The 54,017-nt window shown below is 69.0% G+C and carries 54 protein-coding genes (2 of these 54 only partly in view); 31 read left to right on the top strand and 23 right to left on the bottom strand.

Going from position 1 to position 54,017, the window contains the following annotated elements; translation table 11 throughout:
* Positions 1 to 579, bottom strand: the 5' portion of a protein-coding gene (locus IAI58_RS09390) for a TetR/AcrR family transcriptional regulator (RefSeq protein WP_207449452.1). It extends 15 nt beyond the left edge of the window; 579 of the gene's 594 nt are visible here — the first part of the coding sequence; its start codon is at positions 577 to 579; its stop codon lies beyond the left edge, outside the window.
* Positions 580 to 650: 71 nt separating this feature from the next.
* Here IAI58_RS09390 and IAI58_RS09385 point away from each other — a divergent pair, with 71 nt between their 5' ends.
* Both IAI58_RS09385 and IAI58_RS09380 read left to right on the top strand, forming a co-directional pair.
* The gene (locus IAI58_RS09385) at positions 651 to 1,916 is read left to right on the top strand and encodes an MFS transporter (RefSeq protein ID WP_207449453.1); all 1,266 of its coding nucleotides are present in this window, start codon (positions 651 to 653) and stop codon (positions 1,914 to 1,916) included.
* 71 nt (positions 1,917 to 1,987) lie between these two features.
* Positions 1,988 to 2,623 carry a flavin reductase family protein gene (locus IAI58_RS09380; RefSeq protein WP_207449456.1) on the top strand — a complete coding sequence of 212 codons (636 nt, stop codon included), beginning with the start codon at positions 1,988 to 1,990 and terminating at the stop codon, positions 2,621 to 2,623.
* Between the two features lie 51 nt (positions 2,624 to 2,674).
* Here the strand turns inward: IAI58_RS09380 and IAI58_RS09375 are convergent, their stop codons facing one another.
* Positions 2,675 to 3,736 carry a glycosyltransferase family 4 protein gene (locus tag IAI58_RS09375; RefSeq protein WP_207449458.1) on the bottom strand — a complete coding sequence of 354 codons (1,062 nt, stop codon included), beginning with the start codon at positions 3,734 to 3,736 and terminating at the stop codon, positions 2,675 to 2,677.
* A gap of 272 nt (positions 3,737 to 4,008) precedes the next feature.
* On the opposite strand from IAI58_RS09375, the gene otsA reads away from it, so the two are divergent.
* Both otsA and IAI58_RS09365 read left to right on the top strand, forming a co-directional pair.
* Positions 4,009 to 5,409, top strand: coding sequence for an alpha,alpha-trehalose-phosphate synthase (UDP-forming) (gene otsA, locus IAI58_RS09370; RefSeq protein WP_207449460.1), 1,401 nt, complete (start codon positions 4,009 to 4,011; stop codon positions 5,407 to 5,409).
* Between the two features lie 127 nt (positions 5,410 to 5,536).
* Positions 5,537 to 5,950 (top strand): GFA family protein, encoded by a 414-nt coding sequence (locus tag IAI58_RS09365; RefSeq protein ID WP_207449462.1) that lies wholly within the window; start codon positions 5,537 to 5,539, stop codon positions 5,948 to 5,950.
* Positions 5,951 to 5,994: 44 nt separating this feature from the next.
* Here the strand turns inward: IAI58_RS09365 and IAI58_RS09360 are convergent, their stop codons facing one another.
* Positions 5,995 to 6,972, bottom strand: a complete 978-nt coding sequence (locus tag IAI58_RS09360; RefSeq protein WP_207449464.1) for an oxygenase MpaB family protein — start codon at positions 6,970 to 6,972, stop codon at positions 5,995 to 5,997.
* Positions 6,973 to 7,071: 99 nt separating this feature from the next.
* Here IAI58_RS09360 and IAI58_RS09355 point away from each other — a divergent pair, with 99 nt between their 5' ends.
* The 4 genes from IAI58_RS09355 (at position 7,072) to parE (ending at position 12,007) form a co-directional block, all read left to right on the top strand.
* Positions 7,072 to 7,641, top strand: a complete 570-nt coding sequence (locus tag IAI58_RS09355) for a nucleoside 2-deoxyribosyltransferase (RefSeq protein ID WP_207449466.1) — start codon at positions 7,072 to 7,074, stop codon at positions 7,639 to 7,641.
* Positions 7,642 to 7,712: 71 nt separating this feature from the next.
* A complete protein-coding gene (locus IAI58_RS09350; protein WP_207449468.1) occupies positions 7,713 to 9,344 on the top strand; it encodes an MFS transporter in 1,632 nt (543 codons plus the stop codon).
* Positions 9,345 to 9,437: 93 nt separating this feature from the next.
* Positions 9,438 to 9,944, top strand: coding sequence for a DNA starvation/stationary phase protection protein Dps (gene dps, locus IAI58_RS09345; protein WP_207449470.1), 507 nt, complete (start codon positions 9,438 to 9,440; stop codon positions 9,942 to 9,944).
* Positions 9,945 to 10,033: 89 nt separating this feature from the next.
* Positions 10,034 to 12,007, top strand: a complete 1,974-nt coding sequence (gene parE / locus IAI58_RS09340; RefSeq protein ID WP_208775920.1) for a DNA topoisomerase IV subunit B — start codon at positions 10,034 to 10,036, stop codon at positions 12,005 to 12,007.
* On the opposite strand, the gene IAI58_RS09335 is transcribed toward parE, so the two are convergent.
* Positions 11,958 to 12,581, bottom strand: a complete 624-nt coding sequence (locus IAI58_RS09335) for a DUF4347 domain-containing protein (RefSeq protein WP_207449474.1) — start codon at positions 12,579 to 12,581, stop codon at positions 11,958 to 11,960. The two genes, parE and IAI58_RS09335, sit on opposite strands and share 50 nt — an antisense overlap.
* Positions 12,582 to 12,680: 99 nt before the next feature.
* Here IAI58_RS09335 and IAI58_RS09330 point away from each other — a divergent pair, with 99 nt between their 5' ends.
* From IAI58_RS09330 to IAI58_RS09275, 12 genes are all read left to right on the top strand, one after another.
* Entirely contained in the window at positions 12,681 to 13,370 is a 690-nt protein-coding gene (locus tag IAI58_RS09330; protein ID WP_207449476.1) for an ABC transporter permease, read from the top strand.
* A gap of 131 nt (positions 13,371 to 13,501) precedes the next feature.
* On the top strand, positions 13,502 to 14,458 hold the full coding sequence (locus IAI58_RS09325; protein ID WP_207449478.1) for an ABC transporter substrate-binding protein: 957 nt from the start codon (positions 13,502 to 13,504) through the stop codon (positions 14,456 to 14,458).
* 333 nt (positions 14,459 to 14,791) lie between these two features.
* Entirely contained in the window at positions 14,792 to 15,463 is a 672-nt protein-coding gene (locus tag IAI58_RS09320; RefSeq protein WP_237182831.1) for an ABC transporter permease, read from the top strand.
* Entirely contained in the window at positions 15,460 to 16,251 is a 792-nt protein-coding gene (locus IAI58_RS09315; RefSeq protein WP_207449480.1) for an ABC transporter ATP-binding protein, read from the top strand. The genes IAI58_RS09320 and IAI58_RS09315 overlap by 4 nt, the downstream gene beginning before the upstream one ends.
* Before the next feature lie 53 nt (positions 16,252 to 16,304).
* Complete coding sequence (locus IAI58_RS09310; protein ID WP_207449482.1) at positions 16,305 to 17,075, top strand: SDR family oxidoreductase; 771 nt, start codon at positions 16,305 to 16,307, stop codon at positions 17,073 to 17,075.
* Complete coding sequence (locus tag IAI58_RS09305; RefSeq protein ID WP_207449484.1) at positions 17,075 to 17,470, top strand: dihydroneopterin aldolase; 396 nt, start codon at positions 17,075 to 17,077, stop codon at positions 17,468 to 17,470. Before IAI58_RS09310 ends, IAI58_RS09305 begins: the two co-directional genes overlap by 1 nt.
* An 847-nt stretch (positions 17,471 to 18,317) precedes the next feature.
* Positions 18,318 to 20,405: an excinuclease ABC subunit UvrC gene (gene uvrC, locus IAI58_RS09300; protein ID WP_207449486.1), complete on the top strand. Its 2,088-nt coding sequence runs from the start codon at positions 18,318 to 18,320 to the stop codon at positions 20,403 to 20,405.
* Positions 20,406 to 20,429: 24 nt separating this feature from the next.
* A complete protein-coding gene (gene pgsA, locus IAI58_RS09295) occupies positions 20,430 to 21,032 on the top strand; it encodes a CDP-diacylglycerol--glycerol-3-phosphate 3-phosphatidyltransferase (protein WP_207449582.1) in 603 nt (200 codons plus the stop codon).
* A gap of 74 nt (positions 21,033 to 21,106) precedes the next feature.
* On the top strand, positions 21,107 to 21,667 hold the full coding sequence (locus IAI58_RS09290; protein WP_207449488.1) for a hypothetical protein: 561 nt from the start codon (positions 21,107 to 21,109) through the stop codon (positions 21,665 to 21,667).
* A gap of 4 nt (positions 21,668 to 21,671) precedes the next feature.
* The gene (moaD, locus tag IAI58_RS09285; RefSeq protein WP_207449490.1) at positions 21,672 to 21,923 is read left to right on the top strand and encodes a molybdopterin converting factor subunit 1; all 252 of its coding nucleotides are present in this window, start codon (positions 21,672 to 21,674) and stop codon (positions 21,921 to 21,923) included.
* Positions 21,924 to 21,929: 6 nt separating this feature from the next.
* The gene (locus IAI58_RS09280; protein ID WP_207449492.1) at positions 21,930 to 22,376 is read left to right on the top strand and encodes a molybdenum cofactor biosynthesis protein MoaE; all 447 of its coding nucleotides are present in this window, start codon (positions 21,930 to 21,932) and stop codon (positions 22,374 to 22,376) included.
* On the top strand, positions 22,367 to 23,713 hold the full coding sequence (locus IAI58_RS09275; protein ID WP_207449494.1) for a hypothetical protein: 1,347 nt from the start codon (positions 22,367 to 22,369) through the stop codon (positions 23,711 to 23,713). The genes IAI58_RS09280 and IAI58_RS09275 overlap by 10 nt, the downstream gene beginning before the upstream one ends.
* Positions 23,714 to 23,730: 17 nt before the next feature.
* Here the strand turns inward: IAI58_RS09275 and IAI58_RS09270 are convergent, their stop codons facing one another.
* From IAI58_RS09270 to IAI58_RS09250, 5 genes are read right to left on the bottom strand one after another with little or no spacing between them, the layout of a single operon-like run.
* Entirely contained in the window at positions 23,731 to 24,699 is a 969-nt protein-coding gene (locus IAI58_RS09270; protein WP_207449496.1) for a magnesium and cobalt transport protein CorA, read from the bottom strand.
* Between the two features lie 28 nt (positions 24,700 to 24,727).
* Entirely contained in the window at positions 24,728 to 26,059 is a 1,332-nt protein-coding gene (gene gltX, locus IAI58_RS09265) for a glutamate--tRNA ligase (protein WP_207449498.1), read from the bottom strand.
* Complete coding sequence (locus IAI58_RS09260; protein ID WP_207449500.1) at positions 26,056 to 26,448, bottom strand: hypothetical protein; 393 nt, start codon at positions 26,446 to 26,448, stop codon at positions 26,056 to 26,058. The genes gltX and IAI58_RS09260 overlap by 4 nt, the downstream gene beginning before the upstream one ends.
* Positions 26,445 to 28,016, bottom strand: a complete 1,572-nt coding sequence (locus IAI58_RS09255; RefSeq protein ID WP_207449508.1) for a nitrilase-related carbon-nitrogen hydrolase — start codon at positions 28,014 to 28,016, stop codon at positions 26,445 to 26,447. The genes IAI58_RS09260 and IAI58_RS09255 overlap by 4 nt, the downstream gene beginning before the upstream one ends.
* A gap of 49 nt (positions 28,017 to 28,065) precedes the next feature.
* Positions 28,066 to 28,965 (bottom strand): DMT family transporter, encoded by a 900-nt coding sequence (locus IAI58_RS09250; protein WP_207449510.1) that lies wholly within the window; start codon positions 28,963 to 28,965, stop codon positions 28,066 to 28,068.
* 203 nt (positions 28,966 to 29,168) lie between these two features.
* Here IAI58_RS09250 and IAI58_RS09245 point away from each other — a divergent pair, with 203 nt between their 5' ends.
* The 4 genes from IAI58_RS09245 to IAI58_RS09230 all read left to right on the top strand — a co-directional run bounded on the left by IAI58_RS09245 (position 29,169) and on the right by IAI58_RS09230 (position 31,716).
* Positions 29,169 to 29,672, top strand: a complete 504-nt coding sequence (locus tag IAI58_RS09245; RefSeq protein WP_207449512.1) for a type III secretion system chaperone family protein — start codon at positions 29,169 to 29,171, stop codon at positions 29,670 to 29,672.
* Positions 29,669 to 30,484 (top strand): pyrroline-5-carboxylate reductase, encoded by an 816-nt coding sequence (gene proC / locus IAI58_RS09240; protein WP_207449514.1) that lies wholly within the window; start codon positions 29,669 to 29,671, stop codon positions 30,482 to 30,484. The genes IAI58_RS09245 and proC overlap by 4 nt, the downstream gene beginning before the upstream one ends.
* Positions 30,485 to 30,530: 46 nt before the next feature.
* Positions 30,531 to 31,163 carry a TetR family transcriptional regulator gene (locus IAI58_RS09235; RefSeq protein WP_207449516.1) on the top strand — a complete coding sequence of 211 codons (633 nt, stop codon included), beginning with the start codon at positions 30,531 to 30,533 and terminating at the stop codon, positions 31,161 to 31,163.
* Positions 31,164 to 31,257: 94 nt separating this feature from the next.
* Complete coding sequence (locus tag IAI58_RS09230; RefSeq protein ID WP_207449524.1) at positions 31,258 to 31,716, top strand: phasin family protein; 459 nt, start codon at positions 31,258 to 31,260, stop codon at positions 31,714 to 31,716.
* Here IAI58_RS09230 and IAI58_RS09225 read toward each other — a convergent pair whose 3' ends face one another.
* Genes IAI58_RS09225 through IAI58_RS09215 form a run of 3 tightly spaced genes read right to left on the bottom strand, consistent with a single transcriptional unit; the run spans position 31,717 to position 34,313 of the window.
* A complete protein-coding gene (locus IAI58_RS09225) occupies positions 31,717 to 33,066 on the bottom strand; it encodes an ATP-binding protein (RefSeq protein ID WP_207449526.1) in 1,350 nt (449 codons plus the stop codon).
* A gap of 6 nt (positions 33,067 to 33,072) precedes the next feature.
* Positions 33,073 to 33,768 (bottom strand): response regulator, encoded by a 696-nt coding sequence (locus IAI58_RS09220; RefSeq protein ID WP_207449528.1) that lies wholly within the window; start codon positions 33,766 to 33,768, stop codon positions 33,073 to 33,075.
* A complete protein-coding gene (locus IAI58_RS09215; protein WP_207449530.1) occupies positions 33,768 to 34,313 on the bottom strand; it encodes a MarR family winged helix-turn-helix transcriptional regulator in 546 nt (181 codons plus the stop codon). The genes IAI58_RS09220 and IAI58_RS09215 overlap by 1 nt, the downstream gene beginning before the upstream one ends.
* Positions 34,314 to 34,428: 115 nt before the next feature.
* On the opposite strand from IAI58_RS09215, the gene IAI58_RS09210 reads away from it, so the two are divergent.
* From IAI58_RS09210 to pyk, 3 genes are all read left to right on the top strand, one after another.
* Positions 34,429 to 35,328, top strand: a complete 900-nt coding sequence (locus tag IAI58_RS09210; RefSeq protein ID WP_207449532.1) for a branched-chain amino acid aminotransferase — start codon at positions 34,429 to 34,431, stop codon at positions 35,326 to 35,328.
* A 185-nt stretch (positions 35,329 to 35,513) separates the two neighbouring features.
* The gene (locus tag IAI58_RS09205) at positions 35,514 to 36,809 is read left to right on the top strand and encodes a glycerate kinase type-2 family protein (RefSeq protein WP_207449534.1); all 1,296 of its coding nucleotides are present in this window, start codon (positions 35,514 to 35,516) and stop codon (positions 36,807 to 36,809) included.
* A gap of 17 nt (positions 36,810 to 36,826) precedes the next feature.
* Positions 36,827 to 38,260 (top strand): pyruvate kinase, encoded by a 1,434-nt coding sequence (gene pyk, locus IAI58_RS09200; RefSeq protein WP_207449536.1) that lies wholly within the window; start codon positions 36,827 to 36,829, stop codon positions 38,258 to 38,260.
* A 7-nt stretch (positions 38,261 to 38,267) separates the two neighbouring features.
* On the opposite strand, the gene IAI58_RS09195 is transcribed toward pyk, so the two are convergent.
* The 4 genes from IAI58_RS09195 to IAI58_RS09180 form a co-directional block, all read right to left on the bottom strand.
* Entirely contained in the window at positions 38,268 to 38,819 is a 552-nt protein-coding gene (locus tag IAI58_RS09195; RefSeq protein WP_207449538.1) for a tetratricopeptide repeat protein, read from the bottom strand.
* 69 nt (positions 38,820 to 38,888) lie between these two features.
* Positions 38,889 to 39,767, bottom strand: a complete 879-nt coding sequence (locus tag IAI58_RS09190) for an ABC transporter permease (protein ID WP_207449540.1) — start codon at positions 39,765 to 39,767, stop codon at positions 38,889 to 38,891.
* Positions 39,764 to 40,711, bottom strand: coding sequence for an ABC transporter permease (locus IAI58_RS09185; protein WP_207449542.1), 948 nt, complete (start codon positions 40,709 to 40,711; stop codon positions 39,764 to 39,766). The genes IAI58_RS09190 and IAI58_RS09185 overlap by 4 nt, the downstream gene beginning before the upstream one ends.
* Before the next feature lie 4 nt (positions 40,712 to 40,715).
* Positions 40,716 to 42,221 (bottom strand): ABC transporter substrate-binding protein, encoded by a 1,506-nt coding sequence (locus IAI58_RS09180; protein ID WP_207449544.1) that lies wholly within the window; start codon positions 42,219 to 42,221, stop codon positions 40,716 to 40,718.
* A gap of 261 nt (positions 42,222 to 42,482) precedes the next feature.
* On the opposite strand from IAI58_RS09180, the gene IAI58_RS09175 reads away from it, so the two are divergent.
* Entirely contained in the window at positions 42,483 to 43,652 is a 1,170-nt protein-coding gene (locus tag IAI58_RS09175; RefSeq protein WP_207449546.1) for a M20 family metallopeptidase, read from the top strand.
* Here IAI58_RS09175 and IAI58_RS09170 read toward each other — a convergent pair whose 3' ends face one another.
* Positions 43,653 to 45,251 (bottom strand): hypothetical protein, encoded by a 1,599-nt coding sequence (locus IAI58_RS09170; RefSeq protein WP_207449548.1) that lies wholly within the window; start codon positions 45,249 to 45,251, stop codon positions 43,653 to 43,655.
* 113 nt (positions 45,252 to 45,364) lie between these two features.
* Positions 45,365 to 47,017 carry an NAD(P)/FAD-dependent oxidoreductase gene (locus IAI58_RS09165; RefSeq protein ID WP_207449550.1) on the bottom strand — a complete coding sequence of 551 codons (1,653 nt, stop codon included), beginning with the start codon at positions 47,015 to 47,017 and terminating at the stop codon, positions 45,365 to 45,367.
* 197 nt (positions 47,018 to 47,214) lie between these two features.
* Between IAI58_RS09165 and IAI58_RS09160 the strand changes: the two genes are divergently transcribed.
* Positions 47,215 to 48,177 (top strand): alpha/beta fold hydrolase, encoded by a 963-nt coding sequence (locus IAI58_RS09160; RefSeq protein ID WP_207449552.1) that lies wholly within the window; start codon positions 47,215 to 47,217, stop codon positions 48,175 to 48,177.
* 40 nt (positions 48,178 to 48,217) lie between these two features.
* Complete coding sequence (locus IAI58_RS09155) at positions 48,218 to 48,778, top strand: nucleotidyltransferase family protein (RefSeq protein ID WP_207449554.1); 561 nt, start codon at positions 48,218 to 48,220, stop codon at positions 48,776 to 48,778.
* Between the two features lies 1 nt (position 48,779).
* On the opposite strand, the gene IAI58_RS09150 is transcribed toward IAI58_RS09155, so the two are convergent.
* From IAI58_RS09150 to IAI58_RS09135, 4 genes are all read right to left on the bottom strand, one after another.
* Entirely contained in the window at positions 48,780 to 49,937 is a 1,158-nt protein-coding gene (locus IAI58_RS09150) for a DegT/DnrJ/EryC1/StrS family aminotransferase (protein WP_207449556.1), read from the bottom strand.
* Positions 49,938 to 49,971: 34 nt separating this feature from the next.
* Positions 49,972 to 50,952, bottom strand: coding sequence for an NAD-dependent epimerase/dehydratase family protein (locus IAI58_RS09145; RefSeq protein WP_207449558.1), 981 nt, complete (start codon positions 50,950 to 50,952; stop codon positions 49,972 to 49,974).
* Positions 50,949 to 52,004: a dTDP-glucose 4,6-dehydratase gene (gene rfbB, locus IAI58_RS09140; protein ID WP_207449560.1), complete on the bottom strand. Its 1,056-nt coding sequence runs from the start codon at positions 52,002 to 52,004 to the stop codon at positions 50,949 to 50,951. Before rfbB ends, IAI58_RS09145 begins: the two co-directional genes overlap by 4 nt.
* Positions 52,005 to 52,160: 156 nt before the next feature.
* A complete protein-coding gene (locus IAI58_RS09135) occupies positions 52,161 to 52,514 on the bottom strand; it encodes a RidA family protein (RefSeq protein ID WP_207449562.1) in 354 nt (117 codons plus the stop codon).
* Positions 52,515 to 52,624: 110 nt separating this feature from the next.
* Here IAI58_RS09135 and IAI58_RS09130 point away from each other — a divergent pair, with 110 nt between their 5' ends.
* Positions 52,625 to 53,173, top strand: coding sequence for a YqhA family protein (locus IAI58_RS09130; RefSeq protein ID WP_207449564.1), 549 nt, complete (start codon positions 52,625 to 52,627; stop codon positions 53,171 to 53,173).
* Between the two features lie 23 nt (positions 53,174 to 53,196).
* Here the strand turns inward: IAI58_RS09130 and IAI58_RS09125 are convergent, their stop codons facing one another.
* On the bottom strand, positions 53,197 to 54,017 hold the 3' portion of the coding sequence (locus tag IAI58_RS09125; RefSeq protein ID WP_207449566.1) for a branched-chain amino acid ABC transporter permease. It continues 178 nt past the right edge of the window; the window shows 821 of its 999 coding nt (coding positions 179-999); its start codon lies off the right edge, out of view; the stop codon is at positions 53,197 to 53,199.

Here is a 54,017-nt window from a genome sequence, read left to right as displayed (position 1 = left end):
TTTCTGCCTGTCCTTGGGGAGCCAGGCGCCAATCAGCCGGTCGGCATTCTCGGCCACAGATTCCGCCGGCCCACCCTCGCCAAAAAGCTGGCCGGAGACGAAAGCGCCTTCGATCAATAGCAGCAGACCATCGCCCAGGGTTTCATCCGCGCCCATCTCGCGCGCCATGGCGCGCAGGCGGCGGCGCAGCTCGCGCTTATGCTCCTCGCTCACCTGGCGGGCGGGGTGGCCGGGTGCGGGGTGCTCCACCGCCGCATTGGTCAGGCCGCAGCCGCGGTAGCCGGCGCTGGCGGCGCGCTGCCCGAGTGGCCGCAGAAAGGCAGCGATCTGCGCGCGCGGATCGCCGGGATGCGCGGCCACGGCGGCATCGAAGCGCGCCCAGAATCCTACCTCGAAGTCCCGCAGGTAGCAGGCGGCCAGTTCATCCTTGGAGGAAAAGGCACGGTAGAGGCTGGGCTTGGTGACCCCGGCGCGGGCGACAATCTCGTCCACCCCCACGGCCCCGATGCCACGCCGGTAGAACAGCTCTCCCGCCGTCTGGCGGATGCGGTCGGCGGCGCTGGGCTTGCGAAGGGTCATGCGGCCACGGCTCTTGACGATTCCGGCTGGAGGATAGCTAGTATGCCATCCGAAACATACCGGTTAGTCACATGGATATGGCCCGTCGCCGGCCTTTCGGCCAGAAATACGCCTTCGTGGTCCTTGGCGTGACCTTCGTGGCGCTGCTGGCGGCGGCCGGGCTCCGCGCCACCCCAGGCGTGCTGATCCTGCCGCTGGAGGAAGCCTTCGGCTGGGGGCGCTCCACCACCGCCCTCTCCGCCGGCATCGGCATCTTCCTCTATGGCATGGTCGGCCCCTTCGCGGCAGCGCTGATGGCGAGCTTCGGCCTGCGCCGCACCGTGCTGGGCGCGCTGGCACTGATGACGGCCTCCACCTTCGCCAGCAGCTTCATGAGCGAGCCCTGGCACCTGATCCTGAGCTGGGGCGTGTTTTCCGGCATCGGCAGCGGCGCCGTGGCCATGGTGCTGGGCGCCACCATCACCAACCGCTGGTTCACCACGCATCGCGGGCTGGTCATGGGCGTGCTGACCGCCAGCACCGCCACCGGCAGCCTGGTCTTCCTGCCCCTCCTCGCCTCCCTGGCCGAGGCGGGAGGATGGCGCCCGGTGGTGCTGACCGTCTCGGCCGCCATCGCCGCCGTCATCCCCCTGGTCTGGTGGCTGGTGCCGGAGCGGCCGGGCTCGATCGGGCTGGTGCCCTATGGCGCGGCGCCCGGTACCCCGCCCCCGCCGCCGCCCCAGGGCATGCTGGCTGCCGCCTTCGGCAGCCTGAGCCGCGCCGCGCGCACCCGCAGCTTCTGGTACCTCTTCGCCACCTTCTATATCTGCGGCTTCACCACCAACGGTCTGGTGGGGACGCATCTCATCGCCCTTTGCAGCGACATGGGCATCCCGGAGGTGCGGGCGGCCAGCCTGCTGGCGCTGATGGGCATCTTCGACCTCATCGGCACCACCCTCTCCGGCTGGCTGACCGACCGCTACGACCCGCGCAAGCTGCTCTTCGTCTATTACGGGCTGCGCGGCCTTTCGCTGATCTACCTGCCCTATTCCGATTTCTCGCTCTACAGCCTGACCTTCTTCGCCGTCTTCTACGGGCTGGACTGGATCGCCACGGTGCCGCCCACCCTGCGTCTGGCGACCGAGGCCTTCGGGGAACGCGACGCGCCCGTGGTCTTCGGCTGGATCGCCGCCGGCCACCAGATCGGCGCCGCCAGCGCCGCCCTGCTGGGCGGGCTGCTGCGCGACACCCAGGGCAGCTACCTGGAGATGTTCATCCTGGCAGGCATGACCGGCCTGGTGGCCGCCGGCCTCTCCCTGGCCATCCGCCGCCACCGCGTGGTGGCTGTGCCGGCCTGAGCATGGGGCGGCTGGACAGTACCCGCCGCCCTGCCCACCATGCCCATCATCCCAGTGAGATTTGCGTCCCCATGCTCTTCGACTTCGCCGAGACCTCGGCCAGGAACCGCTACAAGCTGCTGATCTCGACCATCGTGCCACGGCCCATCGCCTGGGCGGTGACGCAGGATGCGCGGGGCGTGGTCAATGCGGCGCCTTTCTCCTTCTTCAACGCCCTGTCGAGCAATCCGCCCGTGCTGGGACTCAGCATCGGCGGCGCGGACGTGGAGGAGGACAAGGACACGCTGGCCAATATCAAGGCCACGGGCCAGTTCGTCGTCTGCCTGGTGCCGGAGCGCGCGGCGCATGCGATGACCGTCACCGCCATCGACCTGCCGCCACATGTGGACGAGTTGGCCGAGGCCGGACTGACGCCGGTGCCGAGCCGGATGGTGAAGCCGCCGCGCATCGCGGAAAGCCCGGTGGCTTTCGAGTGCGAAACGCATCAGCTGGTGCCGCTTGGCGGCAATACGCTGGTGCTGGGCCGCATCCTCGCCATGCATATCGACGACGACTGCATGCTGGATGCCGAAAAGTGTTACGTGGATACGCCGAAGCTCGGGCTCATCGGCCGCATGCATGGTGGCGGCGGCTATCTGCGCGCCCGGGAGGATCTGAACATCCCGCGCATTCCGCTGGCGGAATGGGAAGCCCGGCACAAGGGATGAAAGCTTGGCGCCCCCGCCCGGCGCGACGGCCGGGCGGGGGCGCATGCAGGATCAGTCGCCGGCGACGGCGCGCAGGCGCGGCGCCTTCGCCGCGTCGATCAGTTCCTGGTACAGGTCCACATAGTCCTGCGCCATGCGGCGCGCCGTGAAGCGCTGGTCAAAGCGGTTGCGCACACGCCCGCGGTCCAGTTCCGGGACGCGCTTCAGCGCGGCCAGCGCCTCTTCTTCCGTCTCCACGATGAAGCCGGTGAGGCCGTCTTCCATCACTTCCGGCACTGAGCCATGGCGGAAGGCGATGACGGGCGTGCCGCAGGCCATCGCCTCGATCATCACCAGGCCGAAAGGCTCGGGCCAGCGAATCGGGAACAGCAGCGCCTGGGCGCCGGAGAGGAATTCCGGCTTCTGATCGTCGTTGATCTCACCGATGAACTCGACATTCCCCACGGAGAGGAGCGGCTTGATCTCGGTGTCGAAATAGGCCTTGTCCGCATTATCGACCTTGGCGGCGACCTTCAGCTTCATGCCGGCGGCGGCGGCGATGCGGATGGCGCGGTCCAGCCCCTTCTCCGGCGAGACACGGCCGAGGAAGGCAAGGTAGTCGCGCTTCATCTCCAGCGGCCGCAGCCGGTCCGCGGGCATGCCGTGCAGGATGGTGCGCGCCCAGTTCAGCTGCGGGATCGGCAGCCGCTGGTGGTCGGAGATGGAGACGAAGGGCGTATGCGCGTAGGTGCCGTAGATCTCGTTGAATTCCGGCAGGTCCAGGCGGCCGTGCAGCGTGGTCAGGAAGGGCGTGCGCTGGCGGTCCAGCAGGCCGAGCGGGAAATAGTCGATATGGGAATGGATGACGTCGAACTCATCCGCGCGGCGCCCGACGCGCTCCACCATCCGCATGTAATGCGCCACCCAGTCCTTCACAGTCGGGTCCAGGCGCAGCGCCTCCGGCCGCATCGCGGCGAGCTTCGCGCTGGTGATCGAATCGCCGCTGGCGAAGAGAGTCACTTCGTGCCCCATCGCGACCAGTTCCTCGGTCAGCGAATGCACCACCCGCTCAGTACCGCCATAGAGTTTCGGCGGCACCGCCTCGAACAGCGGAGCAATCTGAGCAATACGCATCAACAGCGATCCTTTTCCACGACCCGCCGCAGTCGCGGGACGCATGAACTCGGATGATACCGGATGGATGGGCCTGTCTTACCCGGCCCTGAAGCCCCCCGGTACCCCAGCGGACCCTATAGAAATCGAATATGGCGGAATTTGGCCGGGGGCGTGACGTTTCTGTCCCGGATCGCTTGCGGCCGCGCCCCGGTCATTGCGCGATGGCGGCGTATTTTCGCCCGATTCCTCTGTCCCTATGGCTTTGAAACAGCCTCGCCAGGGCGCCACGCATGTCCCGTCTCATCGTCGTCTCCAACCGCGTTGCCCCGATCACGGAGGGCGAACCCACGGCCGGCGGCCTCGCCGCCGGAGTCATGGACGCGTTGCGCCAGAAAGGCGGGCGATGGTTCGGCTGGAGCGGCCATGTGGTGCCGGACATCGTCACGCCGCCCCTGCCGGTGGTGGAACAGCGCGCCGGCCCCATCAGCCTCTACACCACCGACCTCAACCAGCGGGACTACGACGACTATTACCGCGGCTTCTCCAACGGAACGCTTTGGCCGGTCTTCCATTACCAGACAGACCTCGCGCGCTTCGACTGGACGGAGTTCGAGGGCTACAGGCGCGTCAACCGCCATTTCGCCGAGTGCCTCAGCGGCTTCATGGCGCCGCAGGACGTGGTCTGGGTGCATGACTACCACCTGCTCTGCCTGGCCGAGGCATTGCGGGAACGTGGCGCGCGCAACCGCATCGGCCTGTTCCTGCATACGCCCTTCCCGGCGCCGGCGGTGATGATGAACATCCCCGCGCATGCCGAGCTGCTGACGGCGATGTGCCAGTACGACCTGATCGGCTTCCAGACTGAGGCCGACCGGCTGGCATTTTCGGATTACCTGGTGCGGGAGATGGGCGCGTCTTCCCTGCCGGATGGCGTGCTCTCCGTTGGCGGGCGCAGCATCCGCACCGGTGTCTATCCGATCGGCGTGCATGTCGACATGCTGCGGGCCGAGGCCGAGGCGGCCGCCGAGTGCCCGCAGTTGCAGGCGCTGCGTGCCTCACTCGGCCAGCGCGCGCTGATCATGAGCGTGGACCGACTGGATTATTCCAAGGGATTACCACAGCGCTTCAGTGCCTATGAACGCTTCCTGGCGGAGAATCCCTCCTGGCATGGCGGCGTGGAATTCGCGCAGATCGCCGTGCCCTCCCGCTCCGACGTGCAGGCCTACCAGGAGATCCGGCGCCAGCTGGAAGGCGAGGCCGGGCGCATCAACGGCCGCTTCGCCGAGCTGGACTGGACGCCGCTGCGCTACCTCAACCGCAGCTTCGCGCGGCGGGAGCTGATGCCGCTCTTCGCCACCGCCCAGGTGGGTCTGGTGACGCCGCTGCGCGACGGCATGAACCTCGTGGCCAAGGAATATGTCGCGGCGCAGGACCCGGCCGCACCGGGCGTGCTCGTGCTCTCCCGCTTCGCCGGCGCGGCGCGGGAGCTGGATGCGGCGCTGCTGGTCAATCCGCACGACGAGAAAGCCATGGCCGATGCCCTCGCCCGCGCCCTGTCCATGTCCGTGGAGGAGCGGCGGGAGCGGCACGCGGCCATGATGGCGGTGATGCGCCTCAACAGCCTGGAACGCTGGCGCGACCGCTTCGAGGCCGACCTGCGCCAGCCGGCGGCGCTGGACAGCGCGGCCTGACGCCCCAGGTAGGGAACTCGGTCAGGAAAGGCCGCCTCGGGTGGAAAACGGACCTGTTCCGCCGCTTCAGCGGGGACCGCGTCGAACTCGAAGAAGAATGCGTCTTCTGCCTGGAGGGCATGGCACGATGGTAAGCACACATAGCGGCTCCTGCCACTGCGGCGGCATCAGGTTCAGCGTGGCACATGATCCGGTCGAGCTGACGACCTGCGACTGCTCGCTCTGCGTCAAGCGCAATGCCCTGATGGCGAAGGTACCGGAAGCTGCCTTGCGCATCGACCAGGGTGAGCACCTGCTCACCCTCTATGAATGGAACAGCAGGCGTGCGAAGCACTACTTCTGCCAGCGCTGCGGCATCTATGTGTTTCACCGCAAGCGCGCAGCCCCAGACCATTTCGGCGTCAACATCTTCTGCCTCGACGGGTTCGACGTGACGTCCCTTCCTGTTCGGGCCACTGAAGGTATCGGCATGACGCTGGTGTGCGAGGAACCGCGCGCGGAATGGCCCGGCCCCCGCGAGCCGCAACATGCAGCAGGCTGATAACCCATGCCGATGCGCTGAGGCGCCGGGGCCAGCAATGACTGCTATGGGTCGGAAGCCGTCCGCCTGACTGGGTTTTCGCCCTGGGCGGGAGGCTGGCGGAACAGGTAGTCGGCCGGCAGGCCGAGACGCAGGCAGGATTGCACCGGGGCGCTGGAATGCAGCGGCACCCGGTCCGCCGTGGCGCAGATGCGCCGCACCAGCGCTGCCTGCCAGGGCCGCAGGCCGAATTTCGGCCCCAGCCCGAGCCTTTCGCGCAGCCAGCCCGGCGTCGCCTCCACCGCTGCGCGCAGCAGCAGGCCCTGCAGGGGGCGCAGCGGCGCCGGAAGCACGGCTGCGCCACGCATCAGTGCCAGGAACTCGAAGACGATGGGCGACGGCTCCAGCCTCGGGCGCATGGCGTCGAACAGCGTCTCTCGCTCCTCCTCGGAACGGGGCGCATCCACCGCGCCGTAGAGGCGGGCGACGGGAATGCTCTCGTCATAGAGCCGGTCCAGCTCGGCCCGGCTCATGGGGCGGACATAGCGGTGATAGGCCTCGGCGAAGCCGAAGCTGGCGGTCGCCTGCACCCAGGTCAGCAGTTCCGGGTCATCGGCGCGGTAGGCCCGGCCGTCCGGGGTCTCTCCCCGCACCCGCGCATGCATCCGTCCCACGCCCGCGATCATCGCCTGCGCCCGGCTGCGGGCGCCATAGACCGTGATCATGGCGGCCAGGCCGGTGCGCTGCAGCCGCCGCACCGGCGCGGCGCGGAAGGATGAATGTTCCCAGACGCCGCTCCGCACCCCCGGCTCCGCCAGTTCCAGGATCACCGCCGTCACCCCACCGATGAAGAGCGTGACGGGATTCTTGTAGATGCGCCAGGAGACGGAACTGGCCGGCACCAGCGCCGGCTCGCCCGGCGGCTGGCTGAAGTCGAAACCCGGCCCGTCGCTGGGGCGCAGGAACGCCTCGGCCATATGGTCCAGACGCCGGATGAGCGAACCCGGCAGGGACAGGGGAACAGCCTGGGCAGCGCTGGTCATGCCTTCTCCTCAAACGGTGATGCCACAGCAAGGCCTGGGGCGCCGGCCGGGTTGCCGGAGCCTCTAGGCACCAGGAGGACGGCGGGGCAAATTGGCGGCATGCGTGTTTATCTTGCCGGACCCGACGTCTTCCTCCCCGATGCCGCCGCGATCGGCACGGCCAAGAAGGCCATCTGTGCCCGCCATGACCTGACCGGAGTCTTCCCGCTCGATGCGATCGAGGATGTGGCCTCGGCCGCCGCGCCCGAGCACTTCATGCAGATCTACTGGCAGAACGAGGCGCATATCCGCAGCTGCGATGCGCTGATCGCCAACCTCACCCCCTTCCGCGGCCCCTCGGCCGATGTGGGGACGATCTATGAGCTTGGTCTCATGCGGGGGCTGGGGCGGCCGGTCTTCGGCTACACCAACGCCGCCCTGCCCTTCCGTGAGCGCACCCTGCGGTTTCTGGGCGACGCGGCCGTGCGGCGGGCGGAGGATGACTGGGAGGATGCGGAGGGCCTGCATCTCGAGAATTTCAGCCTGCACGACAACCTCATGATCGACGGCGGCATCCGTGCCTGCGGCGGAAAGGTGATCGCGCGCGCGGTGCCTGAGGAAGATCGCTGGACCGATATGGCTGCTTTCGAGGAATGCGTGGCCGCGCTGGCGGCGAAGCTGCGGAACTGAGGCGACCCGCCCTGGCATGCGGGGCCGGGCTGCGGCACAAGGGGGGGCCGCGTCTCAGGGAAGCAAGCCACATGACCAGCCGGAGCCCCGTCGTCTCATCTCAGCGCGAGGCGACGCCGGCCAGCTCGACTTTCTCGCCGCTCCGGCATCCGTCCTTCCGGCTGCTCTGGATCGCGAGCCTGGCCAGCAATACCGGCATCTGGGTGCAGAACACCGGTGCGGGCTGGCTCATGACCAGCCTCGCGCCCTCCCCCATCATGGTCAGCCTGGTGCAGACGGCCTCGATGCTGCCGATCTTCCTGCTGGCGCTGCCGGCCGGGGCCATCGCCGATATCCTGGACCGCCGGCGCCACCTGATCATGGCGCAGGGCTGGATGTGCATCATGGGCGCGCTGCTGTGCCTCCTGACCGCCCTGCACATGATCGGCCCCTGGGGGCTGCTGGCGATCACCTTCTCCATCGGCATCGGCAGCGCCATGAACTCGCCTGCCTGGCAGGCGACGACGCCGGAGCTGGTGCCGCGGCACGACCTGACCCAGGCCATCGTGCTGAACAGCATCGGCTTCAACATCGCCCGCTCCATCGGGCCGGCGCTGGGCGGCTTCATCATCGGGCTGGCGGGTACCGAGGCGGCCTTCGCCTTCAACGCCGTCTGCTTCCTGGTGCTGATCATGGCCCTGATCGCCTGGAAGCCGGAGGCGCCGCGCAACACGCTGCCGAAGGAGCATTTCCTGTCCGCGATGCGGGCGGGGATGCGCTTCGTGGGGGCCTCTCCCCTCATGCGGACCATCATCCTGCGGTCGGTGGTCTATGTCTTCTTCAGCGCCGCTGTCTGGGGCCTGCTGCCGCTGCTGGTGCGCTACCGTCTGGAGTTGGGACCCGAGGCCTACGGCCTGCTGCTGGGCGCCATGGGCGTCGGCGCCGTCTGCGGCGGGCTGGCGATGACGCGGCTGCGCCGGAGGATGGGCGCCAATGGCATGGTCTTCATGGCCACGCTGCTGAGCGTCGCCGCCCTGCTGATGCTGGGCCTGGCACGGCACTGGGCGCTGGCCGGGGGCGGCATGCTGCTCTACGGCGCCTCCTGGATCATTGCCACCTCCACCATGCAGGCCCAGGCGCAGATGATCGCGCCGACCTGGGTGCGGGCCCGCGCCATCGGCATCTATCAGCTCTCCTTCAACGGCATGCTGGCGCTGGGGGCGACCCTGGCGGGCTGGCTGGGCGACATGGTGGGCGTGCACTGGGCGCTGCTGGGCTCCGGCATCGGCGGGCTGGTCGCGGGCGTGGCGGTGCGCGCGGTGCGGCTGGAGGGGCCCATGGCGCGGGAGGTCCCCAGCGCGACCATTCCGGTGCCCGAGGCTCCGGCGCCGGAACTGGCCGGGCTGCTGGCCAGGGACCGGGGCCGGGTGCTGGAAGGGGTGCGCTACTGCATCGACCCCACCAACCGCGCCGAGTTCCTGGCGGCCATGGCGGATCTGCGGCGGGTGCGGCTGCGAAGCGGCGCCCTCTGGTGGAAACTCTATGAGGATGTCGCGCATCCCGAGTTCTGGGTGGAATTCTGGTCGGTGGAAAGCTGGACCGAGCATCTGCGGGAGATGAGCCGGCTGGAGCCGGACGACCGTGCGGCCATCGCCCGCGCCACAGCCCTGCACCGCGGCGAGACCCCGCCCCAGGCCTTCCGCTACCTGGCCCAGGATCCCTGAACGACGCAGGGCAGCCATTCTTGAGCTTGGCAGGACTTGGCAAGCCGCAGGGGGCAACCCTCATTCCAGAGGCAGCGTTTAACGCGCCAGAGCATGGAGACTGAAATCATGGCCCTTCGTAAGTCCCCCAACGACCTCGGCGAGAATGCCAAGAAGACGTCGATCAACGTCCTGAACGGCGTCCTGGTCGATACCATCGACCTGACCAACAGCGTCCGCATGGCCCATTGGACGATGCGCGGCCCCAACTTCATCGGCCTGCACACCATGCTGGAGGGTTTCTACAACGACCTGTTCCAGTTCGGTGACGACATCGCCGAGCGCCTGGTGCAGCTGGGCGGCACGCCGGACGGCACGAGCCAGATCGTGGCGGAGAAGACCCGCCTGAAGGCCTATCCGCGTGACGTGACCTACACCATGAAGCATGTCGAGGAGCTGGTGGAGCGCTTCGCCGCCAATGCCAAGACGGTGCGCGCGGGCATCGAGGCTACCGAGGAAGCCGGCGATGCCGATACCGCCGACCTGCTGACCGAGGTCTCCCGCGACCTCGACAAGAAGCTGTGGATGCTGGAAGCGCATACCGGCAACGCCGAGAATTGAGGAGCTGATCCGGGGCGCCGGAGTGCGCTCCGGGTTGCGGTTCCCCCCCCTCCGCCGCTACCGTGCGGCGCGAGGGGTGTGAACAAGACATGAACGATCTCTTCGGCGGCAAGGGTGCCAAAGCCCCTGCCCAAGCAAGCTATTCCGCCAAGGACATCGAGGTCCTCGAAGGTCTGGAGCCAGTCCGGCGCCGGCCGGGCATGTATATCGGCGGCACCGACGAGAACGCCCTGCACCATCTGGCTGCGGAGGTGCTGGACAACGCCATGGACGAGGCGGTGGCAGGCCATGCCGACCGCATCGAAATGTCATTGGAAGCCGGCAATGTGCTGGTGGTGCGCGACAACGGGCGCGGCATCCCGGTGGACCCGCATCCGAAATTCCCCAAGCTCTCGGCGCTGGAGGTTATCCTCACCACCCTGCATTCGGGCGGCAAGTTCTCCGGCAAGGCCTATGACACCTCTGGCGGCCTGCACGGCGTCGGCAGTTCAGTGGTCAACGCGCTTTCCGAGACGCTCCAGGTGGAGGTGGCGCGTGACCGCACGCTGTTCACCCAGAGCTATGCGCGCGGCAAGCCGACCACGAAGCTGAAGAATGCCGGCGCGGTCCATAACCGGCGCGGCACCACCATCCGCTTCAAGCCGGACCCCGAGATCTTCGGCAGCCAGCAGTTCTCGGCCACGCGGCTGTTCAGGCTCTGCCGGTCCAAGGCCTACCTCTACCGGGGCGTCGAGATCCGCTGGTCCTGTGACCCGGCGTTGATCAAGGATGACACCCCCAGCAATGCCACCCTGCACTTCCCGGGTGGGTTGCTGGACTTCCTGGCGGCCTCGGTCGAGGGGCAGGCCACCGTCATTCCCGCCCCCTGGGCCGGCGACGCCACCTTTCCCAAGGGTGCGGGCCGGATGGAATGGGCCGTCACCTGGACGGAGCGTGGCGACGGCTTCGTGCATACCTATGCCAATACCATCCCGACCCCGCAGGGCGGCACGCATGAGGCCGGTCTGCGCGCGGCGCTGGTGAAGGGCCTGCGCGCCTATGGCGAACTGAAGAAGGAGAAGCGGGCCGCCAACGTCACCGCCGAGGATGTCTTCGGCGGGCTTGCGGGCATGCTCTCGGTCTTCATCCGCGACCCCCAGTTCCAGGGGCAGACCAAGGACAAGCTGACCAGCCCCGAGGCCAGCAGGCTGGTCGAGGCCGGGCTGCGCGACCATTTCGACCACTGGCTGGCCGGCGACCCCGCCACCGCCGACAACCTGCTGGCCTTCGCGATGGAGCGCGCCGAGGAGCGCATCCGCCGCCGGGAACAGAAGGATACGCCACGCAAGAGCGCCACGCGCCGGCTGCGCCTGCCCGGCAAGCTGGCCGACTGCGCCCGCGAGGCGGCCGAAGGCACCGAGCTGTTCCTGGTGGAGGGCGATTCGGCCGGTGGCTCGGCCAAGCAGGCGCGGGACCGCGAGACCCAGGCCGTGCTACCCCTGCGCGGCAAGATCCTGAACGTGGCCTCCGCCAGCGCGGATAAGCTTCGGCAGAACCAGGAGCTGAAGGACCTGATCGAGGCGCTGGGCTGCGGCGCCGGGGACCGCTTCGACATCAGCCGCCTGCGCTATGGCCGCATCATCATCATGACCGATGCCGATGTTGACGGGGCCCATATCGCCACGCTGCTGATGACCTTCTTCTACAAGGAACTGCCGGAGCTGGTGAAGCAGGGCCGCGTGCATCTGGCGCGCCCGCCGCTCTACCGTCTCGCCGCCGGCGGCAAGACCATCTACGCGATGGACGATGCCGAGCGGGAGAAGCTGCTGAAGAAGGCCTTCAAGCCCAATCAGAAGGTCGAGGTCAGCCGCTTCAAGGGCCTGGGCGAGATGCCCGCCGCCTCCCTGAAGGAGACGACGATGGACCCGAAGCGGCGCACGCTACTGAAGGTGGTGCTGCCGCCTGAGGAACGCGCCAGCACCGCCGAGCGGGTGGAGGAGCTGATGGGGCGCAAGCCGGAGCTGCGCTTCCGTTTTATCCAGGAGAATGCGTCGAAGCTGGACCTGGAGGAAGTGGACGCCTGAAGGGCACCACCTTCTCCCGGGGCTTCAGCAGCACCGGGTGAGCTTCCAGCGCGGCCATCGCCACCGCATGGGTCGGCTGCGCCAGCACCGGCCCGCTGGCCACCTCCAGCTCCCAGTCCCCGTTCAGGCGGCTGGGGCCGGTGCGATCGTCGGAGGCCGCGACATCCCGCCCGACGGCGCGTGACAGGGCGGCCACCAGCCGCGCGCCCACCGCGCCGGCGCCGATCTCGCAGCCCCAGAGCAGCAATGCCCCACCGGGGACGATGCCATGGCCGACCCGGGCCAGCTCCGCTGCTCGCCCGGCCAGGGACTCGGGGTCCAGTATTAGGCTGCCCAGCCGCAGCCGCCCGGGCTCGCCTCGGTCGGCGATATGGATGGCCTGTAGCGGTCCGAATTCCTCCGCCACCTCGGCCAGTTGGGTCAGCCCGTCCCGCTTCGGGTCCAGGACCAGCACGGCGACGCCCGGTTGGGCGCCCGCCAGCAGGCGGCCCCAGCCTTCCAGGCGCGGGTCCAATACGAGAAGCTGCGTGTTGCGCGACATGATGTTCTCCCCCTTTTGGGTGCCCTGCATCATGCGCCTCTCCTCCTTGCCAAACCGTCAATCATCACCCAGGCAAATTCACGGCGAAGCCCGGGGTTGCGGCGCGGCGGCTTCGGGGGCATCCCGCGCCGCATGCATGACGTCGCTCAGGCCACCAGCCTTGCCCTTTCCCTGATCCTGGACGGCGATGCGGAGCTGCTGCAGATCGTGCTGCTTTCGCTCCGTGTCTCCGGCTCCGCGGCGGCAGTGGCCTTCCTGGCGGGTCTGCCCATCGCCCTGATACTGACGGCCAACCGCTTCCGGGGGCGGGACACGCTTCTGCTGCTGGCCAATGCCGCCCTGGGCCTGCCGCCGGTGGTGGTCGGCCTGGTCTGCTACCTCCTGCTCTCCCGCAGCGGACCGCTGGGGAGCCTGGGCTGGCTCTTCACCCCTTTCGCCATGGGCATGGCACAGACCATCCTGGCGCTGCCCATCGTGGTGGCGCTGGCCAGCCGCGCCCTGGCGCCTTTCTGGAACGAGCACCGGGACGCCCTGGCCATCGATGGCGCCGGATTCTGGCAATGCCTCTGGCAGCTGACGCGCATGGCGCAGTCGCCGCTGGTCACGGTCTTCCTGGCCGCCTTTGGCCGGGCCATCGCAGAGGTCGGCGCCATCCTGATCGTCGGCGGCAATATCCGCGGGGAAACCCGCACCATGACCACCGCCATCGCGCTGGAGACGCAGAAGGGCGACCTGCCCATGGCGCTGGCGCTGGGCCTGCTGCTGCTGCTGCTCTGCCTGGGCGTCAGCATGGTGACACTGCTGCTCGGCCGGCGGGCATAGGCTGCCCAAAGGGCGTTCAGGCCCCGTTCCGGAACTCGTGAATAAATCGACACAGTCTCTCCCTGCACACGGGATGGAGAGCTATCCTGCGCGCTGAAGGCGGGCCACCCGGCCCTGAAGGAGACGACATCATGCTGAACCGCCGCCTGCTGCTGTCAGCCACTGCCGCCCTGCCGCTGGCGAGGCCCCACCTGGCCCGTGCCCAGTCCATGCCGAAGATCACCATCGGCATGTCCGGCTGGACCGGCTTCGCGCCGCTGACCCTGGCCGAGCAGGCCGGTCTGTTCAAGGCGGCCGGGGTCGAGGTCGAGACCCGCTTCGTGCCGCAGGTGCAGCGCAACCTGGCGCTGGCCAGCGGCGCGCTGAACTGTGTCGTCACGACCGTGGACACCATGATCCTCTGGGCCAGCACCATGCCGCTGGTGCAGGTTCTGGTGCTGGACAAGTCCCGGGGCGGCGACGGTGTGGCGGTGCGGCCGAATATCGGCGGCTGGTCCGACATGAAGGGCAAGACCTTCGCGGTCGACGGTGCCGGCACCACGCCTTATTTCGTGCTGGCCTACATGCTGCGGGAGAACGGCATCTCCATCAAGGACGTCAAGACCGCCACCCTGGCGCCGCAGCCGGCCGCGCAGGCTTTCGTCGCCGGGCAGTTCGACGGCTGCTCGACCTACGAGCCCTATCTCTCCTCCATCCGCACCCTGCCCGCCGACAAGGGCCGCATCCTGGCGACCACCACGGATCATCCCTGCGTCGTGGATACCCTGGCCTTCACGCCGGATTTCATCGCCAAGAATGAGGATGCGGTGCGGGCCGTGGTGAAGGGCTGGAACGCCGCCCTGGAGATGATCCAGAACGAGCCGGACAAGTCCTTCGAGATCATGGGCAAGCGCGTGAACCAGTCCGCCGAGGCCTTCAAGGCCAGCGCCGGGTTCATCGACTGGCAGGACGCGGCGGAGAACAAGGCCTATGTGGCCGGCGGGCTGCAGGAGTTCATGGCCAAGGCCCTGGAAGTGCAGAAGGAGACGGGGGTCGTGCGCGGCTCGCCCGATCTTTCCAAGCTTCTGGACACGCGCTTCGTTGGCTGAAGGCGCGCGGGGGCACCCTGCCCCCGCCCGTTCAGGAGCCGGGGCGGGACAGCGGGCAGCCACCCGGCCCGCTCCCGTGCCGGCCGCGGCCTCCCTCACCATGCGCCTTGCCACATTCCCGCGCTGCAACCCGAACCCGCCGATATACCGACGGGAATCCCGGATGCTCCGAGAGCTTATCCGTGGCATGGGGCGGCAGCCTGACTCCTTCCTGCCGAGGTCTCGACCCTGGAACCGCTAAAACCTGTCTCCCCCGCCGCGCGCGTTGTCCTCGGCCTGGGGTTCTTCGTCCTGTTCATCGGCCTCTGGGGGCTCGCCACCTATGGCGGCTTCGTGCAGCCGCTCTTCCTGGCATCGCCCGGGCAGGCGCTGATGTCTGGCTGGACGCTCTTCACCGAATACGGCTTCATCGGCGATGTCGGCATGACCATCTGGCGCGTGCTGGGCGGCTTCCTGCTGGCCGCCATCGTCGCGGTGCCGCTGGGGCTGCTGATGGGCGCCTACAAGCCGGTTGAAGCCTTCTTCGAGCCCTTCATCTCCTTCGCCCGCTATCTTCCGGCCTCGGCCTTCATTCCGCTGCTGATCCTCTGGGCCGGCGTGGGGGAGGCGCAGAAGCTCTCCGTCATCATCATCGGCTCCGTCTTCCAGATCGTCATCATGGTGGCCGTGATCGCCGGCGCCACGCGGGTCGATCTGGTGGAGGCCGCCTATACGCTGGGCGCGCGCAGCCGCGGCATCCTGCGGCGCGTCATCATTCCCGCCGCCGCGCCGCAGGTGATGGAGGCGCTGCGCCTGGTGCTGGGCTGGGCCTGGACCTACGTGATCGTGGCCGAGTTGATCGGCGCGCAGAGCGGCATCGGCCACATGATCATGGACAGCCAGCGGCTGCTGGATACCGGGCAGATGATCTTCGGCATCGTCGTCATCGGCCTGATCGGCTTGGTGACTGACTTCCTCTTCAAGGCGCTGAACCGGCGCCTCTTCCGCTGGGCTGCCCTGTCATGACCCTGACGATCCGCGGCCTGACCCGCACCTTCCCTGGCCAGGGCAAGACCGCGCCGACCCTGGCGCTGCGGCCGACCGACCTGGACGTGGCGCCGGGCGAGTTCGTCTCCATCCTCGGCCCTTCCGGCTGCGGCAAGTCCACGATGCTGCGCATCGTCGCCGGGCTGGACCGGCCCAGCGGCGGCAGCGTCACACTGAATGGCCGCACGGTCTCGGGGCCGGGGCGGGACCGGGGGATGGTGTTCCAGTCCTATACGCTCTTCCCCTGGCTGACGGTGCGGCAGAACATCGAGTTCGGCCTGCGGGAGCGGAAGCTGCCGGAGGACGAGATCCGCGCTATCTCGGCCAAGTTCATCGCCCGCACGGGGCTGGTGGGCTTCGAGGACCATTGGCCACGCCAGCTCTCCGGCGGCATGCAGCAGCGCACCGCCCTGGCCCGCGCCCTGGCCAATGACCCGGAGGTGCTGCTGCTGGACGAGCCCTTCGGCGCGCTGGATCACCAGACGCGGGAACTGATGCAGGAACTGCTGCTGGAGGTCTGGGAGGCGGATAGCGCGGGTGCGCGCAAGACCGTGCTCTTCGTCACCCATGATATCGACGAGGCCATCTTCCTCGCCAACCGCGTGCTGGTGATGTCGGCCCGCCCGGGGCGGATCAAGGCGGAACTGCCGGTCCCCCTGCCCTATCCGCGCGACTGGACGGTCAAGACCAGCCCGGTCTTCGCCGAGCTGAAGGCACGGCTGATGGCCGAGATCCGCGAGGAGGTGCGCAAGGCCGCCATCGGCTGAACGCGCGTCCCTCTGGACGGGATGGGGGGCTCGCCCCCACTCTCCGCCCCATCATGCCCATTCCCGACAGCATCCCCCGCGTCGCGCTGGTCACCGGCGCGGCCAAGCGCCTGGGCCGGGCCAGCGCCCTGGCCCTGGCCGGCGCCGGCTTCGACATCGCCATCCATCACCGCGCCAGCGCCGCGGAGGCCGAGGAGACGCGGCAGGCCATCGCCGCCCTCGGCCTCCGCGCCGTGGTATTGCAGGCCGACCTGGCGCGGGAGGAGGAGACGAACCGCCTCCTGCCCGAGGCCAGCGCCGCGCTGGGGCCTGTCGGCGTGCTGGTGAACAACGCTTCCGCGTTCCAGCGGGACGAATGGCACGATGCGACGCGGGAGAGCTGGGACCGGCATCTGGAGCCCAATCTGCGCGCGCCCTTCGTGCTGATGCAGGCTTTCGCCCGGGCCCTGCCGGGCGGGGCCGAGGGCGTGGTGATCAATATGCTGGACCAGCGTGTCTGGTCCCTGACCCCGCATTTCGTCAGCTACAGCGTCTCCAAGGCCGCACTCTGGGCCCTGACGCAGAGCATGGCCCTGGCCCTGGCGCCACGCATCCGCGTCAATGGCATCGGGCCAGGCCCGGCCATGCGCACCCCCGGCCAGAGCCCGGAGCATTTTGCCCGGCAGAATGCGAGCGTCCCCCTGGGCCACGGAACCAGCCCGGAGGAGGTGGCGGCGGCCGTGCTGAGCATCCTGCGCCTGCCCTCCATGACCGGGCAGATGATCGCGCTGGACGGCGGTCAGCACCTGCAATGGTCCCCTACCCGGCCGCCGGAGACAGCCTGATGAGCAGTTATGAACCCGATGCCCGCGCCGGCCTGCGGCGTGTCTTCGTGCGTCGGCTGGCGGTGCAGGCGCGCCTTGGCATCTATGAGCACGAACAGGCCCCTCAGTCGGTGCTGATCGATATTGAGCTACTGGCCGAGGATGATGCCGCGCCGCATGGCGTGGGAGAGGATCGGTTCGAGCGTGTGGTGGATTACGAGGCGGTGGTGAACCGGGCCCGCGCCATCGCCACCGCCGGGCATGTGCTACTGGCGGAAACCCTGGCCGAACGGATCGCCATGGCCGTCCTGGCCGACCCCCGGGTACGGGCCGCGCGCGTGACGGTTGAAAAGCCGGATATCATCTCCGATGCCGCTGGCGTGGGCGTGACGGTGGAGCGGCTGCGGGCGCCCTGATCCATCCACCGGTGCGGGAGACGCGGCAGCGCCCTTCAGTGACACGGAGGGCGCATGCGGACCAATCAGCGAGGAGCCTTGATTTTGCTAGGTTCTTCTGAATTTCAATGGCTTAGCTTCTGTGCCTAGAGCTTGGGCAAAGCTTTGTAACGCCAGGAAGACCGCCGCTTTCCGCCATTGATCCCCTGGATTTCCCCAGGCTTATCCACATGAGCGGTGGGTAACTTCAAGGAGTGGCAGTCTCTCGGAAATCCACCGGCATCCGCGATGATGCGGACAGGAGATTCAGGAGGCATCCGGCAGGCGGTCAGGGCTGGGATCTTGTCCACGGCGCGTCCCGGGCTATCCGCCCTATGTCCACAGACCTGTCCACGAGAATGGTGGAAAACCCCGGCCTTGGCTGTATGCCGCCAGGCCGGAAAGGGGCGCCGTGACCGCCAAGCAGGGGTTGGGCACATTTGCCCCGCGACGATCCACATCTTCATCCACGGAAACGGTGGATAACGGAGCCGTTACCTCAGCGCCCGGCACGCTGCTGCGATGCAAAACATGGGGCTTGCGTGGAAATCATCCACCGCCGCGCGTGGCACGCCCAAAACCCCGCCTTCGTCAATGCCATTCATGAACTTGACATCTCAAGGTCACAAAAGAACCAGCTAACCCTTTGATTTTCATTAGCAGGCTTGAATGCCCAAAGGATGGGCACCATCGTGTGAATGGCAGATGGCCGCGGATTTCCTGTCATTCACCCGCCCACGTCCACAGAGTTATCCACACCTTCGGTGGAAAACCTCACGTTCCCTTTTTGCCCCTTGAGCCCTGCCGGGCACCGTGATTGATCCCCCTCATGCAGAGCCCTGACGCACCGCCCGCCGAGGAAGCCATTGCCGCGGAAGGAACTCCCCTTCAGGGCGTCGCGGTGATCGAGGCCGCGCTGCAGCATATGCCCGCCGCCCCTGGCGTCTACCGGATGCTCGATGCCAAGGGGGATGCCCTTTATGTGGGCAAGGCGCGCGACCTGAAGAAGCGCGTGGTCGCTTATACCCAGATCGCCCGGCTGCCGGAGCGGCTGCGGCGCATGGTCGCCGGCACCCGGCGCATGGAGATCGTGACCACCGGCAGCGAGGCCGAGGCGCTGCTGCTGGAAGCCAACCTCATCAAGCGGCTGCGCCCGCGCTTCAACATCCTCTTGCGGGACGACAAGTCCTACCCGTGGCTTCTGCTGACCGAGGATCACGACTACCCCATGATCGGCAAGCATCGGGGGGAGAAGCAGAAGGGCGCCAGCTATTTCGGCCCCTTCGCCAGTGCCTGGGCGGTGAACCAGACCATCACGGCCCTGCAGCGCGTCTTCCTGCTCCGCTCCTGCCGCGACACCGTCTTCGCCAGCCGGGACCGGCCCTGCCTGCTCTATCAGATCAAGCGCTGCTCGGCGCCCTGCGTGGAGCGGATCAGCCGGGAGGACTATGCCGGGCTGGTCCGGCAGGCCAAGCAGTTCCTCTCCGGCGAGACGCCGAGCATCCAGAAGAAGCTGGCCGCCGAGATGGAGCAGGCGGCCGAGGCGCTGGAATTCGAGCGCGCCGCCAGCATCCGCGACCGTATCCGTGGCCTGACGCATATCCAGGGGCAGAACAGCATCAACCTGGAAGGCGTGGGCGACGCGGATGTGGTGGCGCTGCACCAGGCTGCCGGGCAGAGCTGCGTGCAGGTCTTCTTCTTCCGGGGGGGGCGCAACAACGGCAATCGCAGCTTCTTCCCCAGCCATGCCAAGGATGATGCCGGGCCAGAGGATGTGCTGACCGCCTTCCTCTCCCAGCTCTATGACGACCTTCCGCCACCGCCACTGGTCCTGCTCTCCCACAGCCTGCCCGAGGCAGGGCTGATCTCCGAGGCGCTGTCGATCAAGGCCGGGCGCAGGGTGGAGCTGCATCACCCCCAGCGCGGCGAAAAGCGCGTGGCGGTGGAGCATGCCGCCATCAACGCGCGGGAGGCGCTGGAGCGCCATCTGGCCGAGAGCACTGCCCAGGCGAGCCTGCTCGAGGGTGTGCGGACGCTCTTCGACCTGTCGGATTCGCCGAGGCGGATCGAGATCTATGACAACAGCCATATCCAGGGCAGCCATGCCTATGGCGTGATGGTCGTCGCCGGCCCGGAGGGCTTCATGAAGGGCGCCTACCGAAAATACGCCATACGAGGCGAGACAGGGCTGGTGCGGAATGGCAGCCGCGCCGCCCCGGCCGAGGGCGGGGACATCGTCAGCGCCGAGGATGGCGAGGCCGTGCCCCTGCCCGGCATCGGCGAGGGACGCTCGCCGATCCCCGGCGGCCTGGGCCGCGCGCCGATGGGCGGCGGCTCCCGCGCCGCCAGCGGCGGGGGCGACGACTTCGCGATGATGCGGGAGGTCTTCGAGCGCCGCTTCGGCAAGGCCCTGAAGGAGGATCCGGAGCGCAGCGGCGAGGGCTGGCCCGACCTGGTGCTGATCGATGGCGGCGCCGGCCAGCTCTCTGCCGCACGCGCCATCATGGCGGAGCTGGGGCTGGAAGACCTGCCGATGGTGGCCGTAGCAAAGGGCCCCGACCGCGACGCCGGGCGCGAATGGTTCCACCGTGAGGGCCATCCGCCGTTCCAGCTGCCGCCGCGCGACCCTGTTCTCTATTATTTGCAGCGCCTGCGGGACGAGGCCCACCGCTTCGCCATCACCACCCACCGCGCCGGCCGCAGCAAGAGCCTGACCCGCAGCGAGCTGGACGAGATCCCCGGCGTGGGCAGCGCCATCAAGCGGCGGCTGCTCAACCATTTCGGCTCGGCGCGCGGGGTACGGCAGGCCGGATTGAACGACCTGAACAACTGCCCGGGCATCGGCCCGGCCATGGCCACGCGCATCCATGAGCATTTCCACCCTGGCGCGACAGGTCCGAATTTGGGAAAGGGCTGAAGCCAGACCATGAAGGGTATCGGCTTGCCGACTGACCTGCCTAACCTGCTCACGCTCTCCCGCATCGCGGCCATCCCGCTGCTGGTGCTGTTGGCATGCCTGCACACGCCCTGGGGCGATGCGGGCGCCTGCGCCGTCTTCTCGGCGGCCGCCATCACCGACTATTTCGATGGCAAGATCGCGCGGGACCGCAAGCTGGTCTCCGCCTTCGGGCGCATGCTGGACCCGATCGCGGACAAGCTGCTGGTCGGTGCCGCGCTGATGCTGCTGGCGGGGCTGGAGCGGCTCTCCCCCTGGGGGCTGCTGCCGGCCATCGTCATCCTGCTGCGGGAGATCCTGGTCTCCGGCCTGCGGGAATACCTGGCGGCCCTGGCCATCAGCCTGCCGGTGACGCGGCTGGCCAAGTGGAAGACCGGCTTCCAGATGGGCGCGCTGGGCACGCTGCTGGCCGGCGACACGGCGGCACGGGTGCTGGGACTCGGCTTCCTGCCCGTGAGCGCCATCGGGGAGGCGATGCTCTGGGTGGCCGCCGTGCTGACCCTCGTGACGGGCTGGGACTATCTCCGGGCCGGGCTGCGGCATGCCGAAGCGCAGGATATCTCGCGCGGCACCGCCCCCCGGCCGTAAGCAGCGCCGGATGCCCTTGAGGGCGGGGCATTCCGCACGCATGTTGGAAGCATAATCTCGATCAGGAGCGGAGCATGGGCGAGCCACGGAAGGTAGTGCGGATGGTGGCGGTCGGCGCGCTGGCGACGCTGGCCGCCTGCTCGGTCCGGCCGATCGAGCCCCCGGTGGACAGTCTCACCGTCGCACGTGTGATGGGCCAGCATGTCGAGGTGCCACCACTGCTACCGGAGCATGGCAGCGTCTGGCCGGCGACGGAGGATTCGCCCCGCGGCACCATCGGCAACCCCGATGTCGGGGTGCAGCCCAGCCAGCTGGAGGGCCAGGGCCGCAACCGCCAGTCCCGGCGGCGCGGCAGCACCACGCCGCCGGACCTGCTGATGACGCCCGAGCCGGCCCCTGACCTGCGCCTGGCCGACCCGCCGCCCGCACCTGCCCCGCTGAACCGGCGCCGCGCATTTCGCGATGGCTCGGTGATCCCCACCCCGCAGGGCCCGGCGATCACGACCGGCGGCGGCGCGGGCTACAGCACCTACACCACGCCGGGCGGCGGCAGCGGCATCGCCATCCCGCAGGGCGGCACCACCACGCTGCTCGATTCGGATGGCGGCGTGCGGCAAGTGCCGACGCCGCGCTGACGCCATGCAGGTGCTTTATTTCGCCTGGGTACGGCAACGCGTCGGCACCGGGGCCGAGGAGATCTCGCCACCGCCGGAGGTGACGGATGTCGGCGGGCTGATGCGCTGGCTGGCCAGCCGCAGCCCCGGCCATGCCAGTGCCTTCGCCGACCCCCGGCAGATCCGCGCCGCCGTGAACCAGGAGTTCTGCGGCCCGGACCATCCGCTGCGCCCGGGGGACGAGATCGCGTTCTTCCCGCCCGTGACGGGGGGCTGAGGCGCCATGGCCACCATCCGCGTGCAGGAGGCGCCCTTCGACCTGGCGGCTGAGACGGCGGTGCTGGCGGAAGGCCGTGTGGATGTCGGCGGCATCGCCAGCTTCCAGGGCCTCTGCCGCGCCGATGACGGGCTGGCGGCCCTGGTGCTGGAGCACTATCCCGGCATGACGGAGAAGGCCCTGGCCGGCATCGTGGCCGAGGCCGAGGCCCGCTGGCCGCTGACAGGCTGCACCGTTATCCACCGTGTCGGCCGTATTCTGCCGGGCGAGCCCATTGTCCTGGTGCTGGCCGCCAGCCGCCACCGCACCGCCGCACTCGAAGCCTGCGCCTTCCTGATCGACTGGCTGAAGACCGGCGCCCCCTTCTGGAAGCGCGAGGAATTCCCGGACGGCGACAGCCGCTGGGTGGAAGCCCGCGCCAGCGACGACGCCGCGGCGGCGAAATGGGGGTAAGAGCCGCGCTGGCCATCCTGCTGGCCGGCGTGATGCTGGTTTGGCCGGCTTTCCTGAACGGCTACCCCATCCTGTTCAGCGATACCGGCGCCTTCCTGGCGCAGACGGTGCAGCCGCTGATGATCTGGGACAAGCCCTGGATCTACGGCCCCGTGCTGCATGCCTTCCACTGGGGCGTGACGCTCTGGCTGCCGCTGCTGGCGCAGGGGCTGGTCCTCTCCCACCTGCTCTGGCTCTGCCAGCGGGTGCTGCGCGGGCAGGCCAGCGCGGGGCTGCATCTGCTGCTCTGCGCCGCCCTGGCGCTGCTGACCGCCCAGCCCTGGGTCACGGCGCTGCTGATGCCGGACGTGCTGACGCCGATGGCGGCACTCAGCCTTTTCCTGCTCGGGCTGGGGCGGGCTTCGCTCTCGCGGGGCGAGGCGGCTTACCTCACGATCCTGGCCGCACTGGCCATCGCGGCGCATCTTTCCAACCTGCCGCTGGCGGCGGCACTGCTGGTGGCGACGGCGCTGCTGGCACGCCGACTCTGGCCAGTTCTGCGGGTGGCGGCGCCGCTCGCCCTGGCGCTACTGCTGCTGCTCGGCACCAACTGGGCCGGACATGGGCGGCTCTCGGTCTCACCCTACGGCTCCACCTTCCTGCTGGCGCGGATGATCGGCGACGGAACCGCCGCCCGCACCATCGCCGCCCGCTGCCCGCAATCCGGCTGGTATCTCTGCTTCTGGTCCGGCCGCCTGCCTGCGGATAGCGACGATTTCCTCTGGCAGCCGGACAGCCCGCTGAACCGGGACGAGCTGGGCCGCCCCATCTTCCTGGGCGGTGTCCGGCTGGCGTCCGAGGCGCGGGAGATCGTGGCGGAGACCATCCGGCGTGAACCTTTCGGCGTCGCCTGGGCTGCGCTTCGCAACGCCGCGCATCAGCTCGTGCTGGTGGAGGTGGGGGATACGCTGGGGCGCGAGAACCTTGGCACGGCCGCGCGGCCGCGCATCGAGCAGGGTTTCGGCCCGGGCGAACTGGCACGCTATGACGCCTCGGCCCAGTCCAGGGATCTGCTGCGGGCCCGGGCAGCGCCTTTCCTCTGGCCGCATGGGCTGGTGCTGCTGGCCAGCGCGGCGGGGCTGGCCGTCATGGCCTGGGGGCGGCGCGGGCCGGCGCGGGCCTTCGCGCTGTGGATCTTCGTGGCGGTGGCCGCCAATGCCCTCGCCACCGGGGCGCTCTCCAAGCCGCATCACCGCTACCAGGCGCGCATCGCCTGGTTGATGCCGCTGGGGGTGGCGCTGCTGGCCATGCCGCGGCGGCAGGTGGAGGCGCCACCGCCCGCCGCCGTGCCGGGGTAGAGTGTTGCCGCCGGACCTTAGAGCCAGCCGGCCTTGCGGAAACGCAGGTAGAGCACAGCGCAGACCACCGCGATGACCACGAGCACGGTCGGGTACCCATAGGCCCAGTTCAGTTCGGGCATATGCTCGAAATTCATGCCGTAGATGCCGGCGATGGCCGTCGGTACCGCCAGCATGGCCGCCCAGGCCGCCAGCTTGCGCGTGACGATGCTCTGCTGCTGCTGCTCGATCAGCATCCCAACATCGAAGACCGAGCGCAGCACCTCCCGCAGCCCTCCGACCCGCGCCTCCACGCGCCGCACATGATCATTGATGTCGCGGAAATAGGGCCGCATCTCCGGGTCCACGCAGGGCAGATCCAGGTGCTCGAGCTTGGCGCTCATCTCCTGCATCGGCCCGAGCATGCGGCCAAAGCGTGTCAGGTGGCGGCGGTGACGGAAGATGCGGTGGATCTCGTCCTTGTCCAGCGGGCAGTCGAGGGAGCGGCTTTCCAGCGCCAGCACCTCCTCCTCGATCGCATCGATGATCGGGGCATAGCCATCGACGATGAAGTCCAGCACGCCGTGCAGCACGAAATCCACGCCGTGCTTCAGCCGTTCCGGCGAGGCCTCGAGCTGCTTCCGCAATTCGGTATGCGCGCGGGCCGAACCGTGGCGGACGGTGATGATGAAGTTCGGGCCAACGAAGATGGCGGTCTCGCCATAGCAGATTTCGTCACCCTCCAGCCGTGCGGTACGGGCGACGATGAAGAGCTGCTCCCCGTAGACCTCCAGCTTCGGGATCTGATGCGCCACGCGCGCATCCTCCACCGCCAGCGGATGCAGGCCGAAGCGTTGAGCCAGAGTGACGAGTTCATCCTCCTCCGGCTCGAACAACCCGATCCAGACGAACTCGCCATGCCGCAACAGCCATGGCGCCTCCGGCGGCTGGGACGGGTCCGGGACGGCATGGCCATCCCGGTAGATCGATGCGGCTACGACACTCATCCGCCGCGCTCCTCCGCTGGCGGCGCGTTCAGCCCGCCGCCTGGATCAACCTCTGCTCCACCCGGGCGCGGGTGATCAGGGGCAGGAAGAGCTTCAGCTCCGGCCCGTGCTCCTCGCCCGTCAGGGCTCGGCGCAGAGGCAGGAACAACGCTTTGCCCTTGCGGCCGGATGCAGCCCCCAGGGCGCGGGTCCAGCTTCCCCAGGTATTCTCGTCCCAGGGCTCAGGCGGCAGGCAGTCCAGCGCGGCGCGGAGGAATTCCGTCTCCTCCGGCTGCGACGCGATCTCGGGCTGGCCCTTCGCGATCTCGAACCAGTCCCGCGCCTCGGAGAGCAGGTCGAGATTGCCGCGCACCGCCAGCCAGAAGGCTTCGTCCGCCCCCTCCGGCAGCCGGTGGCGCACCTGCTCGAAGGAAAGGCCATGCAGGTAGCGGCGGTTCAGCGCCAGCAGCTGCGTCGGGTCGAAACGGGCCGAGCTGCGGGAAAGCTTCTCGAGCGAGAAGCCGGCCACCAGTTCCGCCGGCATGCCCGCCACCGGATCGGCCGAGGAGCCCAGCGCCGCCAGGTAGCCCGCCAGCGCCGCCGGCTCGATCCCGTCCCGCCGAAGCTGGCGCAGGCCCATGGAGCCGATGCGCTTGGAGAGCTGGCTGCCATCGGCATCCGTCAGCAGTGGCAGATGGGCGAAGTCCACCTGCCCCGGGCGCATGCCCAGCGCCTCCATGATGTCGATCTGCACGCCGGTATTGGTGACGTGGTCCTCGCCCCGGATGATGCCGGTGACGCCGGTCTCCAGGTCATCCACCACGGAGGTGAAGGTATAGAGGAAGGAGCCATCGGCGCGGATCAGCACGGGGTCCGAGATCGGCGGCAGCTTCACCTGGCGCCGGCCCAGCACGCCGTCATGCCATTCCATGATGCGGGTGGAGAGCTTGAAGCGCCAGTAGGGCTTCTTGCCATTGGCCAGGGCACGCTCCAGCTGCTCCGGCGTCATCTTCAGGGCGGCGCGGTCATAGACGGGCGGGCGGCCCTGCTTCTGCCGCTGCTCCCGCTTGAAGCGAAGCTCCTCCTCGCTCTCCAGGCAGGGATAGAGGCGGCCGGCGGCCTTCAGCTTCGCGGCCGCGGCCTCATAGGCGGGCAGCCGGTCCATCTGACGGAAGCTCTCGTCCCAGTCGAGGCCGAGCCAGCGCAGGTCTTCCTCGATCGCCGTCTCGTATTCCGGCTTCGATCGCTCCACGTCGGTATCGTCAAAGCGGAGAACGAAGGTGCCGGCGGCCTTGCGGGCCACCAGCCAGTTGGCCAGGGCAACGCGGGCATTGCCGACATGCAGGTAGCCCGTGGGGCTGGGGGCGAAGCGGAACTTCATTCCTCGTCTCCTCCCTCGGCGTCGTCTTCGTGCCTGCGGGGGTCCAGCACACGCCAGTTCCGCTCCTCGGCATCGGTCGCCTTCTTCGCGGCGAAGTCGCGGATCTCGGTGCCGCTGTTCCAGGCGGAACCGTCCTTGCTCACCACCTCGGCGTCCTCGCCGAAGGCGAACCAGGCGGCCAGCACCTCCTCGGCCGTCATGCCGGGGGCGCGGCAGCGCTCGATGCTGTCGCGGACATAGCGGCGGGCGAAGGCATTGGCCTGCGCCAGGGTGAGGAAGCCGCGGACGGTTTCCACCGGTTCCGCGCCATTGCCGCCGGAAAGGTCGCGGATGCGGACGGCGAAGCCGCCCTCGGGCGAGAAGAGGGAGTTATCGAAAGAACCGCTCATGGGATGAGGTCAGTGAATCCATTGGTCAGGGGATAGCGGCGGTCTCGCCCGAAGGCATGGCGGCCGAGCCTTACGCCCGGCATGGCTTGGCGTCGCTTGTACTCGGCCCGGTCCAGTAAGCGCCAGATCCGCGCCAGTGTAGCGCGGTCGAAGCCGCGCGTCGCCAGCGTCTCGACATCCAACCCTTCCTCTAACAGACCCCGCAGGGGCGGGTCGAGAGTCGCCAGGGGCGGCAGGTCGGACCAGGGCCTGGCAGCGGCCTCCGGCAGCGCCGGCGCGTCCGGCCCCAGGGCGCCCGCCGGGCGCTGCGCCTGCCGCCAGAGGGCGAGGTCCCGCACCTCGCTGGCCCAGAGTTCCTTGAGCAGAGAGAAGCCGCCAATGATGCCGTCGGAAAGGCCCTGGCCCAGCGCCAGCGCCGTGCGGTCATCGCTGGCCAGCGGCAGCGTGCCGGAGGTTCCGGCCAGCGCCATCAGCGCCGTGGCGCGGATGCGAGGCGGCAGCAGCGCCGCCGCCTCGCCCAGCATGGCACCGAAGCCCCGCAGGGCCGGGCCGATGGGAATGGCCTGGCAGTCCAGGCCCAGGCTGGCGGCGAAGGCCTGAGCTTCCTCCGCCCCCTCCCCCGGCAAAGGCAGCACCACGGTCCGCACCCGCCCCGCCCCCAGCGCATCCACGGCGCAGAGGGCGGTCAGCGCGGCACCCAGGCTGCCATTCAATTCGACCACCACGCCGGGGCAGCGGCGCTTTTCCAGGTAGTCCGACAGGCCCAGCATCATCGCCTGCCAGAGCTGCTCGGCCAGGTCCATGGGCGCGGGCAGCGGCTGCGGCGCGCAGGCCCAGCCATCCGGGCCGCGGCGCCATTCCGTCAGCGCCAGCGCCTGGGAGAAGAGCGGCTGGCGCCATGCCAGGGAGCGGTCGGCATTCAGCACGAAGCCGCCGCTGTCGAAGACCCATTCATCCTGGCCACCGGTCTGGCCCAGGGCGACCAGGGGCAGCCCCGTCTCCACCACCCGCGCCACGGCCGCATCGATCCTCCGCTCCGGGGCGCCGGGCCGGAAGGGGCTGGCATGGATGGCGAGCAGGATCTCGGCCCCGGTTTCCGCCAGGGTTTCGGGCACTTCCGGCTCCTGCCACTCCGCCCCCGCCATCAGCCCCAGGCGAAGGCCGCGGAAGGCCACCGGGCCGGGTGCCGGGCCAGGGTCGAAGGCCCCATCCGGTGGCGGCGCGTGCCGGGCGCGGCGGGCGACGACCTTGCCGCCCTCCAGCAGGAAGGCGGTGTCGTGCAGCCTGCCGTCCTCCGCCCAGGGGCCGCCGAGGATCAGCCCGGGGCCGCCATCGGCGGTTTCGGCGGCCAGTTCCGCCAGGGCGCAGGCGCAGTTGGCCTGGAAGGCGCGGTCGCGCGCCAGATCCTCGATCGGGAGGCCGCCGAGGGAGAATTCGGGCGTCACCAGCAGATCGGCGTCCAGCGCCGCCGCCTCGGCGCGCGCGGCGCGGATACGGGCGGCATTGGCGTTGACGGCGCCGGGATGCGGATTGAGCGGGGCGAGCGCGATGCGCAGCCGTTCGGTCATGATTTCCGTACCCTAGACCGGATCGCCCCCTGCCGGAACGGGGCCGTCATCACCGCCGCGCCACGCCCAACACCATGCCGGCCGAGACCAGCGCCACGCCGGCCAGCCCGGCCATGCCCAGCGGCTCGCCCAGCAGCGGCCAGGCCAGCAGCGCCGCCAGGGCCGGCGCCAGGGCGGTGATGGTGGTGGTGCGGGCCGGGCCCAGCAGGTTGACGGCGCGGGAGAAGAGGAAGCCCGCCACCACCACGGCCATGAGGCCGTGATAGACGAGCTGGAAACTCAGCACGCCCAGGGGCGCCTCGGCCATGCGGCTGGGCAGGAAGAGCCACCAGACCGGCAGGTAGAGCGGCGCTGGGTAAAGCGCCAGGACAAGGGTGGCCGTCATGGCCGGCACCCGCCAGTAGCGGATCAGCAGGGTGAAGCTGGCCCATGAGAAGCAGCCGATCAGGAAGATCAGGTCCCCCCGCCAGGCGCCGGGATGCGCTCCGAAGGTATCCGTCGCCAGCAGCCCAATGCCCAGTCCCACCACGCTCAGGGACAGCAGCTTCCGCGCATCCCAGCGCTCGCCCATGAACAGGGTGGCGAGGCCGGTGGTGACGAAGGGCAGCAGCCCCGTCATCAGCACCGCGCCATGGGAGGTCGGTGCGAAGCCGAAGCCGATATAGGAGGCAAAGGGGAAGCCGAAGGCCGCCCCCGCCAGCAGCGCCAGCGAGCGGCGGAAGGGCAGCCGTGGCCAGCCGAAGCGTGCCACCAGCACCAGCCCGACCAGGAAGGCGCCGGAGTAGCGCAGCGCCGCGACATCCCATGGCGTGAAGGGCTGCTGGGTGGAGAGGCGGGAAGCCAGCAGGAACCCGGCCCAGACCAGTGTGACGCCAAAGGCACAGGAGAGGCCGATTAGCGACTCCCGCGCGGCGAGAGGCGTCGAAGGGGCGGGAATCGCGTCGGGCATGGTGCAACCTATCCGGCCGGCCCCGGATTGCCCATGTCAGGGAACAGGCTGGTATCCGGGAAAATGGCAGGGGGACGACAGACTCGGGTCTTGGCCCTTGCGGTGCTATTTCGCGGCGCGATATCGATATCTAGGTGGTGGATTTCTCCGCTGGCCCAAGCAGAGGTATCCCGCACCGCTCCAACCAGGAAGGAGGTGCCACGATGTCCGGCCTGCACACCGTAGACCGAGACCGTTCCGCCAATCCGCTGGACGTCCTGGAACAGATCGTCACAGCGAATGAATGGGTCTTCGAGCGCCGCTCCGACGGCGAAATGGCGGCTGAGGCACCCGGTAAATGGTGCAACTACGGCATGTTCTTCTGTTGGTCGAAGGACATCAGCGCCATGCATTTCACCTGTGCCTTCGACCTGAAGGTGCCTGCCGGGCACCGCCAGAAGCTTTACGAATTGCTGGCTTTGGCCAATGAGAGGCTGTGGATCGGCCATTTCGGGATTGACCACGAGGATGGCGGGCCGGTCTTCCGCCATGCCGTGTTGCTGCGCGGCGCCCGTGGTGCCAGCGCCGAGAGCCTTGAGGACATGATGGATATCGCCCTGACTGAGTGCGAGCGTTTCTACCCGGCCTTCCAGTTCGTCCTCTGGGGCGGCAAGTCGCCGGCCGAGGCGCTGGAAGCGGCCATGCTGGACTGCGTGGGCGAGGCATGAGCCAGCAGGTTCTGCCGCCGCTTCTGCTGGTCGGCTGCGGCAAGATGGGCGGCGCCATGCTGGAAGGCTGGCTGGAGCGCGGCGTGGAGCAGGTGGTGGTGGTGGAGCCCTATCCCGCCGCCACCGCCGCCTTCGCCGGCCGCGTGACGGTCTGCGACAGCGTGGAGAAGGTGCCGGCGGGGTTCGCCCCCGCCGCTGTCATCCTGGCCACCAAGCCGCAGCAGGCGGATGGTGCCCTGCCGGGCTATGAGCGTTTCGCCGGTGGCGGGGCGCTGTTCATCTCCATCATGGCGGGCAAGACCGTCAGCGGCATCACCGCCGCCCTGGGTGGTGGCGCGCGGGTGGTGCGGGCCATGCCGAATACGCCGGCCGCCGTGCGCCAGGGCTTCACCTGTGCCTTCGCCGGGCCCGGTGTGTCGGATGCGCAGAAATCCCTGGCCGATACCCTGCTCTCCGCCGTGGGCGAGGTCGCCTGGCTGGAGGAGGAAGGGTTGATCGACCCCGTCACCGCCGTTTCCGGCGGCGGGCCGGCCTATGTCTTCCTGCTGGCCGAGGTGCTTGAAAAGGCCGCCATCAGCCAGGGCCTGCCACCCGATCTGGCGCGGCGGATGGCGCGGCGCACCGTCTCCGGCTCAGGCGCCCTGCTGGCGGCCAGCGAGCTGGATGCCTCCCAGCTCCGCATCAACGTCACCAGCCCCAAGGGAACGACCGAGCGGGCGCTGAACGTGCTGATGGCCCCCGATGCCTGGCCGAAGCTGATGGAGGAGGCGATCGCCGCCGCCACCGCCCGCTCCCGCGAGCTGGCCGGCTGATGGCCCGCCCCTGGTCAAACCGCGCCACAGCCCCAACCTGCCGAGCATGAGCGACAGCACCTCAGCCATTCTCCCCTCCCTCCCCGATTCCACCCTCTTCGAGGCCTTCTGGAAGCTGGTGGCCGATCAGGGCTGGCAGCGCCTGACGATGCAGGCCCTGGCGGCGGAGGCCGGCATCACCCTGGCGGAACTGCGCGACCGCGTGCCGCACAAGGGCGCCCTGCCGCTTCTCTTCATGAAGGCGGTGGACCGGGACGTGCTGCGGGACGTGCCGGCGACGCCCATGGGCTCGGCACGGGACCGGCTTTTCGACGTGCTGATGCGCCGGATCGACGCCTTGCAGCCGCATCGCGCCGGCGTCATCCGCATGGGGCGGGAGATGCGGACCGATCCGCTGCTCACGCTGATGCTGATGCCGCAGCTGATGGCTTCCATGTCCTGGATGCTGGAAGCGGCGGGCATCGGCACCAGCGGCATCGGCGGCACGCTGCGCGTGAAAGGGCTCTGCGGCGTCTGGATCGCGACCCTGCGGGCCTGGGAACAGGATGAGGGCGCGGATCTCGGCCACACCATGGCGGCGCTGGACCGGGCATTGGACCGGGCGGGGCAACTCGCCCGCACCTTGCACCTGGATACCAGCGAAACGGAGCCCGCGGGGCCGCTGCCCGAGGGACCATGAGCCGGGCGTGAGGGCGCGTGGACGTCACGGCATTTTATTCCTTTTCCGGCTCTGACGGCGTTAAGCTGCGGTGAAGTCCAAGAAAGGAACGTGAATGCCGGACGAGCCGAAACCAGCACCGGAGAAGGACCTGATGCGCCTGCTCTCTGATTTCCGGCTGCCGACCATGCCGGATGTGGAGAGCCTGGCCGCAGCGCAGCGCCGGAACTTCGAGGCCCTCTCCGCCGCCAATCGCATCGCGCTGGAAGGCGCGCAGACGGTGGCGCGGCGGCACATGGAAATCCTGCAGCAGTCGATGACGGAAATGACGGACGCGGTACGCTCCGCATCCGTCACCGGCTCGCCCCAGGATAAGGCGGCCAGCCAGGCGGAAATGCTGAAGGCCTCCTACGCCCGTGCCGTCAACAACATCCAGGAACTGGCCGACCTCATCCAGAAGTCGAACAGCGAGGCGCTGGCTCTGCTGAACCGCCGCTTCGCCGAGGCGATGGACGAGGTGAAAGGGTTGATCGCCAAGAGCGGCGACAACAACAACCGCCCACCCCAGGCCTGATCAGGCCGGCAGCCGGATCCGTGCGCGCAGCCCGCCCAGCGGGCTGCCTTCCAGCAGGACATCCCCGCCATGGGCCCGCGCGATGTCGCGGGAGATGGCGAGCCCCAGACCTGTGCCACCGGCTGAGAAGCTGGCGAAGGGGCGGAAGGCCTCCTCCCGCGCCGCCTCCGGGATGCCGGGGCCGTCGTCATCCACCGTGATCTCCACCCAGCGCGTCTGCCGCCGCTCGCTCTCCGCCAGCGGCAACTCCCGCAGGGAGATGACGATGCGGGCGGCATGGCGGCGGGCATTGTCCAGCAGGTTGCCCAGGCAGCGCCGCAGCGCATCCACCCGCAGCGGCAGCACCAGGGAGGCCGGCGCCTCCACCGACAGTTCCGCGCCATCCTTCGGCGCCTTGGCCGCGACTTCCCGCACCAGCTCGGCCAGGTCGGCGGGCTGGGACTGCTCCGTTCCTTCCCCGCGCGCGAAGGCCAGGTAGGTGGCGATCAGCCGCTCCATCTCCGCCACATCCTCGCCCATGGCGGCGGCGTCCTCCTCCGTGCCGGGCGGCAGCATGGCCAGGCCCAGGCGCAGCCGCGTCAGCGGCGTGCGGAGGTCGTGGCTGATGCCGGCCAGCATATCCGTGCGCTGGTTGATGAAGCGGCGGATGCGCCCCTGCATCTGGTTGAAGGCAGCGGCTGCCTGCCGCACCTCGGCAGCGCCTTCCGGCTTGATGGGCCCGTGCTGGCGGCCGATGCCGAAGGCCTCCGCCGCGCTGGCCAGCCGGCGGATGGCACGCACCTGATTCTTCATGAACAGCGCCGCCACCAGGAAGAGCAGGAGGGAGGTGCCCACCATCCAGATGACGAAAAGATAAAGCGTGCCGAAGAAGAGCCGCTTCCTCGGCGCCTCCACATGCAGCACGCCATTGGGCAGCTGCACGCGGATGATGACGCTGCGCGGGTCGCTCTGCCAGTCCGTGTCGAAGGGCAAGCGCACGCGCTCCACCATCGCCTGCACCAGATCCTCCTCCAGCGGCAGGATCGGCAGCCAGCTTGGCCGGTTGCCGCTGCTGGCAAGGCTCGCGCCGCGCTCGAAGGCCAGGGAAAGGTCGAAGCGCCAGGCGGCCTCGTGGAAGATCCAGCTCCGGTTCTCCTCGCCCGGGAAGCGGGTCAGGAGTTCCGTCACCATGCCGATATCGCCGGCCACGCCGCCTGCCAGGCGGCGGGAGATGACGTCCAGATGCCCGCCATAGAACAGCTGCAGGGCCACGCCCTGGAGGATCAGCAGCGGCAGCAGGATGATCAGCAGCGCCCGTCCCAGCAGGCCGCGCGGCAGCAGTCCGCGAATCAGGCGGGCCAGGCGTTTCATCGCGCCTCAGGCCCCCGGGCGAAGTACATAGCCACGGTGGCGGATGGTCTGCAGGAAGCGCGGTTCGCGCGGGTCCGGCTCGATCTTGCGGCGCAGGCGCGTGACCTGGACATCCACAGCGCGCTCCCCCGCCTCGGGGGTGCCCAGGGCGGCGGCGATCTCCTCCCGCGTCAGGACCTCGCCCGCGCGGCGGGCCAGGGCGGAAAGCAGCGCGGCCTCCCCCCCGGTCAGGCGCTGCGTGCCGTCCTGCCCGCGCAGCTCCCCCCGCTCCGGGTCGAACCAGCGGGCGCCCAGTTGCACCGGGGCCAGCGGCAGCGTGGCCGGCAGGGCCGGCGCCGCGCGCTTGAGGATGGTGCGGATACGCAGCGCCAGCTCACGCGGGTCGAAGGGCTTGGCCAGGTAGTCGTCTGCGCCGCGCTCAAACCCGGCGATGCGATCATCGGGGGCGCCGGCGGCCGTCAGCATCAGGATCGGCACCTCATGCCCGTCGCGGCGCAGGCTCTCGGTCAGGTCCAGCCCGCTCTCGCCCGGCATCATCACGTCCAGCACGATCAGGTCGAAAGCCATGCTGGCCAGGGACTGGCGTGCCGCGGCGGCATCGGCGGCGCCGGTCACACGGAAACCCTGCTCCGAGAGGAAGCGCTGCAGAAGGTTCCGCAGCCGGGCATCATCGTCGACAACCAGCAGATGGGCGTGCTCCATCAGGCGGCGCTCTCCGGGGAGGGCGCCTGATGCGCCCGGTCCAGCTGTGCCCGCGCCTCCGGCCCCATCAATCCGCGCATGACGCGGCGGAAGCCCTCCACCGCCACCGGACCGGCCTCGCGATAGGCACGCATCAGCCATTCCCGCTGCCGCTCGAAGAGCCGCCGCTCCAGCTCCTGGCCCTTGGGAGTCAGGGAGAGCAGGCGCTGGCGCCGGTCGTTTCGCCCGGGCACCTGCATCACATAACCCTCCTCGATCAGGGGGTTCAGCACGCGGCCCAGCGACTGCTTGGTGATGCCGAGGATGGTCAGCAGCTCCCCTACCGTGATGCCGGGACGGCGGCCCACGAAATGCAGCACGCGATGATGGGCCCGGCCCATGCCCATATCCACCAGGATAGCGTCCGGGCCGGCGGTGAAATCCCGGTAGCCGAAGAACAGCAGGTTCTGCGCCAGGCGCAGCTCCTCCTCCCGCAGGAAGAGAAGCTGGCGGCCGGCGCCGACGGGCTTGTTGCCCCCGGGGAGGGTGTCTGTCGCTTCCGGCATCGCTGTCATGCTCGCCTGTTGGGTCAGCTTCGTTGACACTTAAGGGAATGGAGTTCTAGCGTATGCCCATTACACGCAATGATATTGCGCGAACAAGCTTCCAAGGATTGCACACATGGCTTTGGTTCCTTTTGACGACCGCGACGGCTGGATCTGGTTCGACGGGGAGATGGTCCCCTGGCGCGATGCCAAGCTGCATGTCCTGACGCATGGCCTGCATTATGCCAGCGGCGTCTTCGAAGGCGAACGGGCCTATGAGGGCAATATCTTCAAGCTGCGCGAGCATACGGACCGCCTGATCGCCTCCGGCAAGATCCTGGGCTTCGACATCCCCTGGACTGCCGATGAAATCGATGCGGCCTGCATCGAGGTGCTGCAGAAGAACAACTTCACCAATGCCTATCTGCGCCCTATCGCCTATCGCGGGTCGGAGATGCTGGCGGTTTCCGCCCAGCATACCAAGATCCATCTGGCGATCGCCGCCTGGGCATGGCCGAACCTCTTCGGCGACAACCGCATGAAGGGCGTCCGCCTGGGCATGGCGCAGTGGCGCCGCCCGGCGCCGGATACCGCGCCGACCGCCAGCAAGGCCGCCGGCCTCTACATGATCGGCACCCTCTCCAAGCATCAGGCCGAGGCCGAGGGCTTCGACGACGCGCTGATGCTCGATTTCAAGGGCGACGTGGCCGAGGCAACCGGCGCCAATGCCTTCTTCGTCTTCAATGGCGAGGTGCATACGCCGACCCCCATCTGCTTCCTGGACGGCATCACCCGCCGCACCGTCATGAAGCTGGCGAAGAACCGGCAGATGAAAGTGGTGGAGCGCACCATCCGCGCGGATGAGCTGAAGGACGCCACCGAGGTTTTCCTGGCCGGCACCGCGGCCGAGGTGACGCCGGTCCGCGCCATCGGCGACCATAGCTATACCCCCGGCACGATCACCGAGACGCTGCTGAAGGATTACGAGGCGCTGGTGCGCATGAGCCCGGACGAGGTGGCCCGGCGGGTCGCCTGACCCGGCGCGATCCTGGAAGATGTGGCGAAGGGGCCTCCGGGTCCCTTTTCCATGCCCGGCGGCAGCCCGCCTTTCTGGCAATGGCACCCCTGCGCCGCTCCGGCTTGACCTGACCCACCTTCCGCCTCACTCCCGGGCGGGCCAAGATGCGGCGGCTCCGGCAGACGGGGGGAGAAGCAGTCGAGATGACCTGGGACGATACCAGCGCGAGGGCCGCCCTACGGCGCCTCTTCGAGACCGGCATCCGCGCAGCCGATCCCCGCACCATCCTGGCCCGGCACCTGCCTGAGCGGCCACGCGGCCGCGTCATGGTGGTGGGCGCCGGCAAATCGGCCTCCGTCATGGCGGCGGCGGTCGAGGCCGCCTGGCCCGATGCCGATCTCTCCGGCCTCGTCGTGACCCGCTATGACCATGCCGTGCCCACCAGCCGGATCGAGACAGTCGAGGCCAGCCACCCCGTGCCCGACGCGGCCGGCGAGGCGGCGGCGCGGCGCATCCTCTCCCTGGTGCAGGGCCTGGGCGAGGATGACCTCGTCCTCGCGCTGATCTCCGGGGGCGGCTCGGCGCTGATGGCCCTGCCCGATGGCGGGCTGACGCTGGAGGACAAGCAGGCCGTCAACCGCGCCCTGCTGGCCTCGGGCGCCAGCATCCAGGAGATGAACTGCGTCCGCCGCCACCTCTCCGCCATCAAGGGTGGACGGCTCGCGGCAGCGGCGCATCCGGCGCGGGTGTTCACGCTGGCCATTTCCGACGTGCCGGGGGACGACCCGGCGGTTATCGCCTCCGGCCCCACCGTGCCGGACCCCACCAGCTTCGCCGATGCCCAGGCCATCATCGCCCGCTATGAGGTGGAGACGCCGGCCGCCGTGGCCGCGCACCTGGCCGCCATGGCCGATGAGACGCCCAAGCCCGGTGATCCGCGCCTGGCCCGCGCCGAGTTCCGCATGATCGCCGCCCCGCAGATGGCGATGGAAGCGGTGGCCGAGGAAGCCCGCGCCATGGGCCTTCAGCCCCTCCTGCTCGGTGATTCGCTGGAAGGCGAGGCGGCGGTGGTCGGCACCGTGCTGGCCGGCATCACCCGCAGCGTGCGTGCCCATGGCCACCCCCTGCCCGCCCCCTGCCTGCTGGTCTCGGGCGGGGAGACGACGGTGACCATCCGCCCCGGCACGCCCAAGGGCGGGCGCGGCGGCCGCAACTCGGAATGCCTGCTGGGCTTTACCCTGGCCACGGGCGGCGCCGCGGGCATCTGGGCGCTGATGGGTGACACCGACGGTATCGATGGTTCGGAGGACAATGCCGGCGCCATCGCCACCCCGGATACCTTGGCCCGCGCCCGTGCCGCCGGACTGGACGCCCATGCGGCCTTGTCTTCACACGACAGTTATGGGCTCTTCGCTACCCTGGGCGACACCGTCAATACGGGGCCGACGCTGACCAACGTGAACGATCTGCGCCTGGTTCTGATCGCCCCATCCGCGTAGCTAAAAGGGATACTGCCTTGCCCCCGCGCATTCCGCTCCGTCGCCGTCGCCGCACCAAGATCGTCGCCACGCTGGGTCCGGCAAGCTCCACGCCCGAGGTGATCGAGCGGCTCTACCGCACCGGCGCCGATGTCTTCCGGCTGAACTTCAGCCATGGCAGCCATGAGGACCACGCGGCCCGCATCAGCATCATCCGGGCGCTGGAGAAGAAGGTGGGGCGGCCCATCGGCATCCTGGCCGATGTGCAGGGCCCGAAGCTTCGGGTCGGGCGCTTCCAGGCCGGGCGGGTGCAGTTGCAGGCCGGGCAGAGCTTCCGCCTCGACATGAGCGCGACGCCCGGCGACGTGCGCCGGGTGCAGCTGCCGCACCCCGAGATCATCGAGGCCGCGCGCATCGGCACCACGCTGCTGCTGGATGACGGCAAGCTGCGCCTGCGCGTGGTGCACAAGCGCGACGACCACCTGGAGACCGAGATCCTGGTCGGCGGCGCGCTGTCGGACCGCAAGGGCGTGAACGTGCCGGATGTGGCGCTGAACATCCCCGCGCTGACGGAAAAGGACCGCGCGGACCTCGACTTCGTGCTGCCGCTGGGCATCGAGTATATCGGCCTCTCCTTCGTGCAGCGGCCGGAGGACGTGGCGGAGACCCAGGCCATCGCCGATGGCCGCGCCTGGGTGATGGTGAAGATGGAGAAGCCCCAGGCGGTCGAGAATCTCGACGGCATCCTGGCGCTGGCCGATGCCGTCATGGTGGCGCGCGGCGACCTGGGCGTGGAGATGCCGCCCGAGGAAGTGCCGCTGATCCAGAAGCGCATGGTCCGCGCGGCGCGGGAGCTGGGCAAGCCCGTGGTGGTGGCCACGCAGATGCTGGAGAGCATGATCAGCGCGCCCTCCCCCACCCGCGCCGAGGCCTCGGACGTCGCCACGGCGGTCTTCGACGGCGCCGACGCGGTGATGCTTTCGGCCGAGACCGCGGCGGGGCAATACCCCTTCGAGGCCGTGAACATGATGGACCGCATCCTCTCCCGCGTGGAGCAGGACAGCGGCTGGCGGCAGCTGACCGACGCGGCGCGGCCCGCGCCATTGAAGACCTCGGCCGGCGCCATTTCCACCGCGGCGCGGCAGGTGGCGGAGACGATCGACGCCAAGGTCATCGCCACCTTCTCCGCCACCGGCTCCACCACGCTGCGCGTGGCGCGGGAGCGGCCGGGCAGCCCGATCCTGGGCCTGACCAGCAGCGAAGCCGTGGCGCGGCGCATGGCGGTGGTCTGGGGCGTGCACCCCATGACCTCGCAGGAGCCGAACAGCATGACGGACATGGTCACCAAGGCCGTCCGCGCAGCCGCGCTGGAAGGCTTCGCCGAAAGCGGGGATGAGATCGTGGTGACAGCCGGGGTACCCTTCGGCACCCCCGGCACGACCAATGCGCTGCGGGTGGCGGCGCTGAAGTAGCGCGCGCCTAGGTCGGCTGTCCCTCGACACGGCGGCGCAGCTCGCGCTGCCGTTCCTCGCCATTATCCATCTTCGGGTGGATCTTCAGCGCGGCCTCCCAGCTCAGGAGAGCGCCGCGCAGATCTCCCTCCTGCTCCCGCAGGCGGGAGAGCAGCGCCAGGGCATCGAAGCGCCGGGGCTCCAGCACCAGGGCCTGCTGCACGTCCTTCACGGCGCCGACGGTGTCGCCCAGGGCATTGAGGCCGATGGCGCGCAGCAGCCAGGCATCGGCATAGTCGGGCTGCAGGATCAGCGCGGCGTCGAAATCCTCCACCGCGTCCTCATTGGCCTCGGTTTCCAGGTTGCGCTGGCCGCGATGCATCAGCAGCGTCACGGCTGGCGAGGCCTGCTGCATCCAGAGGCCGCGGATGCGTGCTTCCAGCGCCGCGGCCGCGATCTCATCCGGCGCGGCCGCGAGTGCGGCGAAGAGGCGGTCCAGCTCCGCCTTGCGGGCCGTGGCGCCAGGGGGTGCCGGCTGCGCCGCCGCCAGCAGGGGCGGCGTGCAGGCCAGGACGGCCATCAGAAATAATCCAGCGCGCATGGACCCAAAGGTTGGGCCCCTGCGCGCCGGGCGCAAGGAAATTCCGTGTCAGCGGGTCTCGCTGCGTGGGTCCAGCGCGTCCCGCAGCCCGTCGCCCACCAGGTTGAAGGCCAGCACCACCAGGAAGATGGCGATGCCCGGATAGATCGACATCCAGGGCGCCTGGGTCAGGAAGCGCTGCGCCCCGTTCAGCATCGAGCCCCAGGAGGGGTTCGGCGGCTGCTGCCCGAGACCGAGGAAGGAGAGCGAGGCCTCGGCGATGATGGCCTCGGCGATGGCCAGCGTCGCCTGCACCAGCAGCGGCGCCAGGATATTCGGCAGCACATGCCGCAGCGCCGTGACGAAGGGCGGGTTGCCGATGGCGCGGGACGCATCCACCCATTCCGAATTCCTGGCATCCAGCGCCATGCCACGCGCGAGGCGCACGAAGATCGGCGTGGCGGAGATGGCGATGGCCAGCATCGCATTCTCCAGCGCCGGGCCCAGGAAGGCGGCGAGCGCGATGGCCAGGATCAGGAAGGGCACGGAGAGCATGGAATCGGCGATACGGGAGATCAGCGCATCCACCCACCCCCCGGCCATGCCCGCCAGCAGCCCCAGCGGCACGCCGAAGCAACTGGCGGCGAAGACGGAGATCACGCCCGCCATCAGAGAGGCCCGCGCGCCCCAGACGACGCGGGAGAAGACATCGCGCCCATTCTCATCCGTGCCGAACCAGTGCAGCGCGGATGGCGGCTTGCGGATGTTGGTCCAGGAGGTGGCGATGGGGTCGTAGGGCGCGACCCAGGGCGCCAGCAGCGCGATGGCGACGAAGATGACGACGACGGCCATCCCCAGCATGGCGAGCCGGTGCCGGGCGAAGCGCCGCGCGGCGCGCCAGCCCGGGCTCTGGAAGCGGCTCTCGGCAACGACGGTCGTGGCACTCATGACGCGCGCAGCCGGGGATTGATGGCCATGTAGAGCAGATCCGCCAGAAGGGAGAGCAGGACGAAGATCAGCGCCGTGGCCAGCACCACGCCCTGCACCACCGGATAGTCACGATTGAAGACCGCATCGACGATGAGCTTCCCGAAGCCCGGGATCGTGAAGATCTGCTCGGTCAGCACCGCGCCGGCCAGCAGGCGGCCCAGCTCGATGGTGCCCAGCGTCACCACCGGGATCAGCGCGTTCCGGAGGGCATGGGTCAGGATCACCCAGACCGGCGCCACGCCCTTGGCGCGGGCGGTACGCACATAGTCCTGGCTGAGCGCGGAGAGCATGGCGGCGCGGGTATGGCGCATCAGCACCCCCGCGACGCCGGTGCCCAGCACGATGGCCGGCATAATGGTGGTGGCCAGCGACTGCTTCCAGTCCTCCGTCAGCGGCACGTAGCCCGAGGGCGGCAGCCAGCCGAGATTCACGCTGAAAAGCAGGATCATCATGATCCCCAGCCAGAAATTCGGCGTGGAGATACCGGCCAGCGCCACGCCATTGGCAGCCCAGTCCGCGGGCTTGTCCCGCCACACGGCCGAGACGACACCCAGCGGCACGCCGATGATCACGGCGATGATGAAGGCCATGACGCCCAGTTGCAGCGTCACCGGCAGCTTCTCCAGGATCAGCTGGGCGACCGGCAGGCGGATGCGCCAGGAGAAGCCGAAGTCACCCACCAGCACCCGGCCCAGCCAGGCCAGGTACTGCCGCCAGATCGGCTGGTCGAGCATCAGCTCGGCGCGGATCTGGGCCAGCACCTCGGGGTCTCCCCGCTCCTCGCCGGCCAGGATCAAAGCGGGGTCGCCCGGCATCAGCTGCTGCAAGGCGAAGATCATGATGGAAAGGATCAGCAGCGTGGGGATGATCTGCCCCAGCCGCCTGATAAGCCAACGCGCCATCGGGTCAGTTCAACTTCATGTCCTGTGGGCGGATGATGCCGTCGGGCAGCAGGGCGAAGCCCTGGAGCTTGGCGTTGTACGCCTGGATGATCTTGCGGTGCCAAAGATAGGTCCGCATGTGGTCCTGCTTCAGGGCCACCTGATAGATCTGGGAATAGATCGCCCGCCGCTTCTCCTCGTCATTCTCGGCGCGGGCGTCGTCCAGCAGCTTGTCCACCTCGGGGCTGCTGTAGCGGCCGTCATTGTTGCCGCCCTTGGTATGCATGAAGGTCCAGACATTGCCGTCCGGATCGGGGCGGCCGGACCAGGCGGAGAGATAGGTCTCGAAATCGCCCCGCTGCGCCGCCTGCAGGGAGGAAGCGAATTCCTGGGTGGCGATCCTCAGCTCGATCCCGGCCTCCTTCAGCATGGCCTGGATCACCTCGGCCGCCTGGCGCAGCTCGGGGTTGGTCGGCACGGTCATCTCCACCTGCAACGGCAGGGTGACGCCGGCTTCCTTCAGCAGGGCCTGGGCACGCGCCACGTTGCGCGGCTCCGGCTTGAACTCGGTGTCATGGAAGGGGCTGGCGGGGGGCACGGGCTGGGCCGTCGGCGTCATCAGCCCCTCGAAGACCACCTGGTTCAGCGCCTCGCGGTCGATCGCCAGCTCGAAGGCCTTGCGGATGCGCGGGTCGCTGCCGATGGGCGTCTTGGCGCGAGCGCCATTGCCGATGTTGTAGACGATGCTCTGGTAGCCCAGGTCGTCCCGCAGGATGGTCTTGATGTTGCGGTTGTTCTTGATGCTGTTGAAGTCGCTCGGCGCGATCTCCACGACATCGAGGGACCCCGATTGCAAATTGGCCAGCCGCACGGAACTGTCGGGGATTGGCAGGTAGGTGATGCGGTTGATGTGGATGCGGCCGGCATCCCAGTATTGCGGGAACTTCTCCACCACGATCCGGTCCTGCGCCACGCGCTCCGCCAGCCGGAAGGGGCCGGCGCAGACGGGCCTGAGGCCGAAATCCTTGCCCGCCGCCTCCGCCGCCTTGGGGCTGACGATCATGCCGGCACGGTCGGTCAGCTGGGAGAGGAAGGGCGCGGAAGGTGCCGACAGGTGCAGGCGCAGCGTCAGCGGGTCCACCACCTCGATACGCTCCAGCGTGCCGATCTCGCCGCGGCGGAAGCTGCCGGAGAGGGTCAGGTGCCGGTTCAGCGTATACTTCACCGCCTCGGCGTCCATCTTCTCGCCGTCGTGGAAGATCACGCCGTCGCGGAGCGTGATCCGTAGCGTCTTCGGATCCTCCCAGCTATAGCCGGTGGCCAGCTGGGGCACGATCCGCAGCTTGTCGTCGATGTCGAAGAGCTTGTCGCAGAGGCTGGCAAAGACGATGCGGCCGACGAAGGTGCGCGCCAGCGTGGGGTCCAGGACATCCGGATCCTCCCGCAGGCCGATGCGCAGGTTCTGGGCCTGGGCCGTCGCGGAGAGAAGCCCGGCGCCAAGCACCAGCGCCACAAGAGTCGTTTTCTTCATATCCAGCTTCCCGGTACTGACAGATGGCCGAGGGGAGAAGCCCCATCCACCCGGCCCGGCGCCGCGCGAATGGGCAGACTGCCCGCGCCGACGCGCCCGGGCCGTGCAATTCCGAGCATGGAATACTCTGGTTTGGCAACGGCATGCGGACAGGCGGCGATCAGCCCCAGGGAGGGAAGCAGGAACCGGGCCAGGGCCGCCCCCTTTCCGGCGGCCCTGCTTTCCGCCACTTTGCCAGCGGATATCCTCAGGAGACACGGCATGACCACGCCCGAGACCCGCATCACCGAATGGCTGGCGACCCAGCAGGACGCCATGCTGGCCGAGCTGGAGGCGATGGTGAACATCGACGGCGGCAGCTACGACAAGGCCGGCGTCGATGCCGTGGGCGAGCGCGTGCGGGCCTTCCTGGCGCGGCATGACGTGGCGGTGGAAGTCCTGCCCCAGAAGAAGCACGGCGACTGCCTGCGCGCCGTGGTGGAAGGCGAAGGCACCGGCACCGGCAATGAGCGCCGCAACATCGTGCTGATGGGCCACCGCGACACCGTCTTCCCGAAGGGCGAGCCGGAGCGCCGGCCCTTCCGCGTCGAGAATGGCCTCGCCTACGGCCCCGGCGTCTGCGACATGAAGGCCGGCATCGTGATGAACATGTTCGTCCTGGCCGCCTTCAGGAAGTTCGGCGGCGCGCCGGGCCCCGTGGTCGGGCTTTTCACGGGCGATGAGGAAATCGGCTCCCCCGAGGGCCGGCCGGTGATCGAGGCCGAGGCCCGCGCTGCCCGCGTCGTCTTCAATTCCGAGCCGGGGCGGCCCAGCGGCAACGTGGTGACGGGACGCAAGGGCGGCGTCTTCTCCGTCATCGACATCACCGGCAAGGCGGCGCACTCGGGCGCCAATTTCGAGGCCGGCATCAGCGCCATCGAGGAACTGGCCCGCAAGGTGCAGGCGCTGCATGCGCTGACGGACCTCAGCCGCGGCATCACCGTCAATGTCGGGCTGGTCAGCGGCGGGCAGAGCGTGAACACGGTGGCCCCCTGGGCCCAGGCGCAGATCGACATGCGCTACGTGGACCCGGCCGACCGGGATGAGGTGATGGGCGCCATCCACGCCATCGCCGGCAAGAGCTACGTGCCCGGCACCAGCGCGACCCTGACCATCCGCGGCGAATTCGTGCCGCTGAAGCAGAACCCCGGCACCGACGCCGTCTTCAAGCTCTACAAGGACGTGGCGAGCTTCGAGACCGCGGGCGAATTCGCCGGCGGCTGCGCCGACAGCGGCTTCACCGCGCTGGTCGGCGCGCCGACGCTCTGCGCCGTGGGTCCGGTGGGCGGCAAGGCGCATAGCCCGGAGGAATACATGGAAGTCGCCACCATGGTGCCGCGCGCCCAGGCCGTGGCGCGCGCCATACTACACCTGGACGACGCGGGCGTCTGACTACTCGTTGTTCTCGACGGGCGGCGAGGTGGCACAGCCCTCGCCGTCGCGCTTGAAGACCTGCAGCCCGTCCAGCGTGGCGATCTGCTGGTAGCGGGCCCAGACCTCGGCGAATTCGGCATCGGCCTGGGCCAGCACGCTGGGGTAGTTGATGTCCTCGGCGCCCCGGCGGCGGTCCACGACGACAAGGTCGGGGCAGCCACGGATGAAGTCCTGCGCCACCCAGAGGCGCATCGGCCATTCCGCCGGCGGCTTGCCGTCCATTCGGGCGCGCCACAGCTCGCCCCGTAATGCCCACATGGAATCGAAGCGGCTTGCCCAGGTGACACCGGTATCGTCCACCACCGGGAAGCCCAGGCCGATCCATTCGGAGAAGGCGACATAGGTCCGCACCTTCTCCCGCTTGATCAGCCGCTCCAGCTTCACCTCGGTCGATTGCTCGGGCTCCACCGCCAGCACCAAGTGGTCATGCAGCCGCGTGCCCAGCTTGTCGGCCTGCAGGGCCAGGGGCATGAGCGCCAGCAGCATCAGCGCCTTGCCGCGCAGCCCGGCGGAAGCGCCCCGCCGGCGCCGGGCCAGCGCGGCCTCGGCGCACCAGTAGAGCAGCGCCAGCACCACCGCCGTGCTGCCGGGGATGCGGTGGTAGAACCAGTTCTTGCCGTCCAGGAACATGGCGATGGTGGCGGCTGCGGCGAAGCCGGTCAGCACCGCCATCACCGTCCGCCCGGCGGATTCCCTGGGCAGGGTGAAGGTCAGCAGCGCCGTCACGCCCAGCCCTGCCAGCAGGCGCCAGGATTCCAGCATGAGTTGCGGCAGGCTGGTATCGGTGCCGCCATAGAGGGTGACGGCCAGCGGCACCGCGCGGTCAATGAAGCTGGGATAGAAGACCAGGATGGAGAGGGCATAGAGCCCCGCCACGCCGAAGGCGACCACCGGCGCCAGCCGCAACCGGAAGCCGCGCCGCAGCCAGCCAGCCAGTTCCACCGCCGCGAGGCAGAGCAGGTAGCGCGGCTTCAGGGAGATGCCGAGCCCCGCCATTGCCGCGCCGCCGAGCACCAGCCGCTTTCCCGTCCGCTGTCCCTCCAGCCCGCGCAGCAGGATGCAGAGATGCGGCAGGACGGCGATGGTCAGCAGATGCTCCCGCTGTCCGAATTCCACGCCGGGCATCAGCATCAGCACGCAGGCGACGGTGGCGAAGGTCACGGGCGGGCAGGCTAATGCCGGCGCCACCCCGTGCAGCAGCCGGGCCGAGAGCCAGGAGGACCAGAGGGCCGAGGCGGCGAAGAGCACCACCGCCACCGTCTTGGCGGAGACACCGATGGCGTCCCCGATCAGCACGGGAATGGCGCTGATCCAGACGATCAGCGGCGGATTGACCTCCACCACGTCGATATAGAGGCGCTGGCCCTTCAGCCATTGCCGGGCCACCCAGAGCAGCCAGGCGATGTCGTCCTTCATCGGCGCGCGCAGTAGGGTGAAGAGTACCAACGCCAGGGCGGCCAGCACGATGCCGCCGCAGATCACGCTGGTTCGAGTGCTGGCGCGCAGCACCGGCCGCGGCGCGAGGCCGTCGGGAAGCCCAGGAAAGCTAAAGCTCACGCCGCTCAATCCCCCTTGGACGGGCCCCCCGGCCCATTCATTCCGGCATCAAAAAGCTATGCTCGCAATTTGTTTAGATTGGGGCGGAATGCTTCTCAAGAAATAACCTTTTCTCACCCCATGCGTTCGATCTCGGCGGGCAAGTCGAGCAGGCTGCGCGCCACCGCCTCGGCCGTCTTGATGCCGTCCACCCCGGCGGAGAGGATGCCGCCCGCGTAACCAGCCCCTTCGCCGGCCGGGAAAAGGCCGAGGGTATTCAGGCTGTGCCCGTCGGGCCGACGCTTCACCCGGATGGGCGAGGAGGTGCGGGTCTCCACCCCCGTCATCACCGCATCCGGACGGGCGAAGCCACGGATCTGCCGGTCGAAGGCCGGCAAGGCCTCGCGAATGGCGGCGATGGCGAAATCCGGCAGGCAGGGCGCGAGGTCGGTGGGCGTGACGCCCGGCTTGTAGGAGGGCACCACATCCCCCAGCGTGGTGGAGGGACGGCCAGCCAGGAAATCCCCCACGGTCTGGGCCGGGGCACGGTAGCCGCCACCACCGGCCCGGAAGGCGCGTTCCTCCAACTCCCGCTGGAAACCGATGCCGGAGAGGATGCCGCCGGGATAATCCTCCGGCGTGACGCTGCAGACGATGGCGGCATTGGCGTTCCGCTCGGCGCGGGAATACTGGCTCATGCCATTGGTCACGACACGGCCCGGCTCGCTGGTCGCGGCGACAACGGTGCCGCCGGGGCACATGCAGAAGCTGTAAACCGTGCGGCCTTCCAGCCCGGGCCCCTTGCAGTGATGCGTCAGCTTGTAGTCGGCAGCGCCCAGGGTCTTGTTCCCCGCGAAATCGCCGAAGCGGCAGCGGTCGATCATCCCCTGCGGATGCTCGATCCGGAAGCCGACGGAGAAGGGCTTGGCCTCCATGTAGACGCCGCGCTCCTGCAGCATGGAGAAGGTGTCGCGCGCGCTATGGCCCACCGCCAGCACGACATGGCTGGCCTCCAGATAGCCGCCGCCTTCCAGGTGCAGTCCCCGCATCCGCCGCGTGCCATCGGGCGCCGTCTGGATGTCCAGGTCCACCACCTTGGTGCCGAAGCGGTATTCGCCGCCCAGTTCCTCGATGGTGCGGCGGATGCTCTCCACCATCGTCACCAGCCTGAAGGTGCCGATATGCGGCTTGGAGACGTAGAGGATCTCCTCCGGCGCCCCGGCCTTGACGAATTCCTCCAGCAGCTTGCGGGAATGGTGCTGGGGGTCCTTGATCTGGCTGTAGAGCTTGCCGTCGGAGAAGGTGCCGGCGCCCCCTTCCCCGAACTGCACGTTGCTCTCCGGGTTCAGCTCGGACCGGCGCCAGAGGCCCCAGGTATCCTTGGTCCGTTCCCGCACCACCTTGCCGCGTTCCAGGATGATGGGGCGGAAGCCCATCTGCGCCAGGATCAGCCCGGCCATGAAGCCGCAGGGACCGGTGCCGATCACCACGGGGCGGGCGGTGAAGCCCTCGGGCGCCTTCGCGACGAAGCGGTAGGCCATGTCCGGCGTCGGGTTCACATGCGGGTCCTGCGCGAAGCGGCGCAGCACGGCGGCCTCGTCCCGCAAGGTCAGGTCCAGCGTGTAGATCAACTGGATGGCGGTGCGCTTGCGGGCATCATAGCCGCGGCGGAAGACGTGCAGGTCCAGCAGGTCGGGCCCGGCGATGTCCAGGCGGGCGAGCACGGCGGCGCGCAGGGCCTCCGGCGAGTGGTCGAGCGGCAGCTTCAGTTCAGTCAGGCGCAGCATGGCAAGGGCTTCCGGATGGGCGGTGGTGATCCGCCGGGGCGGGCATGCAGGGCATGGCCCGGGAACGGGCGCGATATAGCGAGCGGCGCCGCGCTTCGCCAGAAATCCCGATAGTGCTTCTATCAGTCAATAGAATGACCTATTGGTTGTTGAGAACCGCTGGCTTGAGAGTCCGGCGGAGCCGGAGGAAGCAACCAATGACGGAACATTATGCCAGCGGGCGCCGGGCGATGATGCGGGGCACCCTGGCCGGACTCGGCCTCGCCGCCAGCGGCACGGGCGCACTGGCCCAGGGCGCCGCGAGCCCCGCGCCGGCCCGGCCGGCGGCCGACCCGACGCGCGCCATGATGCAGCCGCTGCCGGAGCAGCGCCCGGTCACCAGGGGCAGCATCGACCTCGGTGGGGCGAAGCTGGGCTACTGGGATACCGGCGCGCCCAGGCCGGACGCGCAGACCATCATCCTGCTGCATCCCGGCACCGGCAGCCACGCCATCTGGGGCTACCAGCAGCCGGTGATGGTGCAGGCCGGTTACCGGGTCATCAGCTATTCCCGGCGGAGCTACCGGGACTCGCCGGCGGGCGAAGGCCCCCCGGGCACCGCGGCGGGAGACCTGCTGGCGCTGGTGGACCAGTTGAAGATCGACCGCTTCCACGCGGTCGGCTCGGCGGCGGGCGCCATCGTGGGCGTGGATTTCGCCCTGTCCCATCCCGCGCGGCTGCACAGCGCGGTCTTCGCCTGCACGCATATGGGCATCACCGACCCTGAATACCTCGCCATGAGCACCGGCCTGCGCCCCAAGGGCTTCGCCGAGATGCCGGGTGAGTTCCGCGAGGTCGGCCCCTCCTACCGCGCCGTGAACCCCGAGGGCGTGAAGCAGTGGGTAGAGCTGGAGCACAAGGCGCTGGAGGACGGCAAGCGGGTGAACCAGGGCACGCTGAACCGCATCACCTGGGCAGCGCTGCGGCAGATGAAGGTGCCGGCCCTGCTGATCGGCGGCGATGCCGATCTCTGGGCGCCCCCCTCGGTCTTCCGCCAGTTCGCCGCCGCCATTCCAGGCAGCGAGCTGCTGATCCTGCCGGAGACCGGCCATTCCGGCTACTGGGAGCAGCCCGAGGCCTTCAACCAGGCGGTGCTGGGCTTCATCGGCCGGCACCGGTAGCGATTGCCGGCGCGGAGGTAATGGCGGCAGTCTCGCCGCCATGTGCCTCACCGCCGCCACCCTGCTGGATCTGGCCCTGGCCAATCCGGTCAATGCCGAGATCCTGCGGCGGCTGCCGGCCCTGGGCGCGCCGCAGGCGCATCTGGTGGCCGGCTGCCTCTTCCAGGCTGTCTGGAACCACCGTGGCGGGCATGAGCCGGGATGGGGCGTGAAGGATTACGACGTCTTCTATTTCGACGACGCCGATCTGTCCTGGGAAGCCGAGGACCGCGTGATTCGCCGTGCGGAAATGCTCTTCGCCGATCTCGGCGTCACGGTGGAAGTGCGCAACCAGGCCCGGGTCCATCTCTGGTACCCGGAGCATTTCGGCGAGCCTTATCCGCGCCTCACATCGGCACGGGACGGTATCGACCGCTACCTGATCGCCTGCACCTGCCTTGGGGTCGCGGCGGAGGATGGCGCGGTCTGCGCGCCGGACAGCCTGGAGGATCTTTGGGAAGGGCGGCTGCGGATGAACCCGCGCCACCCGCAGCCCCGCCTCTTCCCTGCCAAGGCCGGGAGCTACCGTGCCCGCTGGCCCTGGCTGACGGTCACCGGCTGAATCAGCCGGCCACCTGCCGCAGCGCGGCGCAGACCCGCGCCACTTGCTCATCCGTCAGTTCCGGGAACATCGGCAGGCTCAGCACCTCGCGCGAAGCCGCCTCGGTTTCGGCACAGCGGGCGGGGCCGAGGGCGACGCGGTTGAGATAGGCGGGCTGCAGATGCACCGGCACCGGGTAATGGATGCCGGTGCTGATGCCGAGTTCCTTCAGCATCGAGGCCATGGCGTCGCGCCCGGCGCTGCGGACGACATATTGGTGGAAGACGTGGGTGGCATCCGCCCGCCGCGCCGGCGGCGTCAGAGAGGTGCCGGACAGCGCCGCGTCGTAGGCCTCCGCGATGGCATTGCGGCGGGCGTTCATGCCGTCCAGCAGCGGCAGGCGCACGCGCAGCACGGCTGCCTGCAATTCGTCGAGGCGGCTGTTCACGCCGACCATGTCGGAGATGTAGCGCGACTTCCAGCCATATTGCCGGATGGCGCCGATCCGCTCCGCCAGTTCCTCGTCCGCCGTGGCCAGAATGCCGGCATCGCCCAGGGCGCCCAGATTTTTGGTGGGATACAGGCTGAAGGCCGCCGCGGCGCCCAGCGTGCCCAGCTTGCGCCCGTCCAGCGTGGCGCCGTGGCACTGGGCGCAATCCTCGATCAGTGGAATGCCGGCGGCCTCGCAGGCGGCCAGCATGGGCTGGAGGTCGCAGGCCTGGCCATAGAGATGGACGGCGATGACGGCGCGGACCGGCGGCAGGCCCGGCGGCGGGTCCTCCAGCACCGCGGCCAGCTCATCGGCATCCATGGTGTAGGTATCGGGGTCAATATCCAGCAGCAGCGGGGTCGCGCCCACCATCTCGATGGCGGCGACCGTGGCAACGGCGGTGTGGGAGACGGTGCAGACCGTCATGCCCGGGCCGATACCCATGCCCCTCAGGATCAGCGCCAGCGCATCCGTGCCATTGGCGCAGCCCACGGCGCGCGGCAGGCCGAGCCAGGCGGCGAATTCGCGCTCGAAGGCAGCGCCTTCCCCGCCCAGGATATACCAGCCTGAATCCAGCGCGCGGCCCAGCGCATCATCGAGCGCATCGCGCTGCGCGCGGTAGGCGGCACCTGGGTCGGCCAGCGGAATGAGGCTCGGGCGGGGCGGCGAAACAGTTTCGGGCAGATCCATCTTGCCCTTCTCCTCGGGAGGTACGCGGCGCGGTTCAGAGATAAGCGGAAAGTCGGGGGCGGAACCAGTCCAGGCTATGGCGCAGCCCCTCCTGCAAAGACACTTTCGGTGCCCAGCCGGTTGCGGCGCGGAAGGCCCCGTCATCGGCATGGTAGCTGCCGATGTCGATCGCCGCCCGCTCGGCCGGGAATTCCTTCAGCAGGAAGCTTCCGCCACCATTGGCCTCCACGGCGGCACGGGCCAGTTCCAGCAGGGAGACCGGGGCGGCACCGCCGAGGTTGAAGGCACGGCCGGCGCAGGCCGGCGTCTCGGCCGCCAGCAGGAAGGCCTCGACCACGTCGTCAAGATAGGCGAGGTCCCGCAGCTGCGCGCCACCCCAGACCTCGAAGGGCTCGCCTTCCAGCAGCCGGCGGAACCAGATGCCCAGGAAGGTCTGCCGCGCATCCTTCACGCGCAGGCGCGGGCCGTAGCAGTTGGTCAGCCGCAGCGAGACCACGGGGCGTCCCAGGACCTTTTGCTCCAGCAGCCAGTACTGCTCCCCCGCCAGCTTGGAGATGCCATTGGCATCGGGCGGCGAGAGCGGATGCGCCTCGTCCACCGGCAGATAGCGGGGCGGGCCGTAGAACTGGCGGGTGGAGGCATGGACCACCGTGGCGCCGGGCGAGCCCGCGCGCAGCGCCGCGATCAGCCGCAGCTGCGCCGTGGCATTGATGGCCAGGTCCGTGAAGGGGTCGGCCATGCTGCCGGCGTGGCTGGTCTGGGCCGCCATGTTGAAGACGGCATCGAGTCCGCGGGTGAAGGGCGCGAGATCGGCATCGCGCAGATCGGCCACGACCAGCGTCGCCCTGCTGCCTTCCAGATTGGCCGGATGCGCGCCTGTCTCCGGCAGCATGGCATCCAGCGCCGTGACGCAGGCGCCACGCTCCCCCAGGGCGTGGCAGAGCCCGCTGCCGAGGAAGCCCGCCCCGCCCGTGACCAGCACGCGCTTGCCGCGCCAGAAGTCCGCCCGGCTCATGCCACGCCACCCAGGCGCTGCCCGGCATAGCGGGCGGCGCGGATCGGGCCCCACCAGGCCTCATGCTCCAGATACCAGCGCAGTGTCTTCTCCAGCCCCTCCTCAAAGCCATGGCGGGCCTTCCAGCCCAGCGCGGCCTCGGCGGCCGTGGGGTCCATGGCATAGCGGAAGTCATGGCCGGGACGGTCAGCCACATAGGTGACCAACCGTTCCCGCGGGCCGGCCGGGTCGGGGCGCAGCCGGTCCAGGATCGCGCAGATGGCGCGCACCACCTGAAGGTTGCTCCGCTCCTGCCGCCCGCCGAGGCAATAGGTCTCGCCGGGGCGGCCGCGCAGCAGGGCCAGAACCAATGCCTCGGCGTGGTCCTCCACCAGCAGCCAGTCGCGGATATTCTCGCCCCGGCCATAGACCGGCAAGGGGCGGCCCTCCAGCGCGTTCAGCGTCACCAGCGGGATCAGCTTCTCAGGGAATTGCCAGGGGCCGTAATTGTTGGTGGTGTTGCTGACGAAAGCGGGCAGCCCATAAGTGTGCTGCCAGGCCCGCACCAGATGGTCGGAGGCTGCCTTGGACGCGGCATAAGGGCTGCGGGGATCATAGGGCGTCGCGGCATGGAAGGGTGGATCGCCCGCCTCCAGCGCCCCGAAGACCTCGTCGGTCGAGACATGGTGGAAGCGGAAGGCCTCCCGCCGCGCGGGCGGCAGGGCCTGCCAGTATTCCCGCGCCGCCTCCAGCAGCACCTGGGTGCCGACGACATTGGTGGAGATGAATTCGGCCGGGCCGTCGATGGAGCGGTCCACATGGCTCTCGGCCGCCAGGTGCATCACCGCATCCGGCTGCCATTCCGCGAAGGCGGCGCGCATGGCCGCGCCATCGCGGATATCGGCCGGGATCAGCGTGTGCCGGGGATGATGGCGGGCTTCCTCCAGCGCCTCCGGGCTCGCGGCGTAGCTGCCGCGGTCGACATTCACCACATGGTGGTCGCTGCTGCGGATCAGGTGCCGGACCACGGCGGAACCGATGAAGCCGAGGCCCCCGGTGACGAGGATACGCATAGGTGCAGGTCTCTCGACTGCCAGAAGGCTGGTGATGTGCCCGTGGATTGCGGCGGAAGCGGGTCGGCTCCAGGGCAGGCCAAAGGCGATGAATGGGCAGAATGCGGCGCGCGCCCTGGTTGAAGGAAGGGCGCGACACCTCCGGCGGTCAGGTCATCAGCGTGGCGCCAGGGCGACGCCAATGATCTCCACCTTGTATTCCGGACCGACCAGCCGGCCTTCGCTGGTCATGCGCGCGGGCTTGGCGGAAGTGTCCAGCCAGCGGTCCCAGGCGCGGTTCATGGCCGGGGCATCGGCAATGTCGGCCAGGGTAATCTGCACCTGCAGCAGAGCCCGCTTGTCGGTACCGGCCTCAGCCAGGAGGGCGTCGATCTGCGCCAGGATATCCGCTGTCTGGCCTTCGGTGTCGAGGCTCGTGTCGTCGGCGATCTGGCCGGCCAGGAAAATGAAGCCGCCGGCGACGGTGGCACCGGAGAGGCGCTCCTCCTCGGCCAGTCGTTGGATCTGCATGCGATAGGATCTCCAGGTTCTTACCGGATCTTTTTCAACCCTGGGACGCACCGAGGCAACGCCCAGGAACACCGCGCATTCGCTTTCCGGACAAACTGGCGGACATCCCGATGACGCCGCTGATCGACCGGGCCATGCTGGCCAGCCGCCACCTCCTCTCGATCTTCTTCCTTGGTGTGATGCTGGGGCTGGCGCTCTACGCGCTGCGCTTCCTGACCAGGCTCTGGGCATTCGCGACCCAGCTCTTCACCCTGTCGGAGAATGAAGACCTGCTGATGCTGCTGCACCTGACCGATTCGGCGCTGGTAGCCTCGATGGTGGCGATGGTCGCCATCTCCTCCTACGACAGCCTCGTCTCCCGCCTGCATGAGAAGGCGCAGAAGCGGCGAATGCACTGGGTCGGCGGGCTGGACACCGGCAACCTGAAGCTGAAGCTGGTGACCAGCATCGTCGCCATCTCCTCCATCCACCTGCTGCAGATCTTCCTGAAGCCCGGCAGCTATGACGACCGGGAGACGATGTGGGCGCTGATTATCCACGGCGCCTTTCTGCTGGGCGTGCTGGTGCTGGGCCTGCTGGAACGCATGGCACCGAATGTCACGCCGGAACCGGAGGTGCATGACGCCGGGCCGAAGGAGGTGCGGCAGGAGAAGGAGTGAGCCTCCCTTCCCTGCCCCGCCCGCTAGAGCCGCACGCGCAGCCAACGGGCGATCTCGCCCACGATTCCGGCGCGGAAGGCGATGACGCAGACCACGAAGATGGCGCCCTGGATGATCGTGACCCAGGCGCCGAATTCCGCCAGATAGTTCTGCATGGTGACGATGACGGCGGCGCCCACGGCGGGTCCGAAGACGGTGCCGAGCCCGCCCAGCAGCGTCATCAGCACCACCTCCCCCGACATGGCCCAGTACACATCGGTCAGCGTGGCGATGCCGAAGACCAGCGCCTTGGTGGCGCCGGCGATGCCGGCCAGGGTGGCGGAGAGCACGAAGGCCAGCAGCTTGTAGTCATCCACCCGGTAGCCGAGCGAAATGGCGCGCGGCTCATTCTCCCGCACCGCCGTCAGCACCTGGCCGAAGGGGGAATGGATGACGCGGTTGATGAGCAGGAAGCCGATCAGGAAGACCGCCGCCACCAGCCAGTACATCGACATATCCGCGGACAGGTCGAAGATGCCGAAGAGGCGGCCACGCGGCACGCCCTGGATGCCGTCCTCACCGCCCGTGAAGCGCATCTGCAGGCAGAGGAAATAGATCATCTGCGCGAGCGCCAGGGTGATCATGGCGAAGTAGATGCCCTGCCGCCGGATGGCCAGCCAGCCGGAGAGGAGGCCGAGCAGCGCCGCCGTGGCGCCGCCAGTCAGGATCGCCAGTTCCGGCGAAAAGCCCCAGACCTTTGCCGCATGGGCACCGAGATACCCGCCCATGCCGAAGAACATGGCATGGCCAAAGGAGAGCAGCCCGACATAGCCGATCAGCAGGTTGAAGGCCGAGGCGAAGAGGG

This window comes from Roseomonas marmotae, from assembly GCF_017654485.1.
Classification (GTDB): Bacteria; Pseudomonadota; Alphaproteobacteria; order Acetobacterales; family Acetobacteraceae; genus Pseudoroseomonas; species Pseudoroseomonas marmotae.
The sequence above is the reverse complement of the archived record's forward strand: the minus strand, read 5'-3'. Positions and strand labels throughout refer to the sequence as shown.

What these genes read in the sequence shown, in the direction of transcription:
- IAI58_RS09290 (WP_207449488.1), top strand. Translation starts at nt 21,107, where the DNA reads ATGGGCGAGCCACGGAAGGTAGTGCGGATGGTGGCGGTCGGCGCGCTG.
- IAI58_RS09245 (WP_207449512.1), top strand. Translation starts at nt 29,169, where the DNA reads ATGTCCGGCCTGCACACCGTAGACCGAGACCGTTCCGCCAATCCGCTG.
- IAI58_RS09215 (WP_207449530.1), bottom strand. Translation starts at nt 34,313, where the DNA reads ATGCCGGAAGCGACAGACACCCTCCCCGGGGGCAACAAGCCCGTCGGC.
- moaD (WP_207449490.1), top strand. Translation starts at nt 21,672, where the DNA reads ATGCAGGTGCTTTATTTCGCCTGGGTACGGCAACGCGTCGGCACCGGG.
- IAI58_RS09175 (WP_207449546.1), top strand. Translation starts at nt 42,483, where the DNA reads ATGACCACGCCCGAGACCCGCATCACCGAATGGCTGGCGACCCAGCAG.
- IAI58_RS09195 (WP_207449538.1), bottom strand. Translation starts at nt 38,819, where the DNA reads ATGGCCGTCCTGGCCTGCACGCCGCCCCTGCTGGCGGCGGCGCAGCCG.
- IAI58_RS09130 (WP_207449564.1), top strand. Translation starts at nt 52,625, where the DNA reads ATGACGCCGCTGATCGACCGGGCCATGCTGGCCAGCCGCCACCTCCTC.
- IAI58_RS09260 (WP_207449500.1), bottom strand. Translation starts at nt 26,448, where the DNA reads ATGAGCGGTTCTTTCGATAACTCCCTCTTCTCGCCCGAGGGCGGCTTC.
- IAI58_RS09205 (WP_207449534.1), top strand. Translation starts at nt 35,514, where the DNA reads ATGACCTGGGACGATACCAGCGCGAGGGCCGCCCTACGGCGCCTCTTC.
- IAI58_RS09155 (WP_207449554.1), top strand. Translation starts at nt 48,218, where the DNA reads ATGTGCCTCACCGCCGCCACCCTGCTGGATCTGGCCCTGGCCAATCCG.
- IAI58_RS09210 (WP_207449532.1), top strand. Translation starts at nt 34,429, where the DNA reads ATGGCTTTGGTTCCTTTTGACGACCGCGACGGCTGGATCTGGTTCGAC.
- IAI58_RS09230 (WP_207449524.1), top strand. Translation starts at nt 31,258, where the DNA reads ATGCCGGACGAGCCGAAACCAGCACCGGAGAAGGACCTGATGCGCCTG.
- IAI58_RS09235 (WP_207449516.1), top strand. Translation starts at nt 30,531, where the DNA reads ATGAGCGACAGCACCTCAGCCATTCTCCCCTCCCTCCCCGATTCCACC.
- gltX (WP_207449498.1), bottom strand. Translation starts at nt 26,059, where the DNA reads ATGAAGTTCCGCTTCGCCCCCAGCCCCACGGGCTACCTGCATGTCGGC.
- IAI58_RS09145 (WP_207449558.1), bottom strand. Translation starts at nt 50,952, where the DNA reads ATGAGCCGGGCGGACTTCTGGCGCGGCAAGCGCGTGCTGGTCACGGGC.
- IAI58_RS09135 (WP_207449562.1), bottom strand. Translation starts at nt 52,514, where the DNA reads ATGCAGATCCAACGACTGGCCGAGGAGGAGCGCCTCTCCGGTGCCACC.
- uvrC (WP_207449486.1), top strand. Translation starts at nt 18,318, where the DNA reads ATGCAGAGCCCTGACGCACCGCCCGCCGAGGAAGCCATTGCCGCGGAA.
- IAI58_RS09180 (WP_207449544.1), bottom strand. Translation starts at nt 42,221, where the DNA reads ATGAAGAAAACGACTCTTGTGGCGCTGGTGCTTGGCGCCGGGCTTCTC.
- IAI58_RS09350 (WP_207449468.1), top strand. Translation starts at nt 7,713, where the DNA reads ATGACCAGCCGGAGCCCCGTCGTCTCATCTCAGCGCGAGGCGACGCCG.
- IAI58_RS09275 (WP_207449494.1), top strand. Translation starts at nt 22,367, where the DNA reads ATGGGGGTAAGAGCCGCGCTGGCCATCCTGCTGGCCGGCGTGATGCTG.
- IAI58_RS09385 (WP_207449453.1), top strand. Translation starts at nt 651, where the DNA reads ATGGATATGGCCCGTCGCCGGCCTTTCGGCCAGAAATACGCCTTCGTG.
- IAI58_RS09250 (WP_207449510.1), bottom strand. Translation starts at nt 28,965, where the DNA reads ATGCCCGACGCGATTCCCGCCCCTTCGACGCCTCTCGCCGCGCGGGAG.
- IAI58_RS09365 (WP_207449462.1), top strand. Translation starts at nt 5,537, where the DNA reads ATGGTAAGCACACATAGCGGCTCCTGCCACTGCGGCGGCATCAGGTTC.
- parE (WP_208775920.1), top strand. Translation starts at nt 10,034, where the DNA reads ATGAACGATCTCTTCGGCGGCAAGGGTGCCAAAGCCCCTGCCCAAGCA.
- IAI58_RS09270 (WP_207449496.1), bottom strand. Translation starts at nt 24,699, where the DNA reads ATGAGTGTCGTAGCCGCATCGATCTACCGGGATGGCCATGCCGTCCCG.
- IAI58_RS09225 (WP_207449526.1), bottom strand. Translation starts at nt 33,066, where the DNA reads ATGAAACGCCTGGCCCGCCTGATTCGCGGACTGCTGCCGCGCGGCCTG.
- IAI58_RS09360 (WP_207449464.1), bottom strand. Translation starts at nt 6,972, where the DNA reads ATGACCAGCGCTGCCCAGGCTGTTCCCCTGTCCCTGCCGGGTTCGCTC.
- otsA (WP_207449460.1), top strand. Translation starts at nt 4,009, where the DNA reads ATGTCCCGTCTCATCGTCGTCTCCAACCGCGTTGCCCCGATCACGGAG.
- IAI58_RS09380 (WP_207449456.1), top strand. Translation starts at nt 1,988, where the DNA reads ATGCTCTTCGACTTCGCCGAGACCTCGGCCAGGAACCGCTACAAGCTG.
- rfbB (WP_207449560.1), bottom strand. Translation starts at nt 52,004, where the DNA reads ATGCGTATCCTCGTCACCGGGGGCCTCGGCTTCATCGGTTCCGCCGTG.
- IAI58_RS09325 (WP_207449478.1), top strand. Translation starts at nt 13,502, where the DNA reads ATGCTGAACCGCCGCCTGCTGCTGTCAGCCACTGCCGCCCTGCCGCTG.
- IAI58_RS09160 (WP_207449552.1), top strand. Translation starts at nt 47,215, where the DNA reads ATGACGGAACATTATGCCAGCGGGCGCCGGGCGATGATGCGGGGCACC.
- IAI58_RS09335 (WP_207449474.1), bottom strand. Translation starts at nt 12,581, where the DNA reads ATGATGCAGGGCACCCAAAAGGGGGAGAACATCATGTCGCGCAACACG.
- IAI58_RS09355 (WP_207449466.1), top strand. Translation starts at nt 7,072, where the DNA reads ATGCGTGTTTATCTTGCCGGACCCGACGTCTTCCTCCCCGATGCCGCC.
- proC (WP_207449514.1), top strand. Translation starts at nt 29,669, where the DNA reads ATGAGCCAGCAGGTTCTGCCGCCGCTTCTGCTGGTCGGCTGCGGCAAG.
- IAI58_RS09280 (WP_207449492.1), top strand. Translation starts at nt 21,930, where the DNA reads ATGGCCACCATCCGCGTGCAGGAGGCGCCCTTCGACCTGGCGGCTGAG.
- IAI58_RS09305 (WP_207449484.1), top strand. Translation starts at nt 17,075, where the DNA reads ATGAGCAGTTATGAACCCGATGCCCGCGCCGGCCTGCGGCGTGTCTTC.
- IAI58_RS09220 (WP_207449528.1), bottom strand. Translation starts at nt 33,768, where the DNA reads ATGGAGCACGCCCATCTGCTGGTTGTCGACGATGATGCCCGGCTGCGG.
- IAI58_RS09315 (WP_207449480.1), top strand. Translation starts at nt 15,460, where the DNA reads ATGACCCTGACGATCCGCGGCCTGACCCGCACCTTCCCTGGCCAGGGC.
- dps (WP_207449470.1), top strand. Translation starts at nt 9,438, where the DNA reads ATGGAGACTGAAATCATGGCCCTTCGTAAGTCCCCCAACGACCTCGGC.
- IAI58_RS09190 (WP_207449540.1), bottom strand. Translation starts at nt 39,767, where the DNA reads ATGAGTGCCACGACCGTCGTTGCCGAGAGCCGCTTCCAGAGCCCGGGC.
- IAI58_RS09165 (WP_207449550.1), bottom strand. Translation starts at nt 47,017, where the DNA reads ATGCTGCGCCTGACTGAACTGAAGCTGCCGCTCGACCACTCGCCGGAG.
- IAI58_RS09375 (WP_207449458.1), bottom strand. Translation starts at nt 3,736, where the DNA reads ATGCGTATTGCTCAGATTGCTCCGCTGTTCGAGGCGGTGCCGCCGAAA.
- IAI58_RS09330 (WP_207449476.1), top strand. Translation starts at nt 12,681, where the DNA reads ATGCATGACGTCGCTCAGGCCACCAGCCTTGCCCTTTCCCTGATCCTG.
- IAI58_RS09255 (WP_207449508.1), bottom strand. Translation starts at nt 28,016, where the DNA reads ATGACCGAACGGCTGCGCATCGCGCTCGCCCCGCTCAATCCGCATCCC.
- IAI58_RS09150 (WP_207449556.1), bottom strand. Translation starts at nt 49,937, where the DNA reads ATGGATCTGCCCGAAACTGTTTCGCCGCCCCGCCCGAGCCTCATTCCG.
- IAI58_RS09310 (WP_207449482.1), top strand. Translation starts at nt 16,305, where the DNA reads ATGCCCATTCCCGACAGCATCCCCCGCGTCGCGCTGGTCACCGGCGCG.
- IAI58_RS09185 (WP_207449542.1), bottom strand. Translation starts at nt 40,711, where the DNA reads ATGGCGCGTTGGCTTATCAGGCGGCTGGGGCAGATCATCCCCACGCTG.